Here is a 57,671-nt window from a genome sequence, read left to right as displayed (position 1 = left end):
CCTTCGAGGTAACAGTCTCCGCTGTCGCGGGAGATAATTTTTTGCCAGCACTCTTCAAATTCGGTGCTGTAGCGATCGCCCGCATTTACCGATTTGGGCTGCAGCGCTTCGGAACCGTTGCGAATTAATACTTTTTTGCCTAACTGAAACCAGTAAGCAATATATTTTCTTACTTCACTCTCTGATGCCATAACTTTTAGTCAACCCTTCAACTAATTGATTATTTTAGACTTTTAATTTGAAATTAGCACTCTTTCTTAAGAGACATTTTATCTTTTACATAATTTCAAAAATCGGCTATTCCTCATGTCAAATTGTTGTGCGGTTGGCCCTAGGGAGTATGTTTTTTGACTAATTTATGTGACTCTTGAGTTTTCAATCTTAGTTAAAATCATACCTGATTTTCAGTTAAAATTGTCGTTCGGGAAACCGATATTTTTTCTCCCTTGTCGATCGATCCCCATAGTGTTAATTTTTCAAAGGCGGCAGCGGGGTACCAAGAGCTCTTAGATTCAAGGCGTAACCTCCGGTGGCGAGATAAACATTATCGGCGATCGCCCCGATGTGGCGCACGAGAGTGCCGAGGCGATCGCGAAACAGTCGCCCCGCCGGATAAGCAGGCACAACACCCCATCCGGTTTCTTCCCCTACCAAAATTACATCAGCCGCCGCCGACTTCAAACAGGCGAGCAAATCTTGCTGCACACTCGCCCAAACAGCAGCTTCTTCTTCCAAAAGATTTGCCGTCCAAGTTCCCAGGGAATCAATCAACAAGCAATCTGAGGGCTTGCCGGCTTGCACGACTGCCGATAATTCGATCGGCACTTCTAGAGTTTTCCAATCAACAGGGCGGCGATTTCGGTGCTGTTCGAGGCGACGCAGCCACTCCAAATCCGTTTCATCAACCCGGCCGGTAGCCACATAAATTACTTGTTTTCCCGAACCCGCCGCCAGAGTTTCGGCCCATTCACTTTTGCCGCTTCGGGCCGGCCCAGTTACTAAGATTAATTGTCTCGATGTGGTGGGTTCTGAGTTAGTCATTAGTCAGTCGATTTGAGATTTGAGATTTGAGATTTGAGATTTACTCCACAACAAATGATTTTGGGAGATAGAAGTTTGGTTAAATTTTTTGGGCGGCTGGCGACTAATGTCGCGGGCTTGTCTCCCTTCTTTGGGCAGGGTAACATACAAAGGATTAAACATAATTCCCAATGGCCAATTCCCAATTAGCAATTACCAATTATGATTTAAACTGCCAACTACCAAATGCTTTTTAAGCGATAATAGCATTGATGAGACAATATCAGAGTAAGTCGATCGAGAACCCCCGTATTTCCCAAGCTGTTATTTATGCCAGATCGTCCTCAGATATCAGCGATTATTTGCACCCACAATCGCGCCGCCTATTTAGGTGGGGCGATCGACAGCTTGCTGGTACAGGATTTTCCCGACAACTTTGAAGTAGTAGTAGTGGATAACGCTTCTAGCGATTATGCAAGCCCCGAAAGTTCGATTTCGCGCACCCGCGAGGTGGTAGAAGCAAGACAGGGCGATCGGCGCCTCAAGTACGTGTGGGAACCCGAAATCGGTCTGTCAGTGGCCCGGAACACCGGCGCAAAGGAAGCTGGCAGCGAAATATTGGCTTATCTCGACGACGACGCTATTGCTGAGCCGAATTGGCTTAGGGTGCTCCACAGCGCTTATCAAAGCAATCAACAACTCGCCGTAGCCGGTGGCAAAGTCAATTTGCTCTGGCCCTGTGGAGTCAGCCCGCCCGAATGGCTGTCACCCGGATTGGCCCAGAACTTGGGAGAATACGATTTAGGCAATACTTGTCTGTACGTGACTGCTGCCGGTTTGACTCCCAGGGGGGTAAACTACTCAATCCGGCGCGCTTTTCTCGAACAAATTGGCGGCTTCGATGTCAAACTCGGTAGAGTCGGCAAAAAGTTGCTGTCAAATGAAGAGTTGCGGGCCACAGAATTAGCTTTAGAGTTAGGTTGGCAAGTAGTTTATCTACCGGAGGCCCTGGTGCTTCACCATGTCGCGACAGAAAGGCTCAACAAAGCTTGGTTTCTACAGCGCGGCTGGTGGCAAGGCATCAGCGAGTGTTATCGCGAACAATTGTCCGATCGAGCCGGTATTGCTCAGCTTGGGCGGGGGGGTGAAAGAATCTTGAGGGGTGTCTGGAAGTCTTTTAAATATATTAGAGATCCAGGGCTGCGCTTTGAAAATTTCGTTTTTGCCTGGGGTCAAATTGGTTATTTGAGCGCAGCCATCCGCGGCCTGATTTTTGCACCGAAATCGACCAGCAGGCATTAGGCTATAGGCAATATCCCTCGCTGCTAAAGTCGTCGGCCCTGCTGTGCCGATCGCACTTCATCCACCAAAACTCGACCGCATTCAGGTTCAAGCACTCGATTATGACATCTAGTTCATCCAAGATTCCGGTTTCAGTTCTCATTCCGGCAAAAGACGAAGAACTTAATCTACCAGCGTGTCTGGCCAGCATTGCTAGGGCGGATGAAGTTTTCATGGTTGATTCCCAAAGCAGCGATCGCACCGTAGAAATTGCCATCAGCACCGGCGCAAAAGTAGTGCAATTCTACTTCGACAACCGCTGGCCGAAAAAGAAAAATTGGTCATTGGACAACCTGCCATTTCGCAACGAATGGGTATTAATTGTCGATTGCGACGAGCGCATTCCCCCGGAACTTTGGGACGAAATCGCGCAGGCGATCGAAGACCCCAATTTTGACGGTTACTACCTCAACCGCAAAGTCTTCTTTTTAGGTCAGTGGCTGCGTTACGGCGGCCGATATCCAGACTGGAATTTGCGTTTGTTCAAGCATCAAAAAGGACGTTACGAAAACCTCGGCACTGAATCAGTCCCCAATACTGGCGACAACGAAGTTCACGAACACGTAATTTTAGCGGGTCAAGTCGGCTACTTAAAAAATGACATGATCCACGAGGATTACCGCGATTTATTTCACTGGATAGAACGGCACAACCGCTATTCTAATTGGGAAGCTCGCGTTTATTACAATATTATTGAAGGGCGCGACGACAGCGGCACTATTGGCGCTCACTTATTTGGAGATGCAGTCCAGCGGAAACGCTTTCTCAAAAAAGTTTGGGTGCGGCTGCCGTTTAAACCCATGCTCAGATTTATTTTATTTTACTTCATTCAGCTCGGCTTTTTAGATGGCAAAGCTGGCTATATTTATGCAAGGTTATTGAGTCAATATGAGTATCAAATTAATGCAAAACTTTACGAATTGCGTTGTTGTGGCGGTCAGTTGAATGTGGCAGAATCCGAGCATACTCTGTCGCCGCCAGTAGTTATCAGTCAAGAGACAGAAGTGAAATTGCCTTAATATTTGGGAAGCATGGGGGAATTGGGAATTAGGAAAGCCAGCCCATAGCGAGTGGCTGGAGACATTTTCATTTAATCAGTTCTTCGAGGGATGGAAAAAGCAATTTTTCGGCGCTCACTTTTTCGCAATCGCAAGGCTGTTGACTGGCGGATATTGCTGATACTTTTCCCAGCAGCAATTGGATGCTTTCGATTAGCAATGGTAGAGTTAATAAAATAATTGATGCTGATACCAGCAAGCTAATTAAGCCGTCAGCCCAATTCCAGTGCAGCCACGCTACGGCGATCGCAGCTATAATGACTCCAACCGATGAAAATATGTCGGCGACTGCGTGCAGAAAGGCGCTTTTGAGATTCAAGTCGCCGTGACAGCAGGAATGCAAGCAACAAGCATTGATCGAGTTGATGCTTAAACCGACTATGGCAGTAATTAACATCGGGAGCCCTTCTACTTCGGGTGTTGGGGACTGCAAACGGGCGATCGACTCGGCGGCAATCCACAGGGCGATCGCTACTAAACTGATACTATTAATTAAAGCAGCAATAATTTCTGGGCGGGCGGGCAGGATGCCCACCCCACAGGAAGACTCACTGTTCGCTTCACTGGCATCTTGCCTATTCTTAACAATAGTGCCGATGCCCACCCCACTAGAAGACTCACTGTTTGTGGAACAGGCATCTTGCCTGTTCTTAACAATAGTATCCGATCTCAATTCGATCGCACAATCCACCGATTTACTTCTTTTTAGTGACGAATACCAAGTCGCGGTTAAAGTTATTGCTAAAGCTGCTACATCTGAAAAAACGTGACCCGCATCTGCTAAGAGGGACAAACTATGAGAATTAAGTGCGGCGATTAACTCTGCTACAAAAAAGCTGCTAAGCAGTACCAATGCTGTTTGTAAAAGTCGCACTTTGCCAAGTCTGGGATTTGTATTTTCGCCTTGTGCGATATCCTTGGCGTTTTCAGATTCAAAATTGTTCCTAACTGGAAATGTCATGCAGCAGTCCTTAAGGTTAAACTCGATTTTAAATTAAACATTAAATTAACTATCAATGACCGATTATATACCAAATCCGCACCAATATCCGGAAAATTCGACCGCAAATTCCCCAAATCCTGAAATAAACGATCGTCCAATTAGCGACAATCAGCCAAATACTTTGACAGGGGAATCTTTGGTTGATTTGCGGTTGTACAACCAATCGAAGTTCGATCGGGGAAGGCCTGGTTGGCTAATTTTGCTGTGGTGGTTCGTGCAGGCGATCGCATTTCCTCTCACTCCACACCCTTTTAATTGCATCAGAAGGGGGTTGCTGCGGTTATTTGGAGCGAAAATAGGTCGCGGTGCGATTATCCGCCCCACGGCTCGTTTTACCTATCCTTGGAAAATTGCCATCGGCGATTACAGTTGGATCGGAGATGATGTGGTATTGTACAGTCTGGATCGAATTGCGATCGGCAAACACTGCGTCATTTCTCAAAAAAGCTACCTCTGCACCGGCACTCACGACCCTCAAAACCCCGCCTTTGGCTTAATAACAGCACCTGTTACTATTAACAACGGCGTTTGGATTGCCGCCGACTGCTTCATTGGCCCTGATGTCGAAATCGGTGCAAATGCCTTAATTGGAGCTCGCAGCAGCGTCTTTAAAAATATGCCTGCAGGCTTTATTTGCACAGGAACACCTTGTCGTCCCCGCTGTCAGCGAGAAATCAACACAAGTTCGTAAGCTGTTCTCCATTTAAATTGTGTGTCAAAAATCACTCAAATTATTGTGGGACGTTGCTCGGAGCAACGTCCCGAATATGCAATTTAAACGCGCAACAGCTTAAGAGACATTGTACCGGGAACTAAGGAGCGCGAATTAAATAATACCAATTTAAAAAAAGAATGCAACAGTATTCTTATTCCCCCCCTTAGCAAGGGGGGGTTAGGAGGGGTCAAAGAGTGTTGCATGACTTTAGAGAAATGGTATTATTTACAATTTTAATTGTTATTGTGGGATGGGCGTCTCGCCCGTCCAAAAAGGACGGGCGGGACGCCCATCCCACAAACTTGTCGAAGTTATTTAATTCTCATTCCTAAGCAGCTTTACAAGCTTGCTGGCGAATAGGAATTTCAATGACGAATTCTATTCCCTTTCCTAATCCAGGCTGGCAGTATAATCTGCCCCCATGCTTTTCAACTATAATTTGGTAACTGATAGATAGCCCCAACCCAGTTCCTTTACCGATAGGTTTTGTGGTAAAAAAAGGGTCAAATAGTTTCGGTTTTAAACTTTCGCAAACTCCCCGACCGTTGTCACTAATATGAATAGCCACCCAATTTTCGTCAATTACTTTTGTAGCAATTTGAATGCGGTTCTTCTGTTGTTTAACTTCTGCAAAAGAACGCTGCTGATTCGATTCCTCTAAAGCATCAATGGCATTGGAAATAATATTCATGAACACTTGATTTAATTGTCCGGCATGGCATTCTACTGGTGGAAGCTGACCGTACTTTTTTATTAATTCAATCTCAGGATGCTCTGGTTTGGCTTTTAAACGATGATGCAGGATGGTGAGCGTACTATCAATTCCTTCATGAATATTTACAGATTTCACCTCTGCCTCATCTAGGCGAGAAAAGATTCGCATAGACTTAACAATCTCCTGGATGCGCTGCGTTCCTAAGTTGATTGAGTTAAGAACTTTGATAAAATCTTCCTCCACAAATTCCAGTTCTATTTCATCCATTGCTGCTTGAATCCGAGGAGTTGGATTTACATAATCTTCTTGATAGAGATGTATTATTTTTAGTAAGTTGTGAGCGTACTCTTGGGCATAACCCAGATTGCCTGAGATGAAATTTATAGGGTTGTTTATTTCATGAGCAATCCCAGCCGCCATTTGCCCTAAGCCGGACATCTTCTCGCTTTGAATTAACTTAAGTTGCAGTTGTTGTAAATCTTCATAGGCTTGGCTGACTTCTACAACTTTTTGCTCCAATAATGTATTTTTTTCTTCTAACTTCTCAGTTAAAACATGAAGCTTTAAATGCAGCTTGACGCGAGCTAATACTTCCTCCTGTTGGAAAGGTTTGGTAATATAATCTACAGCCCCAAGCTTAAACCCCTCAACTTTATTAGCCGTATCCGAGAGCGCAGTCATAAATATAATGGGAATCTGTTTAGTTTCTGGATTAGCCTGTAATCGACGACAGGTTTCAAATCCATCAATCTCTGGCATCATGACATCTAGCAAGATTAGATCTGGGAGAGCATATTTGACTCGCTCTAGTGCCATCTTTCCAGATTTCGCGACCCGAACTTCAAATCCTTCCTGACTTAAGGCATCAGATAAGACACCTAAGTTGGCTGAATTGTCATCAACTATAAGGATTGTACCATTTGCTTGAATTTCTGAATTCATAAACCTTACTTGTAGGACTGAATAAACGTTAAAATCTCTTCGTCTTGAAAGTCTTTTGCCATTTGATGCAATCTTTTAGCAAAGGGAATGTATTGGGGATCTATTTGTTCCAGTAATACCGCCTGCTTAACTATTTCTAGGAAATTTCCCTTCATAGCCAGTTCGTATAGCATTTCCATTTGTGTAGCAGGCGGGGCAATTAGCTCATCGGTGTCTGATGCGATCGCCTGTGGATCTTCATTAGCTTCATAAACCCATTCCAAATCGAGATACTGTTGTAATTTTTGCAGGAGCTCTGTTGCCTGAATAGGTTTGGGAATAAAGGTGTTGCCTCCGGCTTCTAAACTTCTGTATTGATCGGTTTCAAATACGCTGGCAGATGACACAATAATGATGATGTCTTTGAAATTTTCCGATTCTCGAACCCGCTTAATTACCTCGAAGCCATCTAGTTCGGGCATTAATAAATCGGTAACAATTAAATCAGGCTGCACTTCTATAATTTTTTCCCAGCCTTCAAGCCCATCGTTCGCTTCAAACACCTCAAAGCCGATCGGACTGAGCAAATTGCTAATTACCGAACGGTTAGCCCATTTGTCATCAATAACCACAATCTTAGGTTGGCGGTGTTTGATGCCGATAATCTGCCCGCGATGGTCGCTTTGAGACGTTTTGACCCATTCATCGGCTTGAGGCAGACTAACATCAAACCAGAAAATACTGCCAACATTAATCTCACTTTGAACTTGAATGGTACTGCCCATTAGTTCTACAATCCTTTGGCTAATTGCCAGTCCCAATCCGGTGCCTTCCGTCTGCCGTCTGCGATCGCCTACCTGCTCGAAGGGCTGAAAAATAGCTTGGAGTTGATCCTGTGCAATGCCGGTACCTGTATCGCGTATTTCAAAGCGAATTTTTCCTTCGGCTGCAAAACTGACTGTAAAAGTAACGCTGCCCTCATCCGTAAATTTAATAGCGTTGCTTAAAAGATTAATTAACACTTGTCGCAAGCGTTTTTCATCCGCACGAATACCGATCGGGAGTTCCGGGCTTGATGGAAAATGAAAGTGAATTCCTTTAATTTCAGCTCGGATGCGACACATTTCTGCTACACCTTGCAGGAATGCCGGGAAATGAAAATCAGTGGGCATTAGTTCCACTTTCTGTGCTTCAATCTTCGACAAATCGAGAATATCATTGATTAAGGTTAGTAAATGCGAACCGCACTGATAAATAACATCAATGCGCGATCGCTCTTCTTCATTCAAGACTTTGGAACGCTGAAGAATCTGCGCGTATCCCATGATGCCATTAAGCGGAGTCCGCAGCTCGTGGCTCATGTTGGCAAGAAATTCACTTTTAGCCCGACTAGCAGCTTCTGCTGCTTCCTTAGCTTTTGCCTGTACGATTTCTGTTTGTTTGCGATCGTGGATATCGGTGCAAGTGCCAACCCACTCGCGGAGGCTGCCATCTTCATTCAGAATTGGCACGCCTCTAGCTTGGAAATAACGATAGTTTCCATCCACTCCGCGCATTCGGTATTCTATGTCATACAGGCTTCTCGTTTGCACTGCTTCGAGCCAGACTTGATTGGTTCGTTCGCAATCGTCCGGGTGAATTGCATCTAGCCAGCCAAAACCAATTACCTCAGCTTCGGTTTGTCCGGTGTAAGCTCTCCAACTCGGTAGATCCGGGCATCTTCCTTCAGCATCCGCTGTCCAGACAATTTGGGATGTGGCAACTATTAGCGAACGATAGCGTTCTTCGCTTTGTTTGATAGCCTCTTCGGCAAGTTTTCGATCGCTAATGTCATTATTAATTTCCAGTTGGGCACAAGGCTTTCCTTCCCCATCGCGCTGCAATGTCCAGCGACTTGCCACAATAATCTGCCGACGATCGCTGGTGGTGTGCTGCAGTTCTCCTTCCCAACTTCCCTGCTCGAAAAACTCTGCCAATACGGTTTCTAATGGTTTAGGGAAGACTGTTTCCAGGAATGTGTGAATGTACTGCCCGACTACTTGGGCTTTTGTCCAACCATAGAGCTTTTCTGCACCTTGGTTCCAGTATATGATGCGGTCATCCATATCCCTAATAATGATACTATTGCTGGCTAAGTCCAGTATTTCTAGGGTTTGACGGAGTGTTTGCTCTACTTGTTTGCGATCGGTAATATCTCGTGTTGTTGCAATGATGCCGAGGATATTGCCCTGATTATCCCGCCAAGGAGCCTTTGTAGTAAAAAAGGTCGTAGGGCTTTCATCATGAGAAGAAATATCTTCCTCGTAAATCTCTGTGATTCCTGCTGCCATGATGTGGCGATCTTTTGCCATAAGTTCACGCGCACTGTCAGGCGACATTAATTCTAAATCATCTTTGCCGATGATTTCCTCAACTGGCTTGCCTAAGAAGTTTGCCAAATTGGAGTTAATGGTAACATAACGCCCTTCCCGGTCTTTAACGACAATGAAGTCGGGTGTACTTTCCAAAATCGAGTTTAGCAGTGCATTGCGATCGCGCAACTCTGCTTCCATTTGTTTGCGATCGTTAATGTTTCGCGCTATGGCGATCAGGCCGATAATATTGCCCTGAGCGTCCCGCCAAGGGGCTTTTGTTGTTAAAAAAGAAGTATTCTCTTTACCATTGAAAACCTCTTCTTCGTAGGTTTCAGTAATGCCTGCTTCCACGATCTCGCGGTCTTTTGCCATTATTGCAACGGCTGCAGCCGGAGGAAGCAGTTCCGAATCATCTTTACCGATAATTTCCTCAATGGGTCTACCGTAAAAGGATTTTGCGACCTCGGAATTAAGGGCAACATATCGCCCTTCCCGGTCTTTAACCACAATTATGTCTGGCGTACTTTCCAAAATAGAGCTCAGCAAGACGTTGCGATCGCGCAGCGCAGCTTGCTGTTGGCGCAGAGCTTCTTCAGCTTGGAACCGATCGGTAATATCTGTATTCGCGCCAATCCATTCCCGAATTGAACCATCCGGGTTCAGAATTGGTACACCACGACAAGTCATGTAGCGATATTCCCCGTCATAGCGGCGCATACGAAATTCAACTTCATAGAGCGATCGATTAGCAATAGCAGTTGACCAGACAGTAACCACAGACGAGCGATCGTCTGGATGGATAGCCTTGATCCCACCCCCTTCTTTGTAATCATCAAATGTCTGTCCTGTAAATGCACTCCAACTAGGTTGCTCGATCGCCATTTCGCCGTCGGCATTGCAGATCCAAATAATTTGAGCGCTGGCTTCCATCAAAGAACGAAATCTTTCTTCACTTTGTTTCAGGACATCTTCTGCGATTTTGCGATCGCGAATATCCCGCGTAATAGTGGCAATTCCTATGGGTTCATTAGTCTCTGGATCTTCGATCGAAAATAGGGTGTAATCTACCGCGATGGGTTCACCTGTCTGGAAATGTCTGAAGCGGAAATCACTCCGCCAACTTCCCTCTTGCATTATTGCAGGCATAATAAACTGCTGTACAAAGTCCAAATCTTCTGCCATGAAAAAGTCGTTCATGTGTTTGGTTTTGGCTTCGTCCAAACTACTGAGTCCCACCAAATCCAGACCAGCCTGATTCACTAGCATCGGGCGACCATCCATTGAGGCAACGCCAATAAAGTCACGGCTGTTCTCGATCGTTGTAGCGAGTAATTGCCGTTCTTCCTCTGCTTTTTTGCGATCGCGAATATCCCGCGCAATAGTGGAGATAAACTCGACTTCACCCGCTGCGGTTTTGTGAACGATCAAAACCTGGGAGACTGGAATTTCTTCCCCATCGCATGACAAAAACAGAGTTTCACCAGTCCACCTGCCCTCTCGTAAGGCGGTGGGAATTACTTCGTTGTGGAATTTTGCCCTTGCTGAGGGAGCTAACACAGAATCTATACTAAACGAAGCTCCTGCTTCCTCTGGGGACATCCCCAGCATTTCCTGTCCGGCTTTGTTGAGATAGACGCTATGCCCAGTCGTATCAGAAACTCCTACTAAGTCGGAAGTTGCTTCCAAAATGGCCGTCAGTCTTGCCTGCTTTTGTTCTGCCCGCTTGCGATCTGTAATTTCAATCACAAGGGCACCAACACCAAAAACCAGGTCATTTTCATCCAGCAAAGGATAGTAAGATGCTTGCCAGTAGCGCAGGATGCCCGGTTGTCTCGGAGTTTCACCCACTACTTCATAATCGAGAATTGCTTTGCCCGTATTCAGAATTTCTTGCAAAATTGGTCCCAGATTCGCAGCCAATTCTGGCAGCACTTCACACAGCGACCTACCAATATGATCTTCCACACAAATGCCATTGATCTGGGCCATAGCTTCGTTAATTTGGACGTACCGGAGTTGGCGGTCTAAAATCATCAGTCCGGCATTCGCTGCAGCAAAAAAAGCCTCGAAGTGAGCCTGTCGCAATACCTCTGCTGTTGTGCTCTCTTGTAGTGGCGGTTGGGTTTGCTTTGGTGGGAATTTGGTCATGTTAGATCGTAGATTTCAGCTTTAATTCTAGAACTTCTTTCCAATTGTGCGATCGCAAGGTTTTCGTTTTCTCCTATTGGGGTACTGAAGAAAACCTTCCGTAGGGCGACCGTTAGGCTTTCAATCTGCGAGATATGTATCCCTTGCGACACTATGTTTTTTAATTATTCGGATGTATCGTCAAGTATTTCTATTTCTCATCAATTCTATTGGTAATCAATCCTATCGGTAGAACATTGATGACAACTTAACCTAGGGAAGCATTTGTCAATCAGTAATTATGCTCAGCCTTTACTCAGGTTTTGGGTGGAGAACTTAGATTTGGGCGATCGAGCAATCATGTCTCGCGCCATATTTATGTCCACTTACCCTCAAATCGCCAATTTTCCACTCCTAAACAAGCAGTATCTTAAGTAAAATTACGGATTGACAAATGCAATTAAGTTATAGTTTATCCCCCATGTAGGTAGAATGCCAAGTATTCTTGAAATGTTATCAATTTTAGCTATATCCGTTAAATTTTCACTTGGATATACACAAAACGGACACAACTGGCAGAGTAATAGCAATATCTCTCCCACCAGTTAAAGTCATTGTAATACTTACATATTTGACTTGTCCACTTAAAGAGTCATTGAATAATCCCTGCTTAACTTGATAACGGGACTTGAAAAAAAAATTAGTGGACAGTATGATAAACTCGAATCAAGTTAATGTTGACTAAAATTAGTAGAGCGCTTTAATAATAGATGAGTCGGCTCTCGGAGCGCGAAAAAGTGGCACACTAACCGCAGGGCTGCGAAGACCAGGTATCCGAAAAATTGGCAATAGGGATAACTGCGTAGTATGAGGAACAACATCTCTATGTAACGGCTTAAGTTTTTATACCCTAAAAATAGGTTAAAATTTATGATAACAACTTCAGTATTTGATTTTTACATTGGGTACTGAGGACTTTATTTTTTACTACTCTCCTTAAAAATGACCGCACAAGAAACCTTAGTCCCGGAATTTGAATTGAATACAATACCAGAAGAAGTATTGACGCAGATATCGCAAATATTTACAGCTACCCTATTTAAAATAGGTGAAAATCCTGTATCCCTGCAGTCACTCGTGGAACTGATTGTATTGTTTATCGCTATCCTTCTCATAGCACGATCTTTTACGAACTTTCTTAAGGAAAGCGTGCTTGTCAGACTGGGCATTGACGAGGGAAACCGGGAAGCTATTGCAGTAATTGTTGGGTATTTAATAGTAGCTTTGGGGGTGATAGTCGCCATCCAAAGCATCGGCTTCAACCTCGCTTCTTTTGCAGTGGTTGCGGGGGGATTGGGAGTCGGAATTGGCTTCGGAATCCAAGATTTAACAACTAATTTTGTCAGCGGCTTAACGCTGCTTTTAGATAGGCCTGTGAAAGTCGGAGACTTTGTGGAATTAGAAGGATTAATGGGAATCGTCAAAAAAATATCGATTCGATCGACCATCATCCAAACGACTGAAGACTCTAGCGTCATTGTTCCCAACAGCAAAATGATTAGCAACAAAATTGTTAACTGGAGTTACGAAAATTCCCTACTCTGTCTGCGAGTTCCCGTAGAAGTAGCCGAGAATAGTAACCCGCTGTTAGTGACAGAAACTCTGTTAAATATTGCTTACGCAGAAGCTGGAGTATTGTACGAACCGAATCCGAAAGTATTGTTTGTCGAGTTTGGTGATGATAGTTTTAAATTTGAACTTTTAGTTTGGACAGACAGGCCGACTGAAAGAGAAATAATTAAAAGTTCTTTAAATTTTGCAATTGAATACAATTTCCGCCAGCATAAAATCGAATTTCCGTTGAATGACAGAGAAATTTATTTGCAAAACCCCGAAGTTCTCTTGTCAATGTTCAATAAAAAAGAAACTGCAATTGACCTCCCGAATAGTTACTCAGAAAATGAGCAAAAACCGCCAAGTTTTGCAGAAAAACTCAAAAAGCCATCGTCGCTTAGCTGTTTGCTGCGAGAGGTGGAATACTTTGAAAATCTGACCGATCTTGAATTGCGGCAATTGATTGAAGTTGGATACCGCAAACGTCTGCGACCGCAAGAATTTTTGTTTCACGAAAACGACCCCGGAGATGCTTTTTACATGATTCTTTCAGGTTCAGTAGAAGTTTTTGTAGAAGCTATTGACAAACATCTGAATAACCTTGGTAGCGGTCAGTTTTTTGGGGAACTTTCTTTGATGTTGGGAATTCCGAGAACTGCTTCGGTAAGAGCTTTGGAAGAAACAATTTTGTTTGCGATTAATAAAGAAGGTTTCCAAAAAGTTCTAACTGAACGACCGGAGTTATCCGAACAGATTATTCAAGAAATAGTCAAACACAAAGAAGAACTCAGCGAAAGACAGCAATTACTGCGAGAAATGGAATTGGTAGATGCAGCAGAAGAGGATGAAAATCCTGTAGAATGGGTGAGAAAACGGCTAAAAGATTTATTTACTGTTTGAAATAATTTCTATGACGCGATTTATTCACGATCTCTTTGCCAAAGAATTTCTGGAAGAATTGCTGTCGCCGCTTGGAACGGTTAATATCGGCCGCGATGTGACTTCGGAAGTCCGAGAAATCGATGTTTACTTCACTTTCTTCAATCTAAAATCTAAAATCTAAAATCTAAAATCGATTGATGCCCACAGCATCGAAAGCATTGGTAGATAGCTTTAATGCTATACCAGACACAGAGAATTGGATGCAGGGAATTTATTTTTTGGGTGAATCTTTGCGAACTGCAATTGTGGCGATTCACCAGTTGCCAGAAACTCCAGAAACCCTATGGTTGAGGATTTTGGGCAAAGGGGGAGTGCAGCAAAGGGCTATTTCTCAATTAAGCACTTTAGCAACAGACGATCCGTTGCGGACGATCGCGCTAGAATTGCTGTATCGGTTACAGTCAAATTTAGTAACCGATGCGCCACAAAAATTAGAGCCAGAAGAGCGGGAGTTAATTATGGCCATTGCACCACTTTTTCAACAACAAATACAAGCAGCACAGCAACAAGCTAGAGAAGAAGGACTAGAACAGGGACTAGAAGAAGGACTAGAACGAGGGCTAGAACGGGGACTAGAACAAGGACTAGAACAAGGACTAGAACAAGGCAGACAAGAACAACAGCGCTTAATCCTAGAAAACTTTCTGCGAGTTAGATTTGGAGAATTAAGTCCCAAAATGACTGTTTTTCTGTCTCCAATATCCAAGTTGGCAGCGGCGGAATTTACAGTGCTGTTGCTGGCAATCTCGATGCTGACAGTCGATGAATCTGGGCGGGAATCAGCGGTTAAATTGTTAGCTGAAAGTGCGTTGCAAATACGATCGCCTGAATTGGGCGATATTCTGCCTGCAGCCGTTACTAATCTATTAACTTTGCCTGTGGCAGAATTGACATTGTTTGTAGAACAACTGCCACAGTTATCGGCTGAGGAATTGAGAGAAAGGTTAGGAAAAACACCTGACTCAAACCTGCGATCGCAGCCATCAAGAGCGATCGCGCTTGATGGCTGCGATCGTTCTCACATGAAATTCCTCGATAGTGCGATCGCACTTAGGAATTGGACTGCGGGCCTAAAACCAAGTGCAGGAGACCGTCGATCAGTCGATCGCGCTCCATTGGGATAATCTCTTTACCGTGCATCATATGCTGCATTAACTGAAAATATACCAAAGCTCCGATAAAAATTCGCGCTGTTGCCTCCGCATCGGGCAATTTTAACTCTGGATGCGATGCCAAGTATTCCGCTAGCCGCTGGATACCCGGTTTAGCTAAGTTTTTCACAAAAGTCTGCGCTAGCTGGGGAAAACGCCCCGATTCCGCAATCACTAACCTCACAAAATTGAGATATTCTGGTTCCTGGGTCGCCTGATCCAATATAGTTGTGGCAACGAATCGCAGCGCTACGGCGGGTTCTTCCTCCAGAAGTGTAAAATGGACTTTTTTTTGCGCCAGCCGCTGTACCAAAGCCGCAAACAATCCCTCTTTATCTTGAAAATAGCTGTAAACCGTGGCTTTGGAAACTCCCCCCGTCTTCGCTACCTTGTCCATACTCGTCCCCGCGTAGCCGTGGGTTAAAAATTCTTGCATCGCACCTTGCAGGATTTGCTCGGTTTTGTCACCTCCTGCTGCGTCTGCTTCGATCGGTTTTGTCCTTGCCATACCTTGCTTCTGTAATTTTTATTTGGGAGCTTGACATTATTATACTGAACGGTTTAGTATGAAAGAACATCGTAACTAAACCGTTTAGTTTTATTTTCTCACAAAGAGGTATGTCATGGTACACCAACCAACAGCAGACGGCTTATCCTCAACTCCATCCCTAGTTAAACAACTCCTAGTTGTGGCAGCAGTAGCAACCGTGGGGGCAGCGGGAACCACAGGCTACACGATCTGGCGATCGCGCATAGCCGATCCCAACGCAGCAGCAGCCGCCGCAGCCGTCGCAGCATCCCAATTAACCACAGTTACAGCCTTGGGGCGACTCGAACCCAGAGGAGAAGTAATTAAAGTCTCCGCCTCCGGTGCAGCGGAAGGAAACCGGATCGATCGACTCTTAGTGAAAGAAGGAGACAGGGTAAAAACAGGTCAGGCGATCGCAATTTTGGACAGCCGCGATCGCCTGCAAGCCGCCCTCGACCAAGCTCAAGAACAAGTGCGCGTCGCCGAGGCAAACCTAGCAAAAGTCAAAGCCGGAGCCAAAAACGGCGAAATCCAAGCCCAAAAAGCGACTATTAGCCGTTTATCAGCCGATCGCAGCAACGAGATCGCAGCGCAACAGGCGATCGTGGCCCGTCTAGAAATCGATCGCAGCACCGAAATTGCAGCGCAACAAGCCACAATTGCCCGCATCAGGGCCGAACAGCAAGGTGAAATTCAAACTCAACAAGCCGCAATTGCCCGCCTGCAAGCCGAACTCCGCAACGCCCAAAGCGAGGATCGGCGATACTCCCAACTGTATCAAGAAGGAGCCATCTCAGCTTCCACCAGCGACAGCAAAAGCCTCGCCGCCGAAACAACTCAACAGCAACTCAACGAAGGAAAGGCAAAACTGAATCAAATTCAGCAATCGCGCCAACAGCAAATTAACGAAGCCCAAGCCAAACTGAATCAAATTCAGCAATCGCGCCAACAGCAAATTAACGAAGCCCAAGCCAAACTCAGCCAAATTCAGGAATCTCGACAACAGCAGATTAACGAAGCCGCAGCAAATCTCGATCGTATCGCCGAAGTGCGTCCCGTTGACATAGCAGCAGCCGCCGCCGAAGTCAGTTTGGCCGCAACAGCCGCCAAACAAGCCAAAGCCAATCTGGATCTAGCATACATCCGTGCTCCCAGAGACGCCCAAGTCCTGAAAATCCACACGCATCCGGGAGAAAAAGTGGGAAACGACGGTATTGTCGAACTCGGACAAACTCGCGAGATGCTAGCTGTTGCGGAAATCTACGAAAGCGACGTGGACAAAGTGCGCCTCGGACAAACCGCCAAAATTACTAGCGATGCTTTGAGGGGCGAATTGCGGGGAACTGTCGAACATATTGGTTTGCAAGTGCAGCGGCAAAACATTGTTAACACCGATCCTTCTGCAAATATTGATAGTCGAATTGTGGAAGTAAAAGTGCGTTTAGATGAAGCTTCCAGCCAGAAAGTAGCGGGATTAACCAATTTGCAAGTCAAAGTGGCGATCGGAGAAATTAAAGATTAAGTAAAAAATCTTACTTTCTTCCCGCTAGAAAACTCTCTACTTCTTCCTTTCTCTTTCTACCCTACGGGAACGGCTTCGCCGAACGTGTCCTTTGCGTCTTCGCGGTTCAATAATTATATGATGTCCGATCGATTAACCATAATATCCCGGTCGGGGCGGGTTTTTGAGATGGTCAATTATTCGCAGGTATTGTTGGTGAACCCGCCCCTACAAAAATCGCGGTCGCTAGACCGGACATGATATTACATATTATTTCAGTACGAAAAGAGTAAACCATCAGCCCTATCTCTTCAATCCAAAATCCCAAATCTAAAATCTAAAATCCTATGATTGGACTCATAAAACCCTTACAACAGTTAAGACGCAGAACTTCCCTCGGATGGCTGCAACTGAGTCATGACAAAGGGCGAATGCTGGTTGCAGTAGCAGGAATTGCCTTTGCTGACGTTTTGATGTTCATGCAGTTAGGCTTTCAAAATGCGCTTTACACCAGCAATACGCGGCTGCATCAAAGCTTGGAAACAGACTTAGTTTTGATTCACCCCCAAGCGCGAAATTTGATTAATTTGTCTTCCTTCCCCAGACGCAGATTGTATCAAGCAATGAACGTACCGGGGGTGAAATCAGCCGAACCGCTTTACGTGAAAATTGCTAACTGGAAAAATCCCGAAACTCGGCGCGAAACGTCGCTGATGGTGGTGGGTTTCAATCCGAATCGCCCTGCGTTTGCGCTTCCAGAAGTCAACCAAAATTTGAGCGCGATTAAATTGCCGGATACCGTGTTGTTCGATCGAGCTTCTAGGGGAGACTACCAAGGGACGATCGCCCAAATCGATCGAGGAAAAGCCGTTAAAGCTGAAGTAGAGCGGCGCACGATGAACGTCAGCGGTTTATTCACAGTGGGAGCATCTTTTGCCGCCGACGGTATTTTGATGACTAGCGATCAAAATTACCTGCGCCTGTTTCCCAGACAAAACGCCGCGAGTGTTAATGCCGGATTAATTCAACTGCAACCGGGTGCTGACCCCGTAGAAGTTCAACAACTTTTGAAAGCATATTTACCGCAGGATGTCAAGGTACTAACCAAACAAGAATTTATCGATTTTGAGAAAAACTATTGGGCTAAGAATACTGCGATCGGCTTTGTGTTTAATCTAGGCGTCGCGATGGGTTTTGTAGTAGGAGTAATTATTGTTTATCAAGTTCTCTCAACCGATGTCAGCGACCACATGGGAGAATACGCTACTTTCAAAGCGATGGGCTACCGCAATGTTTATTTACTCGGCATCGTTTTTGAAGAAGCTCTAATTCTTTCTGTACTCGGTTTTTTGCCCGGAGTAGGAGTCTCTTTCGGACTTTACTCTTTAACTCGCAAAGCCACAAATTTACCTTTGTACATGACGCTGGTTCGAGCAGTTGCAGTATTACTTTTGAACGTAATTATGTGCACTCTTTCAGGAGCAATTGCCACTCGCAAACTGCAAGCAGCCGACCCAGCAGATATGTTTTAAAGGAAAAATAATCAGAGAGCATGAAAGACTAAAACCCTGACTAAAAACATATTTCTTGTAATCCTTCTCTTCTTTTTCCTCTACTTTGTAGGCGACAAAAGCAGTTTATTAGACTCCAATTGCAAAAAATGCCAACAATCTTGAAATCCATCTGCGTTCATCTGCGTTCATCTGCGGTTTCTCTCTCAATCAAAGATTTAGGCAACCTTGTCTCTTAATTAAATCTCTAACCTCAAACCAATAAAATATGAATTCTACTACTCTCTCCCCAACAACCAACCCATTACAGATTCCTGCACCTATAATTTCCGCACACCAACTAGACCACTACTTCGGTCAAGGTCAACTGCGAAAACAGGTACTTTTTGACATCAATCTCGACATTAATGCAGGTGAAATCGTGCTGATGACGGGGCCTTCCGGTTCGGGAAAAACTACGCTTTTAACTTTGATTGGCGGACTGAGATCCGGTCAATCGGGAAGTCTCAAAATTCTCGGTCAAGAAATGTGCAAAGCGAGTTCAGACCAATTGGTAAAGGCGCGGCGCAAAATAGGCTACATTTTTCAGGCGCACAACTTGCACCGCAGTTTGACCGCGCTGCAAAACGTGCAGATGGGTTTGGAAGTTCACGGGAATTTGTCGCGTTCCCAAATGCGCGATCGCTCTGCAAAAATGCTAGAGTTAGTAGGACTGGAACAGCGGATTAACTATTATCCAGATGACTTGTCGGGAGGACAAAAACAAAGAGTTGCGATCGCCCGCGCTTTGGTCAGTCAACCGCAAATTGTTTTAGCTGACGAACCAACAGCCGCCTTGGACAGCAAATCCGGTCGCGAAGTGGTGAATTTGATGCAGCAACTTGCCAAAGAACAGGGCTGTACTATTTTGTTAGTAACCCACGACAACCGAATTTTGGATATTGCCTATCGCATCGTTCACATGGAAGATGGAAAATTAGCCTAATTTTTAATTTTCCGAATAATAGACATCATATCTAATTCGTTGACATCGGAATTATTATCTCTCTTCTCTTTCTCTGTGTCCTCTGTGCCCTCTGTGGTTTAATCATTCCGATACAACCAGAATAGACATCACCCATAACTACCCCATTTTCAATTTTGGATGTCAAAATTCAATCCAAAATTGCCAAACCCCAATCTAAACTCGTCCTGAAACTGTTGACTAATTTCTAACAATCAATCCTTGCCGGTAAATCCCCAAATTTTGCAGGTACATGGCTTCGAGTTTGGGCATCGACGATTCTACAGAACCGCCATAACGCCGAAAAGAAGGCCAGATGTAAGCGAGTTTTCTGACTGCTGGTTCCAATCGACCCGCTTCTATATCTTCTAATGCACCTTTTTCTCGGATTAACTCTATAGCCATCAAATCTTGATTTTGGGGGCTGAAATCGCGGACGCCAAATTTTTTGGCAAATCTGTCCCAAGTGGTGCTGAGAAACTGATATCGCCCCGCTGCGTCGGAACAGAGTTTTTTGCCGTAGCGACGGCCGCACCTCATTTCTCTGGGATGATCTTGAAAGCTGACAAATTTCGTGCCGGTGTACTGGGTGCGGTAGCCGTCGGGGCTAGCGGTTCCTTCGGCGGCTGCGATGGTATCGAGAAAGGCTTTGACTCGATGTTCGGGCCCGATGTTATCGAGTCTGCTATCGAGTCTGGGCTCTGGTGAATTCAGGATTGGAGTTTCCGGCGAGCGATCGCGATCGATGTTATCCTCTCGTTTGTCTGGTGAGTCGATCGTCGCAACTTCCGGCAGCAGTTTCGGGGCGGGCGAGCTTCCTGCCGAGACCGATTGTCCCCACAGTCTCGGCGTCATTCTACCTAAGAAAAAGCACAAACAGATTAAGAAACCCCAAGAGAGTTGAAAACGAAGGCGTTTGGAGCGATTCCGGCGCAGAACCGGCCACCGGTGAAGGGGGAGTGTTGCGGGCAAAATTTTCGTTTGCTGGCCGAAGGCGAACAGCGATTTCAGCGCTAGCAAGGTTTGCTGGTAGAAACGCGGTGGAAGTTTCCGAGCTCTCATCGCTGCTGCGAAAGTCTCGACATCTGTCAGAGTAACTTGTGCCAGCGGTTTTGCGACAAACACTCGAAAATGGTTGGCCGCCTGCCAGCTAAAGCGCCGGTTGCGGGGGGATTTGCGGTTTACCCACAGGCGAATTAGCTCCATGTCTGACATAGGGAGCAGGTGGCTTCCCAGGTGTTTTGATGCGTACAAAAGTACCTCCTGATATCAGTTCAGGTTGAAATATCCCAGTTTGTGGACTTGAGATTGGTTTCACCGTTGAAATTGGGGACTGGCAAGGAAACAAATCTCTTTCGGGGCGATCGCAAACTTCAAATTTTTCGGTCATCACCGAAGGGCAGCGACAGGGATCAAGATAAACTGGTTTCAACCATATCCAGTGATACTACTAAGTGTTCGCCCGGTCAAGTTCACGGGCAGATTTGGCGATGGGTTGAGTCTAAAATTTAGTGAGTCCACAGGCCTCGCCCTCCCAACTGACATAGGTTTCAAGGTGCTGGCATTCGGCTGACTCAAAAGTGAGCGATCGCATTTTTTTGTATCTAATATTAAGAATTCTACCGGTGTTTGGGCCCGGAGGATTCTTCAGCTTGAATGCTGAGCAAATTTTTGCGTTTTGCCAGCATCAGGGAACCGTAGCGGTTAGCCCAAACTTGAGTAAACTCAGCACCTAAGAAGAGAATCTGAGCTGAATAATTGATCCAAAGTAAGATAATCACGAACGAGCCAGCAGCACCGTAGGTAGAGGCAATACCGCTACCTCCTAGGTAAACTCCAATTAAGGATTTGCCGATCGTAAACAGCACTGAGGTGATGGCTGCGCCGATCCAAACATCATTCCAGGCAAGATTGACATCGGGCAAAAGTTTGTAAATTAAGGCAAAAAGCAGCGTAACTACGCCAAAGGAGATAGCAAAGTCCACAATCTGCCAAATGCCGACTGGTAAGTGCAGCAAGCCGTTCAACCAATAGCTAACGGCCGCTAAAATGGCACTAATTACTAAAGAGACTAGCAGTAGAAAGCCTATGCCTAAAATCATTGCAAAAGACAATACGCGATCTTGCAGAAATCCCCAGATCCCGCGTCCGGGAGGCGGTGAAACATTCCAAATAGTATTGAGGGCTTCTTTGAGATTAGTAAACACATTGGAAGCCCCCCACAAAAGTGTAGCGAGCCCGACTAAAGTAGCAATCATTCCCGACTTTGGTTCGGAGGCTTTGAGGATGAGTTCTTGGACGGTTTCTGCGCCATCTTTGCCGATTAAACTTTGGAGTTGGGCGACGATTTGACCTTGGGCTGCGTCTGCACCAAAGACTAAACCGGCGATCGCAATTACGATAATTAGCAGCGGGGCCAGGGAGAAGACTGTGTAATAGGCTAGGGCGGCGGCTAGGGTTGGCGCTTTATCTTCTTGCCATTCAGTAAAAGTTTCTTTGAGGAGCGATATGACTGTTTTTAAGTTCACGGCTTTTGGTTTCCTTATACTGATCGTCCAAGGGATCATAATAGGTTAAGAGTTTTTTAGCCTCAGCCACAAGATAGATTTATCGATTAGCAAATTCGGAAGATTATTTTTATGTCAGATTCCCACACAACTGTTAACAACACCGAGGTAAAACTGTCCAAAAAAACAATTTCTTGGGCTAAATTGAGCGCATTAGTAGCGGTGGTCAATTTCTTGCTGGTGCTTTTCCATTTCAGTTACCTGCCGTTGCGCCCTGTTTATCAGAGCTATTTTCCGGGTTTAGTTAAAATTTATGACCCGATTAAAGGCATTGATTCGAGTTTGCTAAATCCCGAATATTTGAAAAGCGCTGACCAGTTTTGGCGAATTGATACCTTTTTTATCGTTTTTTTTGGGGCGGAATTTTTGATTAAAAGTCTGTTCCACACCCGCCGTAAACCGGGGGTAACTTGGTTTGATTTTGTGCTGAGGCGCTGGTACGAAGTGTTTCTGGCGATCCCGATTTGGCCCTGGTGGCGGATTCTGCCGGTATTGGTGCGGCTGCACAAGTCGGGTTTGGTGAATCTCGATCGCGTAGTTGCTCAAGTTACCTATGAACCGGTGGCTTATTTAGCCAATACGATGTCGGAATACATGATGGTGCGGTTTATCAATCAAGCTAAAAGTTCGATCAGACAGGGCGACGCGGCACAGATGTTGCTGGCGCAGCAGCCGTACCTTCACGTCAATCAGGAAAATACGATCGAACAAATTATCAAGCGGATTTTGGATCTGACAATTTACAAAGTTTTGCCGCAGGTGCAACCGGATTTAGAAGAATTGCTGCACCACAATTTGGAAACAACAATCAAACAGTCGGATTTCTATCAAATCCTGCAAACTTTCTCTCCGATTAATATTTTGCCTACTGAGATGACGGAACAGCTAGCAAATTATTTAGCTCAAACTGCTGTGGATGTGGTAGCTACGACTTATGAAGACGATAAAGGTAGAAAAATTCTCGAGAATTTCAGCCAAGAATTTAATCAAAGTTTGCGGCGGGAATTGCAAGATGAGAAAACTCTTGGGGAATTGCAGTCGCTGCTGTCGGATTTGTTAGAAGAAGTGAAGTTGAATTACATTCAAGGCGGGTTGAAGTCCGATCCGGTGCAGACTTTTACGGAAATTAACTCGCTCCGGGGAGTAAGGGAGAGTTGATACTGCAATGAGTTGCGGTGTTGTGAATTAGATTCTTTTTTTAACTCACATCTTGCACCATTGTCAAGAACAGGCAAGATGCCTGTTCCACAAGAGATGAATTTTCTTCTGGAACAGGCATCTTGCCTGTTCCTAAACAAGTAATTGAGAATCGTGCAATATCTCAGTTAAAACGAACCACGAAGATGCCAAGGGCGCAAAGGAAGAGAGGAAAAAGAGTTCACAAGTTCTACGGGTAAGGTGTGCAATGCACACCTACAAATAAGGGTAGTGGGGATATCCGAAATGTCGGGGGATAAACCTATCTGAATCCCAAGCTAAAATAAAAGCATGAACATAAAACATCTATCATATTAGATATCTATCTTGAACAACCTTACTTGCCTGGAAATAGAAGTCGCTCAAACAATGCTGAGGCTAGCAATGTTGGTGGGCTTAACACTTTTAATTGCCTTTTTTGTGGCGTCAGAACTAGCATTAGTATCAGCCGATCGCCATCAAATCCGCCAACTCGCCCACTCGGACGATCGCCCAACCGCTAAAACCGCCGAACTCGTCCACCAAGCTCAGAACAACATACCGCATTACCTGTCTGTCACTCAAACTGGCACAACAGCAGGGAGTTTGCTGTTGGGTTGGTTGGGTGAGGGAGCCACTGTACACTGGATCGAACCGTGGATCGAAAAATTGTCGATCGGTCATTTGCCAGCCGTGCTGACTGCTCATTCGATCGCAGTTCCCGTAGCTTTTATCTTAGTAACTTACGTAGAAATAGTCTTAGGAGAACTAATCCCCAAAGTATTAGCAACCCACGCCCCAGAACGTACCGCTTTGCTGCTGATGCCGACCCTCGAACTCTGCTCAAAATTACTGTGGCCGCTGCTAGTAATTCTCAACGGTACCGTGCGGCTGCTGACTGGTTGGATTACCAGTAAAGAGTCTCAACCGCTGCTGTCATCTTCCCAGGCAACTTTCCTTCAAAAAGATGCTCATTCGGCACTGATTTCTGGCAATTGGGAAGTGACAGCAGTTAACGAAAAACTGGGATTAAACTTGCCAACTAACCAAGCTTACCAAACAATCGCCGGATTCGCGATCCACAATTTAGGTAAAATGCCAAATCAAGGCGATCGGCTATTGTGGGGCGAGTTAGAAATAGAAGCAGCAAATGTAGTAGAAAGCCGTTTAGAAACAGTGCTGCTGCGTCAGGTAACTCGCCCTTTGTTTGAGACTCAGCAGCCAGAATTTGTGTTAAATTGCTCCTAAATCAGACTTAAATACTGTCTCGATCGATGTGTGTGAGGTTGTAAGTCGTCGCTAAGTGCGACAACTTACCAAAAATCTGCAAATTGCATAAAGCACAGTTTATGAGGTGGATATGCTGAAAACACTTTGGGCTACTGTTCGACAAGGGAAAATTGAACTGCTGGAGTTATCAGAATTACCCGAAGGGGCAAAAGTATTAGTAACAGTTTTACCTGATGAAGAAGCTGAGGTTTGGCTTCAAGCCAGTCAAACATCACTAGATACAGTTTGGGATAATACTGAGGATGATGTCTATGCCCAGCTACTCTAAAAATGACATAATTTTGGTTAGATATCCCTTTTCAAACTTGTCTAGTTCTAAGGTAAGACCAGCAATTGTTGTGAGTGCGCCGCACGTATCTCAAGACATTATGATTGTGCCATTGACAAGCAAAACAGCATCCTTACTTGAGGGTGAGTTCGTACTCGCTGAATGGTCAACAGCAGGGTTAAATGTGGCCACAGCAGTCAAGCGAGGTTTGTATACAGTACATGAAAGTTTGGTTGCAATGAAGATTGGCAAATTAGCATATTCTGATGCTGAGCGACTTGACCAATCTCTTCGAGGTTGGTTAGGGTTTTAGTGCAGCCATACACTATGATATCTTGTGTTTTCGATACAAATTACCTTCGTTTACTTCGCAGCCACCTTAACCGCACCCCCAACAAACTGCTCGTAATCCGCCAACAACCACGGAGGCAAACAAGTATTCGCATCCTGAACCCGCAACTGTCCAGGGCGACAATACAGCATCGCCGCCAACAAATTATTTACAGCTTTAGGCGTTCCAAACCCTTTACTCAACTCCACAACCAACGAGTTGAAAAACTCGCGATCGCTCTCATGCAGCGGCTCGTTAATAAACCCGCTGCCCAACACTGCTTTGTAACCCTTGCCAAAATCGCTCCGGTACAAAAGTTCCAGTTGTTCCCCGGAAACGCTCAGCCACAAATCTGCAATTTGCTTGCGAATCTCCCGCAAATCTGCTATTGCCAATTCAGCCGTCGGGTCGATTTCATAGAGATTGACGGCAGCAGTTAATTGATTGATAAACGGCGGCAGATAATCTTGTTGGACAACTGTTTGTTGTGTTGTCGTAAATGCGCTTTCAAACACCTTTTCGTAATCTTGAACCAACCACTGTGGCAAGCGGGTGCGAGCATCGGGAACCCGCATTTTACCCGGAACAAAATACAGCATCGCCCCCAGCAGAGCATTGATAGCTTGAGGCTGCACCAACCCTTTACTAATTTCAGTCAATTTCTGGAAAAATTTTTGTTCGGATTCACTCATTGATTCTGCTTGCAAGCCACATCCGAGTATTGCTTGATATCCCTTGCGAACTTCTCCTCGGTAAAAACTTTCTAGTTTCTCTGAAGGAACAGTCAGCCAAAAATCTGCCATTTGTTTTCTGATTTGGCGGAGTTCCAAAACAACCGATTCGTCAGACGGATCGATGCGGTAGAGATTGACGCATCCTAACAGTTGATTCGCAAATTGCGGGGATTGGATGTATTGAGCTAGCAAGTCAGAAGTTGACTCAGAGTTGACAGCGGCTTCACTCTCAAAAACTTGTTCGTAATCCCCAATTAACCAGTGCGGCAAACGGTTGCGAGCGTCGGGAATTCGCATGGTTTCCGGCGGGAAATACAGCATCGCGGCAAGCAAGGCGTTGACAGCTTTAGGATGCACTAATCCTTTGCTAATCTGCGTTAATTGCTGCAAAAATATTTGTTCGCTTTCGATCATCGGTTGACGCTGGAAATCGCTCTTTAGCAGGATTTTATAGCTGTTACCTGAAGCGCTTTTGTAGGCGGTTTCGAGGTTTTCGGTGGGAATGTTCAGCCAAAAATCAGCGATTTGTTTGCGGATTTGACGCAATTCGGATATGGCTGAGATGTTTGAGGAGTTTCGTTGGTAAAGCTTGAGGGCATTCGAGAGCACCTCGCCCAAATCTGGCTGCTTGGGAATGCTATCCTGTAAGTTGCGCGATGCTTCCAGGTGGCTGCTTTGCCAGTTGGCAAAGAGTTCTTGGAATAATTTGCCGATCGCCCCAGAGTATGCAACACTGTCAAAACAAGCCGGATTAGCTTGCATTTTCTGCTGAATTTCCTGCCGTTTTTGCTGCCGCAATTGCGGGTTAGTGCCCAGAGTAACTGCTAGTTGAATGTAAGATGCTTCGCTATTGGCAATTAAATCAGGCATAGAGAGCGATCGTACCACTGCAGCTCCCATGCGCGATCGCAAAGTATCGCCATCCCTGACAACAGTGGGAAGTCCCACCTCTAACGGATCTACAAGCGAAGTAGTCCCCGCATAGGGATAGGAATCCAAATAAACATCTCCCAACTTCAAAACTTCTTTAACATCCGCACGGTTAGGAAAACTCTTCAACACCCGCAAACGATTACTCTCAACGCCATACTTAGCAAAAACGGCTTTCATATTATTCACAAAAGCCCCCCCAGGATAATAATTAGTCCAGCTAGGGCCGAAGGGCATTAAAAACAGCACCGAATTAGGAACAGCAGCCATAATTTTTGCCCATGTTTCCCTTAACTCCGGCACTAGCTTATACAAATTCGCACTCGAAATAAAGACAACCGATTCCTCAGAAATGCCGATACTATTTCTGGTAAAATTAATGTTAGGAGTGTAAGGTTCGAGGGTATAGCTAAAACAGCAACCAGGCCCGTCAATAGTTGCTAACTCCTCGCGATAATGCTCCTCTCCTTCAGGTGCAGGTTCCATCAACTTACCAGCAATGTAATAGTCAATGTGTCGCATTCCCGTGGTAATGGGAGAATTAAAACAGGTAGTTTGTACCCGCGCCAATCGATGCAGTGCCAGTAAACTAATCGGATGAGTAACCGCAGTAATATTGGTAGCAATCAGCAGAATATCTAAGTCATCAGCGCGGATTGTCTGAACTTGACTTGGCAAGTCATTCGGCAGTTTAACCAGTCTGTCAGCGCGACTCTGACAATACTGTTCTAGTTTATTCCCGTCGAGATTGAGAGCGTATAAAATAATTTCAAATTGCTCTCGATTCAGATATTCAAAAGCGGGTAACGTGGCGAAAGTTTCCGTCATCGCCCCGAAATGTTTAGTGAGGACACCGAGGCGAATTTTCTGCCTGTTCGCAGGTCTAGCCGGAAAAATGCAATCAATCGCAGCCCCACGATTTTTCATTGCATATTCAATAATATCTGCCCGCTTCGTGTAGATATCCTTGAGATTTTCACTGTTGAAGTACAGAGGAATAAAGTTAGCGCTTTGTGTGAAGAATGAGGCGATTTCCTGCCATACTTGTGAGTTTTGATTATTGAAGATATTGCTATGCAAATAACTGACCCATCCCTGCACATATTGGCAATAATTGTCAGCTTCTCCTATTTCTTGAAAGAGAGTAGGCGCAGCAAACATAAATTTGAGATAGTCGTTGACAAACCAATTAGGTATAGCTGCCTTTTCATAGTTCAGCAGTAACTGATCTGCACGACGATAGAGGGATGCTGCTAGTAGGTAGTTAATATCTTTGGGATTTTTAACTCCCTGGGATAGATGTGCTGCTAGTCGATCGATAACTGTCTTTTCGGCATCTGTCAGCGCTTCATCTTTGATGTTACTGTTTAGCAGTAGCTGATGCGCCTTACCTGGATCACCGCCATAGGCATTTGCCAGTTGTTCTGCGGGCAGATTCAGCCAATAATTGGCAAGTTGCTGCCGGGATTGGCGGAGGTTAGCGAGGTTTACTTCATTAGCTTGGTCTTTTTGATACTCTCCCACATATTGAGACAGCAAAGTTAAAAATTGTTCGGGTTTGTTAAATTCAACTAATTCATTAGCAATTAAATTGCCGTGTTGCTGCAAAATTTGCTGTGACCAACGCACTTCTTCGGGTTTGTAAAGTGGAGAGTGGAGGTAAATAATTGTGGCTCTCATTAAGTCTAATTTTGGGCGGTCGCCAGCCATTTTTTGGGTTCTGCTAGAGCCGTCGCCGTGCTGCCTGTAATAGAGGTAAGGCTTAGGTAATCGATCGCCCAGCCAGCCTTTTTCATAGGCAGACACCCAAAATTCCCAATCTTCGCATCCCAGCTTCATCACTTTTTTCAACCCGCCTACTTGCTCGTAAATCTCCCTTCTAAATAGGGAAGTAGCCGGGGCTTGATTGTCTCTCAAAAACCGATTGGCATCAAAGTCACCGTGAACAACTAAATCGCAATTTGCTCCGAAGTGCTGCACATCTGTATAGACAAAACCAACCTTGGGTTTTGCTAATAAAATTTCCACGCACTCCTCTATAAATTTGGGATGAAGTTTATCATCAGCATCTAGAAATAAAATAAACTTTCCTGACGACTGCTGAACGCCAAGATTTCTCGAATCAGCGGGTCCCGTGTTGGGTTTATCTATGAGGCGAAGCGATTTTTGAGGATACAGTTTAATTAAATAATTGGCGAAGTTGCTGGTATCATCAGTGCTGCCATCATTGACAATTATGCACTCCCAGTTTGAATAAGTTTGACTGACAACACTTTCAACAGCTTCTCTGAGTAAAGTTGCGTGATTGTAGCAGGGAATGATTACGCTGACGAGTGTTTCTGCACAGGTGCGGTAAGGCATGGCATTTAGTTGTGATGGAGAGATTGAAACAGGTAATGTAGTGGCTGGTTTTACACCTCGGCGGGCGAGCCCATATTCATCCCATATTTGCCGAGTTTCTTGCTGCGATATTGGCGATGAATGTTCCAAACCTTGTGGATTTTCGCAGTACAAGCCGAGAATTTCTGGCAAGTACATAATATTTTCGCTTTTGCCAATCCGCAGCCAAAATTCGTAATCGCCAGCCGCCGTAAATTCGCTTCGGAAATAGCCGTATTTTTCGTGCAGCGATTTTTTCCACATCGGCTGGGGGCCAATAATGCAGCGCCGTTCGAGTTCGCTGTAGTCAAAGGCTGGCCAATTCCAGCGCTTTTCTGCTTGGGTTTTTCCAAAAGTATCGTTAGCTGTGTTGGTGATTAATTGGTCAGCATAAACCAGACTTACTTCGGCATTTTCATCCAAGTATTTCGCCATAATTTCTAGGGCATCAGGGCGGTGTCGGTCATCGGTATTAGCATTAGTCATGTAAGCTCCGCGCGACATCTTAATGCCTCGATTCCAGGCTGCATATAATGTCTCGCGTTCCGAAGTGCGATCGTACACAATATTCGGATATTTCGCTTGAAATTCCCGCACGACAGACTGTTCATTTTCTTGGGAACCGCTGTCAATTACTATGATTTCGAGTTCGCCTTGTTTGTACAGCGTTTGCTCTACCAAGTCTTGCAAGCAGCCGCGAATAAATTTTTCGGAATTGTAAGTAGAAACGATCGCAGATACTTTAAAAGCCGACGGGACAGGCTGGGAGTTCTCAGCATTCCCGAATTCCGCCTGCAAGCCTGCATCAGTTGGCTGTTGAATGGAAGCATTCTCCGAATGTGCGCCCTCAGATACTTGAACCAAAACTGAACTAACAATTGCAGCCATTTTCGACCAGGAAAACTTCTTAGCTTGCTCTAAACCCGCCGCAATTAATGAGTTGCGGACACCGGGCTTCTGTATTTCCCCCAAAGCATTGACAAGCCCAATAACATCATCTCCATTTACATAAACCGCTGCTTTTCCTGCTACTTCAGGAATCGAACCGTTGGGACAGGTGATGACTGGACAACCGCAAGCCATTGCCTCAATGACTGGCAACCCAAAGCCTTCATATTTCGACGGATAAACTAACACTGAAGCACCAGAATAAGCAGCTCTCAGTTCGCTGTCGCTTAGTTGCAGCGTGTGGACAGTATTCCCAGAACAGTACAATTTCAGCTCTGGTTCTAATACAGGTTTTCCACCTGCACAGACTATATCAAAGTCAAATTTGTTGGCAAGTTGAGAAAAGGCTTTGAAGAATAATATCCCGTTTTTGTAACCATGCCAGCCTACCCTTTCGCCTACCAAAAGAAAATAGGGCTTGGTGATACTGTATTTTGACTTAAAGCCTGAAATTTCTTCTCTATCGGATGGCGAAAAATTGGCATCAATGCCACAGTGCGCTACAGCGACCGAATTTGAAGAAATCTGCGGAAAAACCTTTACTAAATCGCGGGCTGTGTTTTCTGAAATGGTGATGTAAGCAGAGGCGTGGCGGATACCGCAATGCTTTTCTCTCCACTCGGAATGACCAATATTTTGCCCCATCAACTCTGGAATCATGTCGTAGGCCATGAATACCGATCGCGTTGACAAAGGCGTTGTATAATAAGTAGAAATAAATAAATCGGCTTTTTCTCGATCGCAGATTTCCTGTAGCATTTGGCGGTCTGCATCGGTTTTGCTGTAGTCGTAGGGGGCTACATTCCGGTACTGGATACCTGGAATTTTGGGGGCGGTTCCCTCTCTGTCAAGAACTATAATGTTTTCGGCAAAACCATTTTCTGCCCAGTTTTCTAGCAGCGATTTCCAGACGCGACCAATGCCCGTGCTGTTGAGCTGAAAAAATACGCCGTCAATAACAATTTTTCTACTGGTTTTAGGAGGTAGGGCTGGTGGAGTTATCATTGATTTGCGGTTCTCTCTGTCGGCGATTTTTCTCAGGGCTTCCTCGTAATCTTGTTGGAGTAATGAGGGTTTTTTCAATTCCTGCTCTTTGTAAGATGATAAGCTATGAAAAAGTTGAGGCTGAATTTCATTGACTGAGAAAAGATGCAAAGAATCGCCGTTAGAGTAAAATTTTAAATTAAATTTTTCGGCAATTATCGAGAGTGCCTTGCTGGTATAAATAGAAATGTGCTGACCTTCATCTAGCGCATAGTACCACCATTCGCTGGGCTTGGGATTGTTGGCTGGCAGCAGTTTGGTACTGAATAAAATATTGCGGGAAAATTTGAAGATTTTTTGGATATCCTCCAGCGGCTTAACAAAATGCTCAAATACTTCAAAAGCTGTCACTAATTCGTAGCTGTAGCTGCTGTTTTCGTCTGCCTCAAATCCTTGAGAAAATATATTATTACAATATTTATCGTGCCAATAAAAATCAAATCCCAAGTCTCTCATCATCCGAACAAATACACCGTAGCCACCTCCATAGTCTAAAAATTTAGCCTTGTGATTAAATAAATTAAAAATAATATTATTGGCGGCGTTTGAGAAAATCGTGCTTCTCGATAACATTCCCACGTCGCTGCTAGCTATGGCTTCTGAATAAGCCTCCTCGATCCAGTAGGGTTCTTCTGTCTGAACAAAGCCGCAATTTGAGCATTGAAAATACTCAACGTTATATTTTTTTAGTACCCTAGCCGTAGCAAAGGTGTTGGTTGGAGAATCACAAATATTGCACTTCATTTTGATTATTTAAACTTACAAAATTATTCAAGTAACTGCCTGTGTTGGAATGCCGAATATTTCTGAGACTTAATTAATTTTCTAATAGTCCTAAGTGATTGCAGTGCGATCGGCTAGACTGTTTTTATGCTGACGCTTGAACTCTTCGGACGGTTCCTCAAGGGTTTACCATATGGCTTGTGAATAAACAGGAACATTCCACAACAATATAGCCCTGACTCAGATATCTTATCAGGAATCAGCTCCCTAAAAATTACTGCGACTAAAGGCTTGACAATTTTTTAGTTATGGTATATGTAACTCGTGATTGCAGCACCCGCATCTCCTGACGACGCCCAGGGCAGTTCGGTTTCCACGACCTCACCTGAGACCGCCACAGCATGGCCGGGATTCCTCACCACACAAAAACAAGTTACAATTACGTTAAGATTGATGAACATAAATAAAAAATCCCAAATCACAGGGACTAAAAATTAGGAGGATCGACCTCGGTGAATAAACGCTGGAGAAACGCTGGCCTGTACGCACTGCTGGCTATTGTAGTCATTGCCTTAGCAACGGCATTTTTTGACAAACAGCCCCCAAGTAGGGAAGTTTGGAAGTACAGTCAATTCATTCAGGAAGTCGAAGGCAAGAGAGTAGACAAAATAAATATCAGTTCCGATCGCAGCAAAGCCCTGGTCACAGCCCAGGACGGCAACAAGGTACTCGTTAACCTGCCCAACGACCCAGAACTGATCAACATCCTGACCAAAAATAACGTAGATATTTCAGTTCTGCCCCAAAGCGACGAAGGCTTCTGGGTAAAAGCCCTCAGCAGCCTGTTCTTCCCGATTCTGCTTTTGGTCGGACTGTTTTTCCTGGTGCGGCGCGCCCAAAACGGGCCCGGCAACCAAGCCATGAACTTCGGCAAATCCAAAGCTAGAGTCCAAATGGAGCCCCAAACTCAGGTGACTTTCGGCGACGTGGCCGGCATCGAACAAGCCAAGCTAGAGCTCGCAGAAGTCGTGGACTTCCTGAAAAATGCAGACCGCTTCACCGCAGTCGGAGCAAAAATCCCCAAAGGCGTGCTGCTGGTGGGCCCTCCCGGAACAGGCAAAACCCTGCTCGCAAAAGCAGTGGCTGGAGAAGCAGGCGTTCCCTTCTTCTCGATTTCCGGTTCGGAATTTGTGGAAATGTTCGTGGGTGTCGGTGCTTCTCGCGTCCGCGACTTGTTTGAACAAGCTAAATCGAACGCTCCTTGTATCGTATTTATCGATGAAATTGACGCGGTAGGCCGCCAGCGGGGCGCTGGTTTGGGCGGTGGTAACGACGAACGGGAACAAACCCTGAACCAGTTGCTGACCGAAATGGACGGCTTTGAGGGCAATACTGGCATCATTTTGATTGCTGCCACGAACCGCCCCGACGTGCTCGATGCGGCGCTGCTGCGTCCGGGTCGCTTCGATCGCCAAGTTGTAGTCGATCGCCCCGACTTCGGAGGCCGCCTAGAAATTCTCAACGTTCACGCCCGCGGCAAAACTTTGTCGAAAGACGTGGACTTGGAAAAAATCGCCCGCCGGACACCCGGTTTCACAGGTGCTGATTTGTCCAACCTACTCAACGAAGCAGCAATTTTGGCCGCCCGCCGCAACTTGACCGAAGTCTCGATGGATGAAGTCAACGACGCGATCGACCGCGTGCTCGCTGGCCCGGAAAAGAAAGACCGCGTGATGAGCGAAAAGCGCAAAACTTTGGTAGCTTACCACGAAGCCGGTCACGCTTTAGTCGGCGCGCTGATGCCCGACTACGACCCCGTGCAGAAAATTAGCATTATCCCCCGCGGCCGCGCTGGCGGTTTGACTTGGTTCACACCCAGCGAAGATCGGATGGATTCTGGCTTGTATTCTCGGTCTTACTTGCAAAATCAAATGGCGGTAGCTTTGGGCGGCCGCATTGCTGAAGAAATTGTCTTCGGCGAGGAAGAAGTAACGACTGGGGCGTCGAACGACTTGCAGCAAGTGGCAAGAGTAGCGCGGCAAATGGTGACTCGCTTCGGAATGAGCGATCGGCTTGGCCCTGTAGCTCTCGGTCGCCAACAAGGCAATATGTTCATGGGTCGCGATATCATGGCCGAACGGGATTTCTCCGAAGAAACCGCAGCGACGATCGACGATGAAGTGCGTTTGTTGGTAGAACAAGCTTACCGCCGCGCTAAAGATGTACTCGTCGGCAACCGCCACGTCCTTAATGCTTTGGCAGATATGCTAGTTGAAAAGGAAACTGTGGATGCGGATGAATTGCAAAATTTATTAGCTAATAGCGATGTGAAAATGGCGACGATCGCCTAATCGATTTTGGATTTTGAATTTTGGATTTTGGATTGAATCTAAAGTTTGAAATCGATAATTGGGGTGATTCTGGGATTGTCTGGAATCGCCCCGATTTTTTTATGAGTGCGATCGATCGATTTTAGATTTTAAATTGGGGACTTGAGATTTAATCTAAAGAATGATATTATGTCCGGTCGCTTCGCCCAAAATCAGGTAGGGGCGGGTTCACCCATAATATCGGCCAATAATTGACAATCTCAAAAACCCGCCCGGCCGGGATATTATGGTCAATCGATCGGACATGATATCAGACATTCAGCATACCTTTTTCCAGCAGCTAGCGCTTAAATTATTCCCAGGGAACTCTTCTTTCATCTTTTCTATATTCAATAATCACACAGTCGTAAACATCCTCCCAGATATCGTCTGGGTAATGGAAGTCAAGCAGCACCACGACTTTTTAGCCTTGAGACTCAACTAATATCAAATCCGTTGGCATCGGAATTATTCATCTCTCTCTTCCCTTTCTCTGTATCCTCTGTGTCCTCTGCGGTTTCATGATTCCGATACAACAGGAATTGATATAAAAACTGAAAGTCTGTCGGTTCGCCACATTCAGCCAGCACGTCAGCTCAAAAATCTCTGTGGTTTTTGAGGTCAACAATTGCAGCGATTTTGTTGCCTAGATTGTCTGTTAAAAATTGAACGCCGCACATATTGTAATTTGCCATATATCGAAGTTAGCAACCTGTATTAAAATTAGATGCGAGTCACAATGATATGAGTTCCCAATTTGGGGTCGTTCCCAAATCTAAAATCTAAAATCTAAAATCTAAAATTGTATGAATCATCAATCTTGGTTGACACTACTAAAAAAACACCGCGCGATCGCAGTCATCCGTTCCTCCGAAAAGCAACTTGCTTCCCAGATGGCAAAAGCGGTAGCAGCAGGAGGAATCCAGTTTATTGAAATTACTTGGAATACCCACAAAGCTGCTGAATTAATTGCCGAACTCCGCTCCGAATTCCCTACTTTTAGTATTGGTACCGGCACTTTATTAAACTTAGAAGAGTTGCAGCAAGCAATAGACTGCGGCGCTCAATTTCTGTTTACTCCGCACACCGATGTAGCTATGATTAAAACAGCAGTTGACGCCGGAGTGCCGATCGTCCCCGGTGCTTTTTCTCCCACGGAAATTGTAACCGCGTGGCAAGCAGGCGCTACCTGCGTTAAAGTGTTTCCGATATCGGCTTTGGGAGGCGCGGCTTACCTGAAAAGCCTGCAAGGCCCCCTGGGAAACATTCCTTTAATTCCCACTGGCGGGGTGACGCTGGAAAATGCCAAAGTATTTATTGACGCCGGGGCGATCGCCGTTGGTTTAGCCGGAGACTTATTTCCTAAACACTTAGTGGAAAATCGCGATTGGCGGGCGATCGTCCAAATTGCCCGGAATCTTACCCAAAACTTAACAACTTGTTAAGCCCTGTTTCCAAATCCAACATTTCAAATCTAAAATCTAAAATAGGACAAGCCAATCTAAAATCTATAACCTAAAATCTAAAATAGTACGAGGTGTGAGAAATGAACAGCATTATCAACTCAATTTACTTCCGCCGCGCTGGAACTTTCTGTGCCGGCTGCGCCCTCACTTTTGCTGCATTCTGCGGCGGTTCAATTCCTGTAATTGCCAGCGAACAGCACAACATAATTGCCAATAAAATTATGCTGTTGCAGCAATCCAGCGAACGCTGGATTGAAATAGATTTATCAAGACAAAGGTTAATAGCTTGGGAAGGAAATACACCCGTTTACGCGGTGATAATTTCCAGCGGCAAATCATCGACTCCCACCCGCACGGGAACCTTTGCCGTTCAAACCAAACACCGCGTTACTAGAATGACTGGGGATGACTACGACGTGCCCGACGTTCCCTATACAATGTATTACGACGGAGGCATGGCAATTCACGGCGCTTACTGGCACAATTTGTTTGGCAATCCCGTTACTCACGGCTGCACAAATGTAGCTGTCAATCACGCTAAATGGCTATTTGAATGGGCCTCGGTGGGCACACCCGTGGTGGTGCACAAATCTCAGGTTTAGGGAATTGGGAATTGGCGATCGGGCACAGTCGAAAATTATGAGAACTTATGCACCGGTGGTCAGAAACCGGGTTTTTGCGAAATACTGCGTTACAGCCGTAGATTCGGTCAAAAACCCGGTTTCTTCGATCGGAGTTCATCAGTTGTGGTTTTTTTAGGCGTGCTTATGCTTAATTCCTAACTTAGCTGCACCACGGGTTTATCCTCTAACAATGTTTGATTTGTCAGCAAATCTTCCACGGTAATGCGTAAAAAACGCTGTTCGTCAACGCGGAAGAAAATTTTGACGCGATCGCTCCCCGGATACCCTGGCGGCGTCAATTGCGCGATGCTGCGGGCTCCTTCTTTATCATTTAAGGGCTGTACTGATGTTTGACCCGCGAGTTGGCGAGTAATTAGCCTGTCGCCGTCAAAATATATCTCCGTGCCGCCAGTTTCCGCTCCCAATTCGCCGATAATTAATTCTATACTCGGCTGATTTTCTAAAGAAGCCCCCAAGACTAATTCTACCGGTTCGCTCATCGGATAAGACTGCCCGGATTTAATTAAACTGTGCCAACTGTGGCAATTTTCGCGGCGGTTCCAGTAGCGAATGCCGTAACTGTGATAGAGAAAATCTTTGATTTCTATGCCTTGACTCAGTTGCAGAGCACCTTGGGCGATCGCCTCAAAGGGTTTGTCGCAGCGAATTTTTGCGGGCTCGAAATATTGCTGCACCCAACGCCCGACAGCGGGAATTTGTACAGTACCGCCAACGAGCAAAACTGCGTCGATATCCCCAATTTCTAAGCCTTGGCGGCGCGCTTGCTGCAATACTTGATTCATGCACTCGTCTAGTTTGTCAAAAAACTGATGTTCCGCAAGGATAGATTCAAAACGAGTTCGGTCTAATTCTAATTCGTAACTCTCAAAATTTTCGTCATCAAAATAAACCTCAACCGCCTGATTTACTAAAGATAACTGAATCTTTAACCGTTCTGCCAATCTCGTTGTTATCGGAGATTTTGCCAGCCCTTTTGTTTGAACAAAATAGTCAACTAGCCAATTATCAATATCAGAACCGCCTAAATTTTGTCCGGCTTTAGCCAAAACCCGGGCAACTTTTGTTTTTTGCGCTGAAGATTCAGCTAATAGCTTTTCGCCCCACTTAAGAATAAAACCGAGGGGCTTTTTGTTGGAGGAAGCGTCCAAACGCACCAAAGAAAGATCGAGTGTGCCGCCGCCGAAATCAATTACTAACAGATTTTCGCGATCGGCTAAACCGTAACCCAAAGCAGCCGCCGTAGGTTCGTCCAGCATCCGCACCTGTTCTACTTGCAGAGATTGAGACACTTTGCCCAACCAATGGCGGTAAGCTTCAAAACTATCTACCGGCACAGTAAAAATCAAAGAGTCGATCGGCAAAGGCACTTCGCGAATTGAGTTGACAATTTGGCTCAAATACCACTCGCCTACTCGTTCAAAACTAATAAGTTGCCCGTCAAGTTCCGGCACAAAACCCTGAACAGAAGTGCCAATTCCCCGCTTGAAATTGCGAAAAAACCGAGAATCTCCACTCAAATCCAGGCCTTTGTCGCGGACTTGCTGACCGAGTATAACTTTACTTTGAGCAGCGTCCTCAACGTAGAGTAAACTGGGAATTAGGGGCGGATTTTGAGCCGAGATTGCCGACAATCCCGGTAATTTCAAAGTTTCGGGCTGCTGGAGGACTGGATTCCAGCGAGCGACGACGGTGTTGCTAGTTCCAAAATCAATTGCGATCGTCATTCAGCCAAAATACACAGCTACTAGGGATTAGATTATATTATGGTATTTAGAGCCGCAAATGCAAATAGATTCTAAAATTGTGCTTGAATAAAGATTTTGTTACAACCGGAACAGCTTTAGCGGCAGAGTCTTCACTTTTGTGCAACTCCATATTTTTAGTTAGTTGCAACAAATAAGCGCAACTTTTGTAAACTGCACAAAACTCATACCATTTTACATTTTAGATTAAAAAATTGAGAATGACTAATTGCATACGTCTTGGGAATTTGGGCATACAGTTGCATTGTTTTTTGAAAGTGGTATAACTTGTCCGCCGCCACCAAGCTTTTTCCTTTGATCTCAATCCAATTTTTTAAGGAATCGTGCAAAATGTTGGACATGGGCGATCGCAACTCAGCACTATTGGCTTTAACACTGCTTGTCCCTGCCGCTAGTATCGGTATCATAGCAGGCTTGTATATTGCCCCTGGAAGCTGGGGACAAACACTGTCAGTCTTTTGTCAAGTTTGGTTGCTGGTTTTTCCGATCGCCTGGTGTGTTTTTGTCGATCGCGAAAAGCTCAGTTTCTCCCTCCCCAAGCGCCCAGAATTGCTGGCTGGAACTATTTGGGGAATATTCATGTTTGCCATGATTCTAAGTATTTATCGGCTTTTCGGCCAGCACTGGATCGATCCTGTAGTTGCTAAAGAAAAATCGCAGCAATTAGGTATTAGCAGCCCTAATATTTACTTAATTGTTGAAGCATATTTTGTGCTAGTTAACTCATTAATCGAAGAATTTACTTGGCGGTGGTTTGTCTGCAACAAGTGCCAGATTCTCATACCGGGAACAAAAGCAATATTTCTGAGTTCGCTATTTTTCACGCTCCACCACATTTTTGTAATAGCAGCTTACAGCGACTGGCCGGCTGTGCTCTTAGGTTCCTTAGCTGTCTTCACCGCCGGGATAATTTGGTCTCAGTGTTATCTGACTTACCGTTCGCTTTGGCCTAGTTATATCAGTCACGCGATCGCAGATTTAGCCCTGGCAATTATTGGTTGGCAAATCCTCTTTAACTAGCTGCTTTTTCAGCGACTATCGCCGGCAATCCTACAGTAAAAATTGACCCTTTTCCCAACTCGCTCTCCCGACTAATATCTTCCCCCATAATCGGGGCGGCGTGGCACTGCCACAGGCGATAATGTACCCTGATAAATTTTAAGCTTCGGCAAGGTATATGTGGCTGTAGCTGCGGTTGATGCCAACTAGCAGCGACAAGTGTTTGCTGGCATTCATGCTGATTCTACTGGGCTCTTGACTGATGCTGTGCAATAATCGAAGGTTGATATCTTCCCACCGGAAGATGCTTTCCGTTAAGGTATCTGATTTTAATTCTAGGTTTTGTTTTGCTGGCGATCGCATAATTTTAGCTGCATAAAAACAGGCCAACATATCGCTACAAGCATCGGCGGCCGGGCCCCAATAGCACACCGATTGTCATCTGGAATTGCCAACTTAGGAAAAATGATGCTTTCATAACATGAAATTTTTTGTAGGCGAAATCCTTTGATACATACCACGAAGCTGCTGCTATTGCTTAGGAGTAAAGGTTGGCACGATATTGACCAATCCGCGTTGAGTATTCCTTTGATATTTATAGGGTGATTTGATAATTGGCTGCTGAAGTTGTGTTACGGTAATTACTTAGACAGGAATTGGGCAGGAATGCTACATATACTCGGCCCCTCAGTGGCAGTCTCTTGTGGGACATTTTTCAGGCGATCGCCTTTTATTAACAAATTTAAAACTCATGCCGCTAATTAAATTTATATCGGTGAAACTCTATGTTCTGTAGCACGATTGGGAAACCTATTTTTTCAAACAGTGGACGCATCAACTAGGTTTTTTTATGAACACACGAAAACTGAAGGCGAGGGGGATCGCTTTAAAAATCGGCTTTATCCCTCATTCGCGGTTCCACGACGATGATTCGCGCGATCGCGCCCCTGCCTTGATCTGAAAAAACCACCATCTCTAAAGCTTGACCAAATAGGATATTGTGTCAAGCAATACCTACAGCACAGTTACCCAAAAACCCTAGCCGCTGATGGTATTTATATCTTTTATTTTAATGGGGCAATCAACATTCTCACGGTAATAATTACCCTCTTTAATCCACTAAGAAATTTTGCCAAAGGCGATGTCAATCTGCTGAATATTGTTGTTAATGCTACCTTTATCCCCACCTGAAAAGTTGGTTAATATTCGGTTTACCGTACATTACTGTCTGTTGGATCGTAAATGATGTTATCTTCAACCGAGGGTGTTGTCTAGCTTGGTGTTGGTCGCGAACAAAGCTCCTATTTGATGAGGTATCTATCTTCGGGATGAACTTTCGCTGACCTGCAAATTATCCCTATAGGAACTGTTTCGCCATCACATCAATCGTTAATATCAATCCAATCACAGTGAAGTTTTGACAGATAGATATTGGGGTGTTGCGAACAGTCGAGCGGTTGGATTCTATGTAAACACCAGGAAAGCGGTAATTAATATTCACCCGCCCCTCTTTCCTTTTGGGCTCTAACACCAGCGCTGCTAGCAGCGCCGAAAGCGAGTAAAAGTCGTCAGCGGGACTTAAAAATGAAAATCACCTTTGTTCTTCCTACTCTGTCTCTAACTGGTGGAATACGAGTAATATCTATTTTCGCAGAACTTTTGAGAAAGCGAGGACACTCCGTGTTCGTCATCTCTGTACCCAGTCCCCAGCCGAGTATGCGCCAGCAAGTCAAGTCGCTGCTGCGAGGAGGGGGTTGGATTTCCCCACCTGAAAATGAACCCTCATTTTTCGATAACTTAGGTGTAGAACACAAAATTACCGATCGCTACCGCCCCGTAGAAGACAAAGATGTACCTGACGCTGACGTAGTAGTGGCCACCTGGTGGGAAACCGCCGAGTGGGTAGCCAAACTCTCTCCTAGCAAAGGAGCAAAAGCTTATTTTATCCAGCACCACGAAATTTTTGACTATCTACCTCAAGGAAGAGTAGAAGCAACCTGGATGCTGCCCATGCACAAAATTACGATCTCTGAGTGGTTAGTTGACCTAGCTCGGACTAAATATGGCGATCGCGAAGTTTCCTTAGCTCCTCCTACCGTGGACACCAAGCAATTTTACGCCCCTCCTCGCAACAAACAATCGGTTCCTACAGTTGGCCTAATGTACTCTACAATCTACTGGAAAGGAACCGACATCGCCCTCAAAGCTTTTTCCCTAGCGGCAGAAAAGATCCCCAACCTGCGTCTGGTTGCCTTCGGTACAGGGGCCCCATCCTCGGAATTGCCCCTACCGCCCAATGCCGAGTATGTAATTCAACCCGACCAAGACAAAATCAAAGACTATTACAGCAAATGCGATGCTTGGCTGCTGGCGAGCCGCTCAGAAGGCTTCGGCTTGCCAATTATCGAAGCGATGGCGTGCCGCACTCCCGTCATCAGTACCCCAGCAGGTGCTGCTCCTGAAATTTTGAGTGGCGGTACTGGCATACTTGTAACACCAGAAGAACCCGAAGAAATGGCAAAAGCCATCGAGTCTATCTGTCAGATGCCAAATTCCAAGTGGCAAGCCATGTCTGAAGCCGCCTATGCCAAGGTGAACAATTATACTTGGGAAGATGCCACGGATCATTTTGAAGCGGCATTGAAAGTTGCTGTAGACAAATCAAAACAGCGCGACGTTAACGTAGATTTCTTTTCTCCCTACTCTGCGAAGGAAAAAATTCCAGTTCGATGCTAAGTGCCGCGCCGCCATTTGAAACTCGGCGCTACGGGCGTTTTAGGTGCGGGATTCTGGGGAGAAAATCAATATCCTCTGGTGGGTTTCTTCTGCCACAACTAAAATTGCCCGTGTCCTGTTTTCTACGCAGCCGTCTCGACACGAGTTCTGACCGCACTGAGGTGGGAATACTGGTTATAAATTGCTCAGCCAAAATCTGAAGCAGAGGGCGACGGAGGTTTTCAGGCTGGCTCCGTTACAGGTTAAACTTGTCTAGTCATCAAACATCTGCCCATTTGTAATTGGGACTTGTCCCTGACGACAAAGTAAGATCGGCTAGACTATCAAGTGACGATCGCCTCCTGCAGAGATCCGCACCCCGCAGAAAAGGCAAAAATAGGCTCGTAAGTGCGAACTTGCTGTTATGGACGATGCAACTAATCTCCTCGATGCGGCACTGTACACTGCTTTGGAACGTCAGGCACAATTAACCAACAAGACTTAAAATTGAGGTTGATTGAAAAGATTGGGGTTGGGCGATCGTTTAATCGAAAATTTTGAGCGGGCAATTTGAGTTGTCTTTCAAAAATTTTACTGCCAAAAAATACCTATGGTTGCATTAATCCCACTTGCTCTGTTCGGCTTTATTCCAGTCGTTTGTTACCTGTTTGTGAGGTTTCCGGCTCAGCGTGCAGTAATTATAAGTTTTGTGGTAGGGTGGCTGTTTTTGCCGCAAGCTTCTTATCCCATCCCCTCATTGCCACCCTATACCAAAATCTCTGCTGCTTGCTACGGCATTTTGTTGGGGACTCTTATCTACGATACTGCACGCCTGACATCTTTTAAGCCCGGTTGGCTGGACGTGCCAATAGTAATTTACTGTTTGTGTCCAATTGTTTCACAAGTTAGTAATGGCGGCAGCCCGATTTCTCCGACTATCAACCAAATCGTTACTTGGGGTTTGCCTTATTTTTTAGGACGCTTATATGTGGGTAATTTAGAAGGGCTGCGACAATTGGCGATCGGGATTTTTGCAGGTGGGTTGGCCTACATTCCTTTTACTTTAATTGAAGGGGTTAGGGGCCCAATTCTGCACCTAATGATTTACGGCGTCAATGCCTTTGAGGACTGGGGTCAAGCAAGGCGCCTGGGGGGGTGGAGACCGGTAGTATTTATGCAGCACGGTTTGATGGTGGGTCTATGGATGATGACAGCCGCCTTAATCGCACTTTGGCTTTGGCAAACTGGGACGCTCAAAAAGTTTCAGGGTCGTAACATCAAGACTTTAGCAATTATATTAACTATCGCTTTTTTCCTATGCCGTTCTACTGGCGCCTACAGTTTATTTGCAATGGGGTTACTCGTATTATTCTCTGCAAAGTGGTTTCGCACCCCTTTGCCCCTGCTATTCATAATTGGATATATAGTGTTTTATCTGTACGTCGCTGCATCGGGTCAATTTTCGAGCAAAGACGTGATGGACTTCATCACTCCCATATTTGGCGAAGAACGCTCCGCCTCTCTGAAGTATAGATTTGACATGGAAGAGATTTTGGGGGAAAAAGCGCGGCAAAGATTTCTTTTTGGCTGGGGAGATTCCGGCGGAAACCGCGTTTACGACGAGTCGGGTAAAGATATCTCGGTCACCGACAGCTTATGGATTATTGCATTTGGCGTCAACGGTGCAGTCGGTTTAGCTAGTTTATTTTCTTCTTTGTTACTTCCTGTGATCGTCTTTACCCTGTTCAAGTATCCCGCCAGAACCTGGTCAAATCCCAAAGTAGCGCCCGCTGCCGTCCTGGGAGTAGCCTTAACTATGTACGTGTTTGACTGTGTTTTGAATGCTATGACTAACCCGATTTTTGCGCTGATTGCTGGAGGAATATCGGGTCTCGTCTTAAAAGCTCCAGAAAGTCTTAAGGCCAAGAAAACCAGTTCGCCGCCAAGAAGACATTCGCTGGTTCACCAAAAATCAGGATGATTTTCAGGAATGCGATCGCTGCTTCACTTCAAGCTTGACACTATCTTGCCTTCCCTAGAGACCAAAAACTCAAAAATCTACCACTTTTGGACGAAATCCAGTTCGGAAGTTGCCAGATATTTGTCACTAGGTTAAACTCTTAATCTCGTCAACTCTTTTTTTTTACATTCATTTGCAATGCTTCAACAACTATTAGCACTGGATGGCTTTTTTATTGAAACTGTGTTGCGAGTTATAAACTTTCAAATGGGATTTATACAATTTTTCCAAAACTAGCTGATTCTTTACATAATCTTTAAAATCCTGACTAGACAGGTAGGGCATAGGAGGATATACTGAGAAAAGTATGTTCGCTGAAGCGCCCAGTTACAACACGCAACTGTATTGTGGGCTATAATAGTTTGAGTTGTAGTTTAATATAAACCGGGAAGGGCATAATAAATGAAAACAGTTAATTTATTGAATGTCTCGATAGATAACTTGTCAATCACAGAGTTGTTTGAAAAACTCGACGGCGAAGGTGGTGTCGTATTTACACCAAATGTAGACCACTTGATTAAGTTGCAGTATGACCGCGACTTCTATGAAGCTTACAATACATCTACTTACAGAGTCTGCGACAGTCAAATATTGATGTATGCCTCCAAGTTTTTGGGTACTCCTCTCAAAGAAAAGATTTCTGGTTCGGATTTGTTTCCGGCATTTTATATGTATCACAAAGATAACGAGAAGATTAAAATATTTTTGCTAGGAGCGGCTGAAGGTATTGCTAAAAAAGCTCAGGAAAAAATTAACCAAAAAATTGGTAGAGAAATAGTGGTTGAAGCACTTTCTCCTTCTTTTGGCTTTGAAAAAAATGAGGAAGAATGTGAAACAATAATTGACGCGATCAATAAATCAGGAGCGACAGTTCTGGCTATCGGAGTGGGAGCGCCCAAGCAAGAGAAGTGGCTGGTTAAATACAGGAGCAAATTAACACACGTCAAAATTTTCTTAGCCGTAGGTGCAACCATTGATTTTGAAGCTGGTTGCAAAGCTAGAGCTCCAAAATGGATGAGCGAAGTCGGCATAGAATGGGCGTACAGACTGTTAAGTGAACCGAGAAGGTTGTGGAAAAGATATTTGATTGAAGGTCTGCCTTTTTTCCGGTTAATCTTAGAACAAAAACTAGGGTTTTATAAAATGCCTTTCATGGAGAGCAAAACCAGCCAGCTAGAATGGAAAGGTGGCTCCTAAAAAGTTGATTCACCAATATCGAGGGTAAATTAAGCTGATTATCGGAGAAAGTGGGTTTGACTTCAAGGTAAAACTGATGCAATCTGTGGATAGTCCGATCGCACTTTCTCTCAAAATAATTCATTTTTGCTTTCAAGTCCAGGTAAAATCGGAAAGAAACCTTTTGTGGAAAATCCTAATTAGGGATGCAACCGATGAATCTGCCTTCTTTCTTGTGGTTGTGGAAAATAGCGGCTTGGTCAATGGGTGTTTCCCTGTTGGCTTACCTGTTGCTGGCGGTTACTGGAACGTGGATGTTTGCCGCTAGGAGTACCAAACAACCGCGCCCAAAATGGCTGCGTCCCTTTCATTTAGCCACTGGTGCGGGGATGGCGACTTTGGTAATTTTACTGCTGGGAATTGGTGTAGTCGGTACGCTAGGATACTACGGCAATTTGGGTCACTCGGCTCATTTACCGGCGGGGTTAGCTGTTGTGGCTTTGGTGTTGGTTTCTGTTGGCAGCGGGCTGCAAATTGGCCCTAAACATCCTTGGGCCCGCCCCCTCCACATCGGCACTAATTTGGCCTTGTTTGGGGGATTTGTGACTGTGTTGCTCACAGGATGGACGATCGTACAAAAGTATTTGCCGAAAGTTTGAAACCTGTCTATTTGACCTCAAACTATACCAAATGTGCCAGACAAAACATACAGCATATTCCATGTATATGTGGTACACACAATCAAGTAGTAAGTAACGTGCGTCGCCACGGGGGAGCAAGTTCCATTGAAACGGAGAAAGTAGCGACGCACCCTACATAACAGTGTACCAACAATTAAGGCGGATACTGTACTTCATGAACCACCGAATATGCTGTATATGTAAGGTGCGCCGCAGCGCACCCTACGTTTAAATGCTTTGCGTGTGTCCGCTTTTATTTATGAATTCTAAAATATGCTGCGCGGTAGTCTCTGGCTTTTCTAAGTGGGGAACGTGCCCGCAGTCGGGTATCCAAATTAGTTGAGAATTTGCGATCGCCCTTGCAAACTTTTCCGCATCCGCCGTCCCCAAAATCCGGTCTTGTTTTCCCCACAAAATCAGCGTCTGCTGCTGAATTTGCGATAATTTCCCCCCAAAACCACCGTAACCGCCGCTTTTGGTAAACGCAATTAAAGCTTGATTCCAGTTGGGCATTTCCAAGTGTAAAGCAGCACAAGTTTGAGCGTCAACAGAAGCCAAATTTTTATCGAAATAAGCATTTACGCTAATTCGCTGGCGAATTTTGGGATTGCGTAAAAATGAAGTTGCCAGATATCCTAAAGGAGGAATTAAAAATTTTCCCTTATTAGAACTGATGGCAAAACCTGCGCTATCTATTAACACTAATTGTTTTACAGCTTCGGGATAATTGAGAGTGAAATCAATTGCTGCTGCACCTCCCATTGAAGCACCGACTAAGATTACAGGCTGCGAAATTAGCGTTTTCCAAAAATAGTAAAGGTGACTTTCAATTGCCCTCGCGCTGAATGCCAAACCCGCCGCTCTTTCTGTAAAGCCAAAACCCAACAAATCAACCGCCCAAGTTTCATTTTCAGCAGCTAGCAGCGGCAACAGGCGCCGGAATTCAAACAAGGAACTGTCGAAGCCGTGAAGTAGCAAAATCGGTGTGTTGCCGCTGCCTTGGCGCACGTAGGTTGTGGCAATTGGCCCAGAAGATAGGGGAGTTGTAATTGCCTCCCGTTGAATGCTTTGGGCTAAGGCAATTGAGGTAGATTCTGTGAGTTGTGCGATCGACTTTGGCAGAAAACTTGCTGGCATAATTCTTGATAAATTGTGAATCGGTAGGGGCGATGCCACTCTGTCCGCCCTAACATTTAAGTATATATGCTTGCTCGATCGCTATTTTAGGAGTTGGGGCGAGTCATTAAAATTCGATCGATATTTAGTATCGCGCCGTCCCACCAATGGCTGATTCTGTTTCTGGTAAATATATTTGAGAATAGTTGCTAATAAACAATTTTTCAGATAAGATGCTTAAGAGCAGTAACTTTGACCCTCGCGCAATTGAACCGCAAATTGGCATCTCACCTAAGAGAGATTTAAACTCTAGATCGCAAAAAAACCATCAAATTTTCGATCGGGGGGAACAACTGTATCCGAAATTTTCCCAGAAAACAAGTAGCCTGACAACCCAAGTTTGGCGATGCGTGCACTGCGGTGTTAAATTTATTGATAATATATCTCAATTGTTTCCAGGGAGTAACGCCAAACAACTTGCTGCTAAAACCGATCGACTGTGAGAAGAACCATGAAACAAAACCAAGAAGACAGCGAACAGAAGCAAGAGTCAAACCCCAGACAGTTCGAGGGTTTCACCTTTTACGGCGAGACACCAGAAGTCTCTGGAAGCGAGTCTGGCAGCACCGAAACTCAGCCTGCGGTGGCGGGTGGTAAATCATTCCCCCTAGCAATGGCAAGCATCGGTGAGAAATTGCGGATTGTCAAACTCAAAGGTTCAGAAGGCACGGTGCGCCGTCTGATTGCTATGGGATTAGTCCCCGGAATCGAAGTTCAAATCATCAGCAATTCTGGCGGTTCTGTAATTGTGGCGATTGGCGACAACCGCATCGGTTTGGGAGCAGGTATGGCACAGAAAATTCTGTACGCGAATCTTGTCTAGGGAAATTATCAAAAAATTGCATCAACAGCAATCTTATTGGATTTGTGAAAAATATTTTCTTTTTTTTACCGCAGAGGGCGCAGAGGGCACAGAGAAAGACAAAAGAGAGATGTTGACACATTCTGAAAAAGTTGCTAGCTTCAGGCCTTTAATTTAGTTTGTACCAATTTAGAGTCCATTAAAACAAAAGATGAGCGAAAAAAAACAACTAGGGGATTTAGCTGTTGGTGCAATCGGCCGCGTCATTGGCTATGAGAAAACAGCCAGAGGTTATAAAGGCAAATTGTTAGCAATGGGATTGACGCCGGGAACTGAATTTACTGTTAGTCGCTATGCACCTTTGGGGGATCCCGTAGAAATCCTAGTGCGCGGTTTCAAACTCAGTTTACGCAAAGATGAAGCCAAAACCATATTTGTAGAAGAGGTTAAATAATGACTAAGCAAATTATTGGATTGGTGGGCAATCCTAACTGCGGCAAAACTACTTTGTTTAATGCCCTGACCGGTGCTAACCAGCGAGTAGGTAATTGGCCTGGAGTAACTGTCGAACGCAAAGAGGGAAAGTACACTCACGATGGTTTAGCAATTACGATTGTTGACTTACCGGGAGTTTATTCTCTTGATGCGGAAGATGGAGATACTGGACTCGATGAATTGGTAGCGCGAGATTATTTGCTATCTGGGGAAGCTGACTTAATTATTAATATTGTTGATGCTTCTAATTTAGAGCGCAATTTGTATCTCACTACCCAAATTTTGGAGATGCGCGTACCGACAATTTTGGCGCTGAACATGATGGATGTTGCCAAAGAACGGGATTTCAAAATCAAGGTCAATAAACTTGCAGAACGCCTAGGCTGTACGGTAGTGCCGATGAGTGCTTCCTCGAATGACGGAGTGCCTCTGTTGCGTGATGCGATTAATCGGGCGCTGTCTCAGCCGATCGTACCATCTGCCTATGTCGCTTATCCGGCTGCGATCGAAGATGCGATCGCTCAACTCATCCCGCACATCGAAAAACACAGCCCAAATCGCACCGTAGATGCCCGCTGGACAGCCCTGAAGCTGTTAGAATATCACGATGAAGTCGCCCCCGAACTCGCCAGTACAGAACTCGAAAAAATCGTCGTTCCGCACCGCCGCCGAGTCCATGAAACCCTCGATGACGACCTCGATATTATCATCGCCGACAGCCGTTACACTTTCATCCGCAACCTAACCCAAGGCGTCACCGAATGTTCTAGAGAAGTCAAAACCAACGTTTCCGACAAAATTGACCAAATTGTTCTCAACCGTTTCTTAGGCATTCCCGTATTCTTAGCGGTAATGTACCTAATGTTCACCATTTCGATTAACGTTGGTGCAGTGTTTATCGACTTTTTTGACATAGCCTTGGGGACAATTTTTGTAGATGGTTTCGCTCAACTTTTAGAAAGTATCAGCGCACCAGGATGGTTGATTGGACTTCTCGCAAAAGGTGCTGGTGGTGGCATTCAAACCACATCTACATTTATCCCCCAAATTGGGATGATGTTCTTGTGTTTGTCTGTTTTAGAAGACTCCGGCTACATGGCGCGGGCTGCCTTCGTGATGGACAGATTGATGCGATTTGTCGGACTTCCCGGTAAATCCTTTGTGCCGATGATAGTCGGTTTCGGCTGCAATATCCCCGGAATTATGGCGACGCGGACATTGGAAAATAAGCGCGATCGCACAATGACGATTATGATGAATCCATTCATGTCTTGTAGTGCCAGATTAGCAGTTTACGCCCTATTTTGCGGCGCATTCTTCCAAGTCGGCGGTCAAAACATGGTATTAGGACTTTACCTAATCGGAATTCTAGCCGCTGTTCTCACCGGACTAATCCTCAAGAATACCATCCTCCAAGGAGAAGCCGCGCCTTTTGTTATGGAATTGCCGCCCTACCACATTCCCAAGCTCAAAGGAGTGCTGCTGCGTACTTGGGACAGGCTGAAAGCTTTTATCACAAAGGCCGGAATTGCGATCGTAATCATGGTGGTTATACTAGGATTCATGAGCTCAGTGGGTACCGACGGTTCCTTCGGCAAAGACAACAGCAAAGACTCAATTCTTAGTGCAGTCGGCCACGCGACAACACCTGTATTTACACCAATGGGAATCACCCAAGAAAACTGGCCCGCCACCGTCGGTTTGCTAACAGGAATATTTGCCAAAGAAGTAATGGTTGGAACCTTAGATTCCTTGTACACCCAACTAGCCGACGAACAAAAAGCAGCAAGTGGAGAACCGGAGAAAGAAGAAGAATTTAGTTTCTGGGGAAATATCGGCCAAGCATTTTTTAGCATACCAGATAATCTTACAAAACTTCCCGGTCAACTTTTCGATCCCCTCGGCTTAAATTCTACTAATATTACCGACCAAAAACAAGCGGAAGAAGACCAAGGTATCTCTGGTAGCACCTACGGACAAATGTCCCAGCGGTTCGCTTCCAATCAAGCAGCTTTTGCTTATTTGCTTTTTGTATTGCTGTACTTTCCCTGCGTCTCCGCAACGGCTGCGCTTTACCGCGAAACTAACTTGGGATGGACTGTATTCGCAGGCTTATGGACTACTGGTTTAGGTTACTGGGTTGCAGTCCTCTATTATCAAGTCGCGACATATGCAGAGCATCCAGAATCTTCAGTTATTTGGGTAGTGAGACTGGTAATAGCTATGGCGCTGACACTTGCGGGATTAAAAATAATCGGTGCAATACGCCCCAAGCGACGCGCAGCAATCAGTAGTTAGTTGACTGTTGACTGTTAACTGTTAACTGTTAACTGCGTTTAAGAATCAAACAAAGGAGAAAAGCCATGATTTTAAGCGAAATCCAAAAATTTATTGCCGACAACAAAAGAGCCTCTATCGCGGATCTAAAAATCCACTTTCGCATGGATGGTGATGCTTTGCGCGGAATGTTAAATCGCCTAATTCGCAAAGGCAGAATTAGCAAAATGCCAGAAGCAAAAAAGTGCGGCGGGTGTGGCAGTTGCGCCGAGGATGCAACGGAGATTTATGTATGGGTAAATCCTGGCGATTCGGTGTCAGCAGAAGAGCCAGTTTCTGCAACTTGCCATTAAGTGATATTAAGTTTGTAGTAAGGACTTCAGAAATCAGGAAATGGCACTGCCGTTTCCCTACAATTAATCTGGGTAGGGAAACAGCAGTGCCGTATCCTCCTCGCGAGTTCATGATTATTTTGCGGTAGGGATACGGCAATGCCGTCTCCTCTAATCAAATAGCTAACTGATATTCAATTCAAGCAACTGTCTTAACTCTGGCACAAACAAGCGGCTTCTTTGGTGCGGGCTTTAATCGGCAAATAAATCACAAACTCTGCTCCCTGCCCTATTTCCGAATTCACTTCTATTTTCCCTTGATGCTTCTCGATTATCTGGTAGGAAATTGACAGCCCTAAACCAGTTCCTTTACCCACAGGTTTAGTGGTAAAAAATGGGTCAAATAGCCTATTAATTGCATCCGGGTCAATCCCATTACCGTTATCTCTAATCTTCACCACCACTTGATTTACTCCTGCTATTTCTGTGAGAATTTCAATTTCATTGTTTGGCAGATTTGGATTGCTCAACAGTGCATCAGCAGCATTGGCTATGATATTCATGAATACCTGGTTTAACTGCGACGGATAGCACTCTACTAAGGGCAATTTTCCATATTTTTTAATTACTTTAATCGCTGTTTTGATTTTGCTGTTTAAAATTAATAGCGTGCTGTCAATTCCTTCATGGATATCGACTGGTTTCATTTCAGCTTCATCTAACCTAGAGAAGTTTCGCAGGGACAAAACAATTTGCTGAATTCGCTCAGTACCCATTTTCATCGAAGATAGTAACTTCGACAAATCTTCTGATAAAAATTCGAGTTCAATTTCCTCGATGCAGTCTTGAATCGGCGCGCTTGCATTCGGAAATTCCTGCTGGTAAAGTCCAACAAGCCTGAGCAAGTCTTGAGTATATTGGTTAGCGTGAGAAAGGTTGCCATAAATAAAGTTAACTGGGTTGTTAATTTCGTGAGCAATACCAGCCATCATCAACCCCAAACTGGACATTTTTTCGGCTTGAATTAGTTGAGATTGGGCATTTTTTAAATCGTGAAGCGTTTGTTGCAGTTGGTGCAATTGTAGGTTTAGTGTACGATCGCGATTTTCTACTTGTTCTATCATACAGTTGAAAGCTTCCGCAAGTTGACCTACCTCATCAGATGAAGGAATGGGTACTCTACCAGAAAAGTATTCATTGCTTGCCATCCAATTCACATTTTGAGTTAAATCTAGAATTGGTTTTCCGATGATTCGGCTAACTACAGCACCAACAATCGTGGCTAGAATTACCCCTGCCCAAAAAAAACTATCTAGCCGTTGAGATAAAGTTAATTGCGTTTGCTGCACTGTCGCCATTGGGCTAAACACACCTAGAGCTATGCTATCGCCTATTTCGGAGATTTCTACCGTTTTCATTATGTAAGACAGGCGCTCAATATCTATTTTAGTAGTCGATGTCTGTGGTGTAGGTTTTTTCCAAGATTTAGAGCGAATTTGGGGAAAATTGGTAGCAATTAATTCTCCTGATTTAAAGATTGCGAAGTAGTTTTTACTCTTAGTATCAATGTTGATTTTATCCAATTTTTCGTCTGTCACTAAGTCACCGACGAGTACAGCACCAACTATCCTATTCTTGCTTCTAATCGGTGCAAATCCTACTAGCAATGCTTGCGGTTTGCCATCAATGCTGACGAAATTTGACTTTTCTAAGCCTTTAAGTGCTGAATTTATCGTTGCGCTATTGATTAACTTCTTATCTATGAGCGAATCTTCTCGCAACTCTCCTACCATTTCGCCCCGCCCGTTTACTACTTTGACTAAATCTAGTTTAAATGTGGTTTTTAGAGATAATATATCTTGACGCAAGATGTCTGTGTTTTTCTTTTCTATAGCGCGAATAAGTTCGGCTTCTTCTGATAGCAGTTTGGCTTGCATTATCAATTGAGTCGATCGACTTTTGAAGTCTCGCACGGCTAAAAATGCTTGGTTTTCAACTTGATCGCGCACTCCTTTTTCGAGAGTGTTGGCAAATCCGATTTTGACTGTGTGTATCACTAATAACAATAGAGTGACGGATACACTTAGAAACGGCACGATAATTTTGAGGCTCAGCGGTACTCGAAAGTACGGCGGGCTCTTGATTGAGCTGTTGTCGCCCTCGATCGCACTCCTTATATTTTTCATGATTATTAAGAATAAGACTCATTAATATATCATAATACACTAACCGTAAATTTTCATTGCGGGAAGCTGCTAGTGCTGCAAAGTTTTGATATATAAAGAGTTGAATCTGTAGTAGATTTGGGCAGGCTGGCGAGTAGACTGCTTTTAGCAGCCCAAAACTTATTAATTATTTATCTCAATAATGGCGCAAATCTAGAACCTCAAATCTAAAATAGGTTGGCGGCTGTGTAGAGACAGCCAAAAGTTTAGTATTTCTTCCCCAACTTGTTCTGGATAGAAGTGATGAAAAAAATGCCTACCATCTTTACATTCCCAAAGTCGATCGCCCTTTTTCAGAAACTTAAGCCAGGGGCGCATGACAATAGGAGATACTACAAAGTCCGTCTTGCTACTGCATAACAACAAAGGTACTTCTACACCCCCATCGGATAAATTAGTCGTACTAAATAACGAGTGAGGCGAAGGCGAAAGTGCTAAATCTTCTTCAAAATATGATACAAATTTTTGATTAATATACTGATTTTGTTCTCCCAACATATCGCCAACCATTTGAGTTAAAATTTGTTTGCGGCTCCAGGAAAAAGCTGAAAGATGTGTATAGTAATGAGCTTGCCAATTAATAGCAGATGGCAAGCCGACAGCTAAAAGTCCCAAAGAGCTGACTTTGTGAGGATAGCGGCGGGCATACATTAAACCAATTAGTCCGCTGGTACTGTGACCGATTAGATGAATTGGGCTATTCCGCGCTTTCAAATAGTGATGTAGTAGATCAACGGCGACATCTAAAGAGCAAGCTTCATCTTCCGTTTGTTCGTATTCCCATATTTGTATTGGTACTGAATGATTTAAGTAGTTAATGAGAGAAATATCGAATAATTGCAAACTCGGACTGGCACTTAGCCATAGCACATCATCTGAAGTATATCTCATCACTTTTAAGTTAGAAAAGGGAGCTATTAATAATTTTAACTGGTTCCCAGGCTCTTCTTGGGAACCGATGTCCAAAGGCTTTGCATCGCGGAGTAAAATTGGAGGCAGATCCTGGTAACGAGTAATTGCAAAACCTGCCCACCATTAATCCTAGATCCCAAATTCTGTCTTGAGTTGAGATACCCAAGATTTTACCCGTGCTTCCGTCAGATCGGATTGGTTGTCTTCATCGATCGCAAGACCAAAAAATTTGCCATTAACTACCGCTTTAGATTCATTAAAATCATAGCCGTCTACCGGCCAATAACCAACAGTTTCGCCGCCCTGTTCCGTGATTTTCTCAGCCAAAACCCCCATTGCATCCATAAAATTATCCGGGTAGCCCTCTTGGTCGCCAGTTCCCAAATAAGCCACCTTTTTGCCGCTAAAATCAATATCATCAAGTTCTGGGAAAAAGCCTTCCCAGTCGCTTTGCAGTTCGCCGATATTCCAAGTCGGACAAGCGATAATCAGACATTCGTATTCAGCAAAATCATCATTTTCAATGCTGCCTATCTCGTGCAAAGTCACGATATCGCCACCAAATTCATCCCGAATCATTTCAGCCACAGACTCAGTTTTGCCAGTTGTAGTTCCGTAGAAAAGACCAATTGATTTCGACATTGTTACTCCGAAGGTAGAAGTTGACAGGGTTTGAGATTTCTTTTTTTTGAGTCAGGATTTGGCATTTCCTGCCTGCAATTCATGCAAAAACAGTAGACGCGATTGTGGCAAACCTGAGAAATCAGGGAGTCAAGACAGCAAGGACACTGTTTTTTCATTGGGTTAAATTTGAAAATTCATCAACCAAGCTGACTCGCTCATATCTGGGTCTGCTTCTCCGTCAATTAGTAACAGATTCAGCGTCGTTTGTACTTTTAGACTGCGCGGGATGCCTGCGGGTACAAACACAAATACTCCGGGTTTTAAAGTGACTGTTCGATCGCACACCGTGAGAGTTCCCCCTCCTTCTAAGACGGCGAGGGTTACATCTTTGGAGTTATCGAGGTCAGGTATTTCGGAATTTTTACCCAAACTCATCAGTTTTTGGCTGTCGGCGGGTTGTCCGTCGCTGATTCGATCGGCGGATGCGGAAACTATTGCTGCTGTCACGGTGATTGACCTCCAGGTACTGTTAACTTCCGGCACTTATTGCAATTAATATTCAATAAGCTACCATGCAATTTAGATAAATTGTCAAGAGTCTACCATTAAGATTTGTTACATAATGCTGTCAGACTAGGTTTAAACTCAGCACAAGCAGCCCCAAATTCACACGGAGCGGTGTTTGTGGACGCTAAGACAGCGCGACGCAAGGGCTTAACTTAAAAAATAGTTAGTAATTATTTGCAATTAGGTCTTAAAATTATATTTGTAGTGCGATCGCCAATATAGCAATTCTCAATTGCCCGCAATACAGTAAGGATACGGCGCAGTGCCTACGGAATATGTGTATTGCACTCAACAGGATAAGGTGTACCGCTGCGTGCGTACCCTAAAAAATGCAATAGAGGCGGGTTATAGCCGGATTTGTCGATCGCCCAAATCCGTCTCAAACTCGCCCCTAATGACAACAATCAACAATCAACCGACTAATTCTTCGCCCCAACGCCAACATACATAATCGACGTATCCTCATTGATTTGGATTTTAAACAACCCAGACTTTTTGTAATCAATATAGTTAGCGAAATTAACTGTTAAAAGTTGAGCCGCTTGTTTGAAAACTGCCCCGGAAGGAAACAACTGCTTTCCGCGTGTAAAATTCCCCCAAAAACCGTGCATCTGGGCTAAAACAGAACCCATTTCTCCAAACATATCAAAACCTTTAATTTCAATATTGCCAAAACCCGTATCTCGCATTACCGCAGACAGTTCCTCCGGCGTAATAAACTTTTCCCAATCGTGAACCCCCCGCCTAATTTCTTGCAAAATATTTTCCATCAGGCCAATCATCACCACTTGCGAGGAAAAAGTTCGATTGATGGTATCAAAAAAGAACAATCCTCCAGGCTTCAGAATTCTGTGAACCTCAGACACAACTTGTTTGTAATCAGCAACGTGTTCTAGAACATCCACGCAAATTACCACATCAAAGGTATTGTCATCGTAGGGCATATTTTCGGCAAAACCTTGCCTGTAGTCAATCTCAAAACCGCTGGTAACTGCGTGATTTTGAGCGGCTACAATACATTTCTCCGATCGATCTATTCCAGAAACAATAGCGCCTCTCTGGGCCATAAACTCGCAAGAAAAGCCGCCACCGCACCCGACATCCAAGGTTTTCAGCCCTTGCCAATTAGTCGCGTGTCTGTCGAAAAACTCAAATCTGGGTTTGTTTAGATGGTATAAGGCATAAATTTTAGCATTTTCGTCCCACCAATTATCTGCATTTTCGTCGTAAAATTCTAAATCATTTTTTACTTCTGTTTTTTGCACGATTTTTTCATTCCTGATTAGTGAAAATTTTATATGGCGATTGCACATTTGCTGGATTTTATAGGATGCCACTACACCTATATTTTTGTGAAAAAACCGAGGTTTCGTGACAAGTTCGCAGGCCGACACCAGGTTTCTGAATCCGCGCGCGTAAGTTCTATTTTATCGTTAATTGTGAATCGCCACAGTTTTTTATTATAATAGCTCTGGCATAAATTTCAACCAGATGGATCGCGTTTCTATTATCATCCCAGCCCTCAACGAAGCGACTTGTCTGGAACGCACCCTCCGCCAACTCAGCATCCTTAATCCTCCCGCTTGGGAAGTGTTGGTGGTAGACGGCGGCAGTCAAGACGGCACAGCGGCGATCGCACTTTCCGCCGCCACCCGCGTTATTTCTAGCAGTACAGCCGGACGTTCCGTGCAAATGAACTTAGGTGCTCAAGTCGCCACCGGTGAAATTCTGTGCTTTTTGCACGCCGATACTTTAGTTCCCGACGACATTGTAGCAGTCATCCAGAAAACATTGTCCGATGCCGAAATTTCCGGCGGCGGGTTTATCTCCCTGATGGCTGGTTCGCAGCAAACAAGATGGGGTTTTTCCCTCCACAATTACCTGAAAACTTATTACGCGCCGCTGTTATTTCGACCTCATTTATTTTTCCAAGGATTGCGCCTGCTGTTTGGCGACCAAGTTATTTTTTGTCGCCGTACCGATTTTTGGGAATGCGAGGGTTTCGATGCTGCGCTGCCAATTATGGAGGAAGCGGATTTGTGTTTGAAGTTAGTGCGACGCGGGAGACTTAAGTTAGTCAATCGGGTAGTGGAAAGTAGCGATCGGCGAGTTGCGAGTTGGGGCGAATTAAAAGCTATTGCGATCTATCTTTCGATTGGTTTTTTGTGGGGTTTTGGCGTTTCCCCAAGGTATCTCAAGCAGTTTTATGAAGACATCCGCTGAAACACAAAATTTGATTAAATTACCAAAATGTACTGGCTGTAATTTTTGGGCAAAACTTTCTGCAACAGGTAAATAATCGCCCAACAAACAACAAATTTCCTGTCAGTAAAAAGCCGAGCTTCAGCAGCGGATGTACGGAACCAATAAACTTATAAAACGCTCACAACTCCTATTTCACTAATGTCGAATCCAGGAGATATATAGGGAATGAATAAGCAGCCAATATTTTGACTAACTATCGTCAATTAAATAATTTCCCTTTTTTCTTGTGGGATGGGCGTCCCGCCCGTCCAAAAAGGACGGGCGGGACG

The 57,671-nt window shown here is 44.8% G+C and carries 43 protein-coding genes and 1 pseudogene (1 of these 44 running past the window's edge); 25 read left to right on the top strand and 19 right to left on the bottom strand.

Annotation, left to right across the window (positions count from 1 at the left end; genetic code table 11):
- From QUA50_RS15445 to QUA50_RS15435, 3 genes are all read right to left on the bottom strand, one after another.
- Window positions 1–191, bottom strand: the 5' end (the start) of a protein-coding gene (locus QUA50_RS15445) for a hypothetical protein (RefSeq protein WP_333264779.1). The gene continues 232 nt to the left of window position 1, outside the view; the window shows 191 of its 423 coding nt (coding positions 1–191); it begins with the start codon at window positions 189–191; the stop codon falls past the left edge of the window.
- A gap of 277 nt (window positions 192–468) precedes the next feature.
- Window positions 469–1,041 carry a bifunctional adenosylcobinamide kinase/adenosylcobinamide-phosphate guanylyltransferase gene (gene cobU, locus QUA50_RS15440; RefSeq protein WP_333264778.1) on the bottom strand — a complete coding sequence of 191 codons (573 nt, stop codon included), beginning with the start codon at window positions 1,039–1,041 and terminating at the stop codon, window positions 469–471.
- 3 nt (window positions 1,042–1,044) lie between these two features.
- Entirely contained in the window at window positions 1,045–1,203 is a 159-nt protein-coding gene (locus QUA50_RS15435) for a hypothetical protein (protein WP_333299475.1), read from the bottom strand.
- A gap of 147 nt (window positions 1,204–1,350) precedes the next feature.
- On the opposite strand from QUA50_RS15435, the gene QUA50_RS15430 reads away from it, so the two are divergent.
- Complete coding sequence (locus QUA50_RS15430) at window positions 1,351–2,322, top strand: glycosyltransferase (protein WP_333264777.1); 972 nt, start codon at window positions 1,351–1,353, stop codon at window positions 2,320–2,322.
- Between the two features lies 1 nt (window position 2,323).
- Here the strand turns inward: QUA50_RS15430 and QUA50_RS15425 are convergent, their stop codons facing one another.
- Entirely contained in the window at window positions 2,324–2,536 is a 213-nt protein-coding gene (locus QUA50_RS15425; protein WP_333264788.1) for a hypothetical protein, read from the bottom strand.
- Between QUA50_RS15425 and QUA50_RS15420 the strand changes: the two genes are divergently transcribed.
- On the top strand, window positions 2,445–3,380 hold the full coding sequence (locus tag QUA50_RS15420) for a glycosyltransferase family 2 protein (RefSeq protein WP_333264787.1): 936 nt from the start codon (window positions 2,445–2,447) through the stop codon (window positions 3,378–3,380). The two genes, QUA50_RS15425 and QUA50_RS15420, sit on opposite strands and share 92 nt — an antisense overlap.
- A gap of 67 nt (window positions 3,381–3,447) precedes the next feature.
- On the opposite strand, the gene QUA50_RS15415 is transcribed toward QUA50_RS15420, so the two are convergent.
- The gene (locus QUA50_RS15415) at window positions 3,448–4,380 is read right to left on the bottom strand and encodes a cation diffusion facilitator family transporter (protein WP_333264776.1); all 933 of its coding nucleotides are present in this window, start codon (window positions 4,378–4,380) and stop codon (window positions 3,448–3,450) included.
- A gap of 55 nt (window positions 4,381–4,435) precedes the next feature.
- Here QUA50_RS15415 and hpsU point away from each other — a divergent pair, with 55 nt between their 5' ends.
- A complete protein-coding gene (gene hpsU, locus QUA50_RS15410; protein WP_333264775.1) occupies window positions 4,436–5,113 on the top strand; it encodes a hormogonium polysaccharide biosynthesis acetyltransferase HpsU in 678 nt (225 codons plus the stop codon).
- 352 nt (window positions 5,114–5,465) lie between these two features.
- On the opposite strand, the gene QUA50_RS15405 is transcribed toward hpsU, so the two are convergent.
- Both QUA50_RS15405 and QUA50_RS15400 read right to left on the bottom strand, forming a co-directional pair.
- Window positions 5,466–6,794, bottom strand: coding sequence for a response regulator (locus QUA50_RS15405; protein WP_333264774.1), 1,329 nt, complete (start codon window positions 6,792–6,794; stop codon window positions 5,466–5,468).
- 5 nt (window positions 6,795–6,799) lie between these two features.
- The gene (locus QUA50_RS15400; RefSeq protein WP_333264773.1) at window positions 6,800–11,275 is read right to left on the bottom strand and encodes a PAS domain S-box protein; all 4,476 of its coding nucleotides are present in this window, start codon (window positions 11,273–11,275) and stop codon (window positions 6,800–6,802) included.
- Window positions 11,276–12,256: 981 nt separating this feature from the next.
- Here QUA50_RS15400 and QUA50_RS15395 point away from each other — a divergent pair.
- Together QUA50_RS15395 and QUA50_RS15385 are read left to right on the top strand one after the other, a co-directional pair.
- A complete protein-coding gene (locus QUA50_RS15395; protein ID WP_333264772.1) occupies window positions 12,257–13,768 on the top strand; it encodes a mechanosensitive ion channel domain-containing protein in 1,512 nt (503 codons plus the stop codon).
- Window positions 13,769–13,778: 10 nt separating this feature from the next.
- Window positions 13,779–14,934, top strand: a pseudogene (locus QUA50_RS15385) (flagellar assembly protein H).
- Here QUA50_RS15385 and QUA50_RS15380 read toward each other — a convergent pair.
- Entirely contained in the window at window positions 14,861–15,469 is a 609-nt protein-coding gene (locus QUA50_RS15380; protein ID WP_333264769.1) for a TetR/AcrR family transcriptional regulator, read from the bottom strand. The pseudogene QUA50_RS15385 and the gene QUA50_RS15380 overlap by 74 nt on opposite strands.
- Window positions 15,470–15,584: 115 nt before the next feature.
- Between QUA50_RS15380 and QUA50_RS15375 the strand changes: the two genes are divergently transcribed.
- From QUA50_RS15375 to QUA50_RS15365, 3 genes are all read left to right on the top strand, one after another.
- On the top strand, window positions 15,585–17,012 hold the full coding sequence (locus QUA50_RS15375) for an HlyD family efflux transporter periplasmic adaptor subunit (RefSeq protein WP_333264768.1): 1,428 nt from the start codon (window positions 15,585–15,587) through the stop codon (window positions 17,010–17,012).
- A gap of 326 nt (window positions 17,013–17,338) precedes the next feature.
- On the top strand, window positions 17,339–18,523 hold the full coding sequence (gene devC / locus QUA50_RS15370; protein ID WP_333264767.1) for an ABC transporter permease DevC: 1,185 nt from the start codon (window positions 17,339–17,341) through the stop codon (window positions 18,521–18,523).
- Window positions 18,524–18,770: 247 nt separating this feature from the next.
- Window positions 18,771–19,487 (top strand): DevA family ABC transporter ATP-binding protein, encoded by a 717-nt coding sequence (locus QUA50_RS15365; protein WP_333264766.1) that lies wholly within the window; start codon window positions 18,771–18,773, stop codon window positions 19,485–19,487.
- Window positions 19,488–19,706: 219 nt separating this feature from the next.
- Here the strand turns inward: QUA50_RS15365 and QUA50_RS15360 are convergent, their stop codons facing one another.
- The gene (locus tag QUA50_RS15360; RefSeq protein WP_333264765.1) at window positions 19,707–20,720 is read right to left on the bottom strand and encodes a glycoside hydrolase family 104 protein; all 1,014 of its coding nucleotides are present in this window, start codon (window positions 20,718–20,720) and stop codon (window positions 19,707–19,709) included.
- Between the two features lie 404 nt (window positions 20,721–21,124).
- Window positions 21,125–22,033 carry a YihY/virulence factor BrkB family protein gene (locus QUA50_RS15355; protein WP_333264764.1) on the bottom strand — a complete coding sequence of 303 codons (909 nt, stop codon included), beginning with the start codon at window positions 22,031–22,033 and terminating at the stop codon, window positions 21,125–21,127.
- 111 nt (window positions 22,034–22,144) lie between these two features.
- Between QUA50_RS15355 and QUA50_RS15350 the strand changes: the two genes are divergently transcribed.
- The 4 genes from QUA50_RS15350 to QUA50_RS15335 all read left to right on the top strand — a co-directional run bounded on the left by QUA50_RS15350 (window position 22,145) and on the right by QUA50_RS15335 (window position 25,119).
- Window positions 22,145–23,230, top strand: coding sequence for a hypothetical protein (locus QUA50_RS15350; protein WP_333264763.1), 1,086 nt, complete (start codon window positions 22,145–22,147; stop codon window positions 23,228–23,230).
- Between the two features lie 366 nt (window positions 23,231–23,596).
- Entirely contained in the window at window positions 23,597–24,496 is a 900-nt protein-coding gene (locus QUA50_RS15345) for a CNNM domain-containing protein (protein ID WP_333264762.1), read from the top strand.
- A gap of 112 nt (window positions 24,497–24,608) precedes the next feature.
- On the top strand, window positions 24,609–24,806 hold the full coding sequence (locus QUA50_RS15340; RefSeq protein WP_333264761.1) for a hypothetical protein: 198 nt from the start codon (window positions 24,609–24,611) through the stop codon (window positions 24,804–24,806).
- Window positions 24,781–25,119, top strand: coding sequence for a type II toxin-antitoxin system PemK/MazF family toxin (locus QUA50_RS15335; RefSeq protein WP_333264760.1), 339 nt, complete (start codon window positions 24,781–24,783; stop codon window positions 25,117–25,119). Before QUA50_RS15340 ends, QUA50_RS15335 begins: the two co-directional genes overlap by 26 nt.
- A gap of 50 nt (window positions 25,120–25,169) precedes the next feature.
- Here QUA50_RS15335 and QUA50_RS15330 read toward each other — a convergent pair whose 3' ends face one another.
- Window positions 25,170–31,916, bottom strand: coding sequence for a glycosyltransferase (locus tag QUA50_RS15330; RefSeq protein ID WP_333264759.1), 6,747 nt, complete (start codon window positions 31,914–31,916; stop codon window positions 25,170–25,172).
- A 491-nt stretch (window positions 31,917–32,407) separates the two neighbouring features.
- Between QUA50_RS15330 and ftsH3 the strand changes: the two genes are divergently transcribed.
- From ftsH3 to QUA50_RS15315, 3 genes are all read left to right on the top strand, one after another.
- Window positions 32,408–34,246 (top strand): ATP-dependent zinc metalloprotease FtsH3, encoded by a 1,839-nt coding sequence (gene ftsH3, locus QUA50_RS15325; protein ID WP_006633639.1) that lies wholly within the window; start codon window positions 32,408–32,410, stop codon window positions 34,244–34,246.
- An 824-nt stretch (window positions 34,247–35,070) separates the two neighbouring features.
- Entirely contained in the window at window positions 35,071–35,709 is a 639-nt protein-coding gene (locus QUA50_RS15320) for a bifunctional 4-hydroxy-2-oxoglutarate aldolase/2-dehydro-3-deoxy-phosphogluconate aldolase (protein WP_333264758.1), read from the top strand.
- 101 nt (window positions 35,710–35,810) lie between these two features.
- Window positions 35,811–36,332 carry a L,D-transpeptidase gene (locus QUA50_RS15315; RefSeq protein WP_333264757.1) on the top strand — a complete coding sequence of 174 codons (522 nt, stop codon included), beginning with the start codon at window positions 35,811–35,813 and terminating at the stop codon, window positions 36,330–36,332.
- Between the two features lie 176 nt (window positions 36,333–36,508).
- Here QUA50_RS15315 and QUA50_RS15310 read toward each other — a convergent pair whose 3' ends face one another.
- Window positions 36,509–38,098: an Hsp70 family protein gene (locus tag QUA50_RS15310; protein ID WP_333264756.1), complete on the bottom strand. Its 1,590-nt coding sequence runs from the start codon at window positions 38,096–38,098 to the stop codon at window positions 36,509–36,511.
- 369 nt (window positions 38,099–38,467) lie between these two features.
- Here QUA50_RS15310 and QUA50_RS15305 point away from each other — a divergent pair, with 369 nt between their 5' ends.
- On the top strand, window positions 38,468–39,157 hold the full coding sequence (locus QUA50_RS15305; protein WP_333298735.1) for a type II CAAX endopeptidase family protein: 690 nt from the start codon (window positions 38,468–38,470) through the stop codon (window positions 39,155–39,157).
- A gap of 138 nt (window positions 39,158–39,295) precedes the next feature.
- On the opposite strand, the gene QUA50_RS15300 is transcribed toward QUA50_RS15305, so the two are convergent.
- Window positions 39,296–39,568: a hypothetical protein gene (locus QUA50_RS15300; RefSeq protein ID WP_333264754.1), complete on the bottom strand. Its 273-nt coding sequence runs from the start codon at window positions 39,566–39,568 to the stop codon at window positions 39,296–39,298.
- A gap of 1,152 nt (window positions 39,569–40,720) precedes the next feature.
- Between QUA50_RS15300 and QUA50_RS15295 the strand changes: the two genes are divergently transcribed.
- The 4 genes from QUA50_RS15295 (at window position 40,721) to QUA50_RS15280 (ending at window position 45,706) form a co-directional block, all read left to right on the top strand.
- Window positions 40,721–41,872, top strand: coding sequence for a glycosyltransferase family 4 protein (locus QUA50_RS15295; protein ID WP_333264753.1), 1,152 nt, complete (start codon window positions 40,721–40,723; stop codon window positions 41,870–41,872).
- 589 nt (window positions 41,873–42,461) lie between these two features.
- Window positions 42,462–43,832 (top strand): O-antigen ligase domain-containing protein, encoded by a 1,371-nt coding sequence (locus QUA50_RS15290; protein WP_333264752.1) that lies wholly within the window; start codon window positions 42,462–42,464, stop codon window positions 43,830–43,832.
- A gap of 441 nt (window positions 43,833–44,273) precedes the next feature.
- Window positions 44,274–45,068, top strand: a complete 795-nt coding sequence (locus tag QUA50_RS15285; RefSeq protein ID WP_333264751.1) for a WecB/TagA/CpsF family glycosyltransferase — start codon at window positions 44,274–44,276, stop codon at window positions 45,066–45,068.
- Between the two features lie 194 nt (window positions 45,069–45,262).
- Window positions 45,263–45,706 (top strand): DUF4079 domain-containing protein, encoded by a 444-nt coding sequence (locus QUA50_RS15280; RefSeq protein ID WP_333067855.1) that lies wholly within the window; start codon window positions 45,263–45,265, stop codon window positions 45,704–45,706.
- Window positions 45,707–45,955: 249 nt separating this feature from the next.
- On the opposite strand, the gene QUA50_RS15275 is transcribed toward QUA50_RS15280, so the two are convergent.
- Window positions 45,956–46,864 (bottom strand): alpha/beta hydrolase, encoded by a 909-nt coding sequence (locus QUA50_RS15275; protein ID WP_333264750.1) that lies wholly within the window; start codon window positions 46,862–46,864, stop codon window positions 45,956–45,958.
- 490 nt (window positions 46,865–47,354) lie between these two features.
- On the opposite strand from QUA50_RS15275, the gene QUA50_RS15270 reads away from it, so the two are divergent.
- From QUA50_RS15270 to QUA50_RS15255, 4 genes are all read left to right on the top strand, one after another.
- The gene (locus QUA50_RS15270; RefSeq protein WP_333264749.1) at window positions 47,355–47,726 is read left to right on the top strand and encodes a FeoA family protein; all 372 of its coding nucleotides are present in this window, start codon (window positions 47,355–47,357) and stop codon (window positions 47,724–47,726) included.
- Window positions 47,727–47,916: 190 nt separating this feature from the next.
- Window positions 47,917–48,159, top strand: a complete 243-nt coding sequence (locus tag QUA50_RS15265) for a FeoA family protein (protein ID WP_333264748.1) — start codon at window positions 47,917–47,919, stop codon at window positions 48,157–48,159.
- A complete protein-coding gene (gene feoB / locus QUA50_RS15260) occupies window positions 48,159–50,498 on the top strand; it encodes a Fe(2+) transporter permease subunit FeoB (RefSeq protein WP_333264747.1) in 2,340 nt (779 codons plus the stop codon). The genes QUA50_RS15265 and feoB overlap by 1 nt, the downstream gene beginning before the upstream one ends.
- Before the next feature lie 65 nt (window positions 50,499–50,563).
- Window positions 50,564–50,830 (top strand): FeoC-like transcriptional regulator, encoded by a 267-nt coding sequence (locus QUA50_RS15255; protein ID WP_333264746.1) that lies wholly within the window; start codon window positions 50,564–50,566, stop codon window positions 50,828–50,830.
- A 191-nt stretch (window positions 50,831–51,021) separates the two neighbouring features.
- Here the strand turns inward: QUA50_RS15255 and QUA50_RS15250 are convergent, their stop codons facing one another.
- The 5 genes from QUA50_RS15250 to ubiG form a co-directional block, all read right to left on the bottom strand.
- Window positions 51,022–52,995, bottom strand: coding sequence for an ATP-binding protein (locus QUA50_RS15250; RefSeq protein WP_333264745.1), 1,974 nt, complete (start codon window positions 52,993–52,995; stop codon window positions 51,022–51,024).
- Between the two features lie 192 nt (window positions 52,996–53,187).
- The gene (locus QUA50_RS15245; protein WP_333055431.1) at window positions 53,188–53,925 is read right to left on the bottom strand and encodes an alpha/beta hydrolase; all 738 of its coding nucleotides are present in this window, start codon (window positions 53,923–53,925) and stop codon (window positions 53,188–53,190) included.
- 150 nt (window positions 53,926–54,075) lie between these two features.
- Complete coding sequence (gene fldA, locus QUA50_RS15240) at window positions 54,076–54,588, bottom strand: flavodoxin FldA (RefSeq protein ID WP_333055432.1); 513 nt, start codon at window positions 54,586–54,588, stop codon at window positions 54,076–54,078.
- A 162-nt stretch (window positions 54,589–54,750) separates the two neighbouring features.
- The gene (locus QUA50_RS15235) at window positions 54,751–55,077 is read right to left on the bottom strand and encodes a cupin domain-containing protein (RefSeq protein ID WP_333055435.1); all 327 of its coding nucleotides are present in this window, start codon (window positions 55,075–55,077) and stop codon (window positions 54,751–54,753) included.
- 479 nt (window positions 55,078–55,556) lie between these two features.
- Window positions 55,557–56,402, bottom strand: coding sequence for a bifunctional 2-polyprenyl-6-hydroxyphenol methylase/3-demethylubiquinol 3-O-methyltransferase UbiG (gene ubiG / locus QUA50_RS15230; protein WP_333264744.1), 846 nt, complete (start codon window positions 56,400–56,402; stop codon window positions 55,557–55,559).
- A gap of 226 nt (window positions 56,403–56,628) precedes the next feature.
- Here ubiG and QUA50_RS15225 point away from each other — a divergent pair, with 226 nt between their 5' ends.
- Window positions 56,629–57,360, top strand: a complete 732-nt coding sequence (locus QUA50_RS15225) for a TIGR04283 family arsenosugar biosynthesis glycosyltransferase (RefSeq protein WP_333264743.1) — start codon at window positions 56,629–56,631, stop codon at window positions 57,358–57,360.
- The last annotated feature ends 311 nt before the right edge of the window (window positions 57,361–57,671 follow it).

Origin of the sequence: Microcoleus sp. M2_D5, from assembly GCF_036701935.1 — a bacterium.
Taxonomy (GTDB): domain Bacteria; phylum Cyanobacteriota; class Cyanobacteriia; order Cyanobacteriales; family Microcoleaceae; genus Microcoleus.
This window is presented reverse-complemented; position numbering and strand designations above follow the sequence as displayed.

Coding starts and splice junctions, on each gene's coding strand:
- cobU (WP_333264778.1), bottom strand. CDS start 1,041: ATGACTAACTCAGAACCCACCACATCGAGACAATTAATCTTAGTAACT.
- QUA50_RS15435 (WP_333299475.1), bottom strand. CDS start 1,203: ATGTTTAATCCTTTGTATGTTACCCTGCCCAAAGAAGGGAGACAAGCC.
- QUA50_RS15430 (WP_333264777.1), top strand. CDS start 1,351: ATGCCAGATCGTCCTCAGATATCAGCGATTATTTGCACCCACAATCGC.
- QUA50_RS15425 (WP_333264788.1), bottom strand. CDS start 2,536: ATGAAAACTTCATCCGCCCTAGCAATGCTGGCCAGACACGCTGGTAGA.
- QUA50_RS15415 (WP_333264776.1), bottom strand. CDS start 4,380: ATGACATTTCCAGTTAGGAACAATTTTGAATCTGAAAACGCCAAGGAT.
- hpsU (WP_333264775.1), top strand. CDS start 4,436: ATGACCGATTATATACCAAATCCGCACCAATATCCGGAAAATTCGACC.
- QUA50_RS15405 (WP_333264774.1), bottom strand. CDS start 6,794: ATGAATTCAGAAATTCAAGCAAATGGTACAATCCTTATAGTTGATGAC.
- QUA50_RS15400 (WP_333264773.1), bottom strand. CDS start 11,275: ATGACCAAATTCCCACCAAAGCAAACCCAACCGCCACTACAAGAGAGC.
- QUA50_RS15395 (WP_333264772.1), top strand. CDS start 12,257: ATGACCGCACAAGAAACCTTAGTCCCGGAATTTGAATTGAATACAATA.
- QUA50_RS15380 (WP_333264769.1), bottom strand. CDS start 15,469: ATGGCAAGGACAAAACCGATCGAAGCAGACGCAGCAGGAGGTGACAAA.
- QUA50_RS15375 (WP_333264768.1), top strand. CDS start 15,585: ATGGTACACCAACCAACAGCAGACGGCTTATCCTCAACTCCATCCCTA.
- devC (WP_333264767.1), top strand. CDS start 17,339: ATGATTGGACTCATAAAACCCTTACAACAGTTAAGACGCAGAACTTCC.
- QUA50_RS15365 (WP_333264766.1), top strand. CDS start 18,771: ATGAATTCTACTACTCTCTCCCCAACAACCAACCCATTACAGATTCCT.
- QUA50_RS15360 (WP_333264765.1), bottom strand. CDS start 20,720: ATGTCAGACATGGAGCTAATTCGCCTGTGGGTAAACCGCAAATCCCCC.
- QUA50_RS15350 (WP_333264763.1), top strand. CDS start 22,145: ATGTCAGATTCCCACACAACTGTTAACAACACCGAGGTAAAACTGTCC.
- QUA50_RS15340 (WP_333264761.1), top strand. CDS start 24,609: ATGCTGAAAACACTTTGGGCTACTGTTCGACAAGGGAAAATTGAACTG.
- QUA50_RS15335 (WP_333264760.1), top strand. CDS start 24,781: ATGATGTCTATGCCCAGCTACTCTAAAAATGACATAATTTTGGTTAGA.
- QUA50_RS15330 (WP_333264759.1), bottom strand. CDS start 31,916: ATGAAGTGCAATATTTGTGATTCTCCAACCAACACCTTTGCTACGGCT.
- QUA50_RS15320 (WP_333264758.1), top strand. CDS start 35,071: ATGAATCATCAATCTTGGTTGACACTACTAAAAAAACACCGCGCGATC.
- QUA50_RS15315 (WP_333264757.1), top strand. CDS start 35,811: ATGAACAGCATTATCAACTCAATTTACTTCCGCCGCGCTGGAACTTTC.
- QUA50_RS15310 (WP_333264756.1), bottom strand. CDS start 38,098: ATGACGATCGCAATTGATTTTGGAACTAGCAACACCGTCGTCGCTCGC.
- QUA50_RS15305 (WP_333298735.1), top strand. CDS start 38,468: ATGTTGGACATGGGCGATCGCAACTCAGCACTATTGGCTTTAACACTG.
- QUA50_RS15295 (WP_333264753.1), top strand. CDS start 40,721: ATGAAAATCACCTTTGTTCTTCCTACTCTGTCTCTAACTGGTGGAATA.
- QUA50_RS15290 (WP_333264752.1), top strand. CDS start 42,462: ATGGTTGCATTAATCCCACTTGCTCTGTTCGGCTTTATTCCAGTCGTT.
- QUA50_RS15285 (WP_333264751.1), top strand. CDS start 44,274: ATGAAAACAGTTAATTTATTGAATGTCTCGATAGATAACTTGTCAATC.
- QUA50_RS15280 (WP_333067855.1), top strand. CDS start 45,263: ATGAATCTGCCTTCTTTCTTGTGGTTGTGGAAAATAGCGGCTTGGTCA.
- QUA50_RS15275 (WP_333264750.1), bottom strand. CDS start 46,864: ATGCCAGCAAGTTTTCTGCCAAAGTCGATCGCACAACTCACAGAATCT.
- QUA50_RS15270 (WP_333264749.1), top strand. CDS start 47,355: ATGAAACAAAACCAAGAAGACAGCGAACAGAAGCAAGAGTCAAACCCC.
- QUA50_RS15265 (WP_333264748.1), top strand. CDS start 47,917: ATGAGCGAAAAAAAACAACTAGGGGATTTAGCTGTTGGTGCAATCGGC.
- feoB (WP_333264747.1), top strand. CDS start 48,159: ATGACTAAGCAAATTATTGGATTGGTGGGCAATCCTAACTGCGGCAAA.
- QUA50_RS15255 (WP_333264746.1), top strand. CDS start 50,564: ATGATTTTAAGCGAAATCCAAAAATTTATTGCCGACAACAAAAGAGCC.
- QUA50_RS15250 (WP_333264745.1), bottom strand. CDS start 52,995: ATGAAAAATATAAGGAGTGCGATCGAGGGCGACAACAGCTCAATCAAG.
- QUA50_RS15245 (WP_333055431.1), bottom strand. CDS start 53,925: ATGAGATATACTTCAGATGATGTGCTATGGCTAAGTGCCAGTCCGAGT.
- fldA (WP_333055432.1), bottom strand. CDS start 54,588: ATGTCGAAATCAATTGGTCTTTTCTACGGAACTACAACTGGCAAAACT.
- QUA50_RS15225 (WP_333264743.1), top strand. CDS start 56,629: ATGGATCGCGTTTCTATTATCATCCCAGCCCTCAACGAAGCGACTTGT.